This is a genomic window from Mucilaginibacter sp. PAMB04274 (assembly GCF_039634385.2).
Classification (GTDB): Bacteria; Bacteroidota; Bacteroidia; order Sphingobacteriales; family Sphingobacteriaceae; genus Mucilaginibacter.
The window spans coordinates 57672-115058 of sequence record NZ_CP155081.2 but is presented as its reverse complement, the minus strand read 5'-3'; the positions used below and the strand labels follow the sequence as shown (position 1 = coordinate 115058).

Genomic DNA, 57387 nt, shown 5'->3' with positions numbered 1-57387 from the left:
TGGCTGGCAAAACCGTAAAAATAAGCCACGGTCGGTACAGGAAGACGGCTGGCTGATTGGCTATGGCATGGGTTCGGGTGTGTTTGGTGCAGGCCGCGGCCGTGCAACCGTAAAGGCAACTATGCTGGCCAATGGCACCTTATTACTGCAAACCGCCGTAACCGATATTGGCGTAGGTACTGGCACCGCCATGACGCAGATTGCATCAGAAGTGTTTACCACTGTTCCGGTTAACAAGATCAAATTCGAGCTGGGCGATTCCTCCCTGCCACCGTCACCAACACAAGGTGGATCTATGATAACCTCAACGGTAGGTTCGGCCGTGCATGAGGCTTGTTTGGCGCTTAAGGAAAAGTTTCAACAACTAATAGGCAACGGCGGTACCGATAAGCCCGATTATGCCCAGGTACTGAAGGAAAAAAACATGCCGCAGCTGGATGTAACTATAACATCATCAGGTACATCCGAAATGCGCAATTTCTCTAGCTACTCTTACTCGGTACATTTTGTGCAGGTAAAGGTACACCCTACTACCGGTGTGGTGCGCATTAACAAAGTGGTTTCCGTGGCCGATTCGGGCCATATTGTGAGCCCTAAAACAGCACGCAGCCAAATAGTGGGTGGCGCCATTGGTGGTATTGGGATGGCCCTGATGGAAGAAGGGGTAATTGATCACCGCTTTGGCCGGTACGTAAATGCCGACCTGGCCGGTTACCACGTACCTGTACACGCCGATATACCGCAAATTGATGCACTTTTTGTAAATAAGCCCGATTACAAGGTAAACCCTATGGGCGCCAAAGGCATAGGCGAGATAGCACTGATCGGCATGTCGGCCGCAGTAGCCAATGCCGTTTACAATGCCACCGGCAAACGCATTCGCGAGCTACCTATTACGCCTGATAAGGTGATGGGATAAGTTGGTGAGTTGTTCTATCAATGATGTCATCCCGAACGGTAGGGAGAGATCTTTTCAAACGTTAATCGCATGGAAAGGATTTCCCGCTCCCGCCCGGAATGACATTTTTATTTTATCTTGTTCCATGCAAACACGCAGAAATTACATAGCAATTGGCTTGATTATAGGCGTAGCCATAGGCATTGCTACCCGAAAACTGGCTATTGGTATTTGTATAGGCCTGGCCGTTGGTTTTTTATTAAATGGTTTGCAGAACCGGAAGAAGGATGAGTAGCTAAAGTCAGTAAGAATTAGGGATAAAAGGTTCACACAAATGGAACACTTCGTAATTAAAATTGTGGGCAGTTTAAGCGAAGGTACTAAACCGGTAGAATGACAGTCGGTTCTTTTAACTAATCAGCCGGTATATATCTCTCAGGTTGCGACCCAGTTCTTTATAATCCAGCCCGTAACCTACCACAAATTCGTTATCAATTTCAAAGCCTACGTAGCGTAACTCCTCAATTGATATTTCGAGCTTACCAGGTTTAAGCAGGAGGGAACAAACACGTATAGAAGCGGGGGCGTTCAGCTTTAACTTTTCGATCAAATAGCTCAGGGTATTGCCGGTATCCACAATGTCTTCTACAATGATGATGTGCCGGCCGCTAATATCAACACTCAGGTCAATATCCTCGCGTATTTTGCGGGTAGTGCTGGTGCCACCATAATAAGAAGCCAGTTTGGTAAAAGTTACCTCACAGGGTATGGTAATCTGCTTAATTAAATCGGCCACAAACAGAAAGCTGCCATTCAGTACACCAATGAAGATAGGGGTACGGCCGGCATACTCTGCGTTAAGCTGTTCGCCCAGTAAATTAATGCGTTTGGCTATAGCTTCTTCTTCAATCAGCGGCTCGAATGTCAGGTCGTCAATCTTCATGGTCACTCGTCTATTTTCTTTACAATTATACGTATTACTTGACTTAATCCTGTCACAGCAAAAGATATAATTTAGCGTATCTTTGCCGTTTCATGATAGATTATCAGGTACATACCCTACCAAACGGTATCCGCTTATTATACAAGCATGCCGCAACCAATATTACCCATACCTGCTTTGTTATAAATGCCGGCGCGCGCGATGAGCAGCCGCACAAAGATGGCCTGGCGCATTTTATTGAGCATTTGTTATTTAAGCAAACCGAGCGCCGCAACACCAACCAGATATTAAACCGCCTGGAGCTGGTAGGGGCCGATCTGAACGCCTATACCACTAAAGAGTATACCTGCATACACGCCTCCCTACTCAAACAACACCTGGAGCGCACATTGGATTTATTTGAGGATATTATCTTCCACTCCACCTTTCCTGAAGAGGAACTGATAAAAGAGCGCAGCGTAATACTAGACGAGATTGCCTCTTACCAGGACCAGCCCGAGGAAGCCATTCAGGATGATTTTGAGGGCATGCTGTTTAAAGGGCATGCTTTAGGTAATAACATTTTAGGTACCGAGGAATCGGTAAACCAATTAGACCGTGAAGATATTGCCGGGTTTATAGCCAGCACCTATAACACCCACGAAATGGTGTTTGCCGTAATTGGCGATTATGATTTTAACAAACTCATTAAACTTGCCGAAAAGTACCTCGGGGTTGTGCCTGCCAACACATCGGCCAAGGTGCGGCAAAAGCCGGGTAAACCTAAGGGTGAGCTGCTGCGTTTTCAAAAGCCTATTTCGCAAACCCATGGCGTTATTGGTAGTTTGGCTTATGATTCGGCCCACCAGCACAAAAGCGGCTTACTACTGGTAAACAATTTGCTGGGTGGCATGGGCATGAGCAGCCGCCTTAACCTCGAAATTAGGGAAAAGCATGGCATCGCTTACACCATCGAATCGAACTATACACCTTTAACCGATACCGGTATATTTTCAATTTATTTTGGCACCGATGAGGAAAAGGCCGCTAAGGCCATGAAACTTATCCACAAGGAACTCAAAAAGCTTCGTGATAACAAACTGGGAGCGTTACAACTGCACCAGGCCAAGCAAAAGTTTATAGGCCAGATTGCACTGGCCGAAGAAAACCGCCTGAGCCTCATCATCTCCATGGCCAAAAGCCTGGTCGATTTTAACTGTATCGATACCTTGCAGCAAGTATTCGATAAGATAGACATAGTTACAGCCGAGCAGATTCTTGAAATTACCAACGAGGTGTTTGATAAAGCGAGCCTGCTAACCCTGCTGTTCGAACCCAAGGATTAAGCTTAATAACATTAGCCGCTTCTAACAAGCAAACTATAGTTGCGCTTGTGTTGGTACAAAGTGTGTTAGTTTTAAGGGCAGTGCACTATACGTTCAACAATTAAGGCGGCGATCAAATTGTTCCTATTGTTGAAATGACACGATGTTAATCATTTATCAAATTAGTAAATTTTCTATCACAAGCATAAATCTGTAATTTTGCAGCATGAAATTGCCTATTGTAGCTTACGGGGATCCGGTATTGAGAAAAAAAGCCACTGATTTTGAGACAGAAGAAATAGCTGGCTTAAAACAGCTGGTTGCTGACATGTATGAAACTATGTATGCCGCCCGTGGCGTGGGTTTGGCTGCACCCCAGGTAGGCTTATCAAAGCGTTTATTCGTAGTTGACGCTACCCCTTTTGATGATGAGGAGCCCGAATTAAAGGATTTTAAAAAGGCATTCATCAACCCGCAAATACTGGAAGAAACAGGCGAAGAATGGGCCTTTAATGAAGGTTGCCTGAGCATACCCGACGTGCGCGAAGACGTTTACCGCCAGCCGGTTGTACGCCTTTCCTATTATAATGAGGACATGCAACAACATGAGGAAACCTTTAAAGGTATGGCGGCGCGCATTATACAACACGAGTACGATCATATTGAAGGTAAACTATTTACAGACAAACTAAGCCCGCTGCGCAAACGCCTGCTCGAAAAACGCCTCGGTGATATTTCGAGAGGGATAGTGAAGGTGGATTATAAAATGAAATTTCCGGCGGCTAAAAAAGGCCGGTAAGCCCCGGTGCTTTAAAAACTCGTGTCATTTCGAGTGATAATGAAAAATCTTTCTATGCAACAAACTTGTACTTCGGAAAGGATCGCTCACTATCATTCGGGATGACATTGTTGTTTATACCTAAAAAGATGCCTTGCAATAGATCAATCGGTGTTCATAACTCTGTATCCTAAATCATCTATATTTGCCCCATGCAAACCATCACCTGGCACGATTTTGAAAAGGTTGAGCTCCGTGCAGGCACTATTTTAGAAGTGCATGACTTTCCACAGGCACGCAAGCCGGCGTACAAATTAAAGGTTGATTTTGGTCCGCTTGGCACTAAATGGTCGAGCGCACAGATCACTAAACATTATACTAAAGAAGAATTGATAGGCCGCCAGATATTAGGCGTAGTTAATTTTCCCGAAAAACAGATAGCAAACTTTATGTCGCAATTTTTGGTTACCGGGTTAGCCGATCACAATGGCGATATTGTTTTAACCACCGTTGAAAGGCCAGTACCCAACGGCAGCAAACTGATTTAATGCGATTTATAAGTTTTGATAACGAAAGTTCGGTTTCGCCCGATGAATTTTTTATGAACGAGGCCCTGCGCGAGGCCAGGCTTGCCTATAGCGAAGATGAAATTCCAATTGGCGCTATTGTAACCTGCCAGGGTAAGATTATTGGCAGGGGGCATAACCTTACCGAGCGCCTTAACGATGTATCGGCTCACGCCGAAATGCAGGCTCTTACTGCGGCTGCCAACTATTTAGGCGGTAAGTATTTAAAAGACTGCACGCTATATGTTACTATGGAGCCCTGTGTAATGTGTGCCGGAGCATCGTATTGGTTCCAAATAGGTAAAATTGTGTTTGGCGCTTATGATACGCGGCTGGGCTTTGGTCGTTTAAATCAAAAAATCACGCATCCCAAAACCCTTGTTACCGGCGGCATACGCGAAAATGAATGTGCCGAGCTGGTTAGGGAATTCTTCAGGAGCAAACGCAGCAAAACTTAACAATAATCTGAACAAATATGTGGGTCAACCCTTTATATTTGCGGAGATACATCTTATTTAACCTTAAAAATTAGTCATATGGCATTTGAATTACCAGCGTTACCATACGCTACCGACGCACTGGAACCGCACATTGATAAAGCTACTATGGAAATTCACCATGGCAAGCACCACCAGGCTTATGTTACCAACTTAAATAAAGCTTTGGAAGGCAAACCTGAGGCAACCAGCAGCATCGAAGAAATTGTTAAGCACATTTCTAAATTCCCGCCTGCTGTACGTAACAATGGTGGTGGCCATTACAACCATACTTTATTTTGGACTTTATTATCACCAAACGGTGGTGGCGAGCCAACCGGCGAACTGGCTGATGCTATTAAAAGCACTTTCGGCTCGTTTGATGAACTGAAAACCAAAATGAACGAAGCAGGTGCAACCCGTTTTGGTTCAGGCTGGGCATGGTTAGTAGTTACTGCCGATAAAAAACTGGCTGTAACCTCAACACCTAACCAGGACAACCCACTAATGGACCTGCCCGAAATTGCGGTTAAAGGCACGCCAATTTTAGGTATCGACGTTTGGGAACATGCTTACTATCTGAAATACCAGAACAAGCGCCCGGATTACTTAGCAGCTATCTGGAACGTAATTAACTGGAACCACGTTGCTGAGCTTTACAAAAAAGCAAAGTAAGGATCAGAATTTAAGAAGCAAGAGCCAAAGCATTGTTATTGTGAGAACAAAGCAATGCGAAGGGTAGAACTTTAAGCTTCGGCTCAATAGAAAAAAGCGGCAGGATAAACAATCCTGCCGCTTTTGCTATTAATTAAGGTATGAAAAAGCTTGTTTTCCCTACCTTGTTCTCTATGCTGCTGTTTTTAAGCAGCTGTGAAATTGTGGGCGGCATATTTAAAGCCGGCTTCTACGTGGGCGTTAGTATCGTTGTACTCATTGTCATATTAATTATTTATCTCATTCTTAAATTTCGTGGCGGCAGCAACCGCTAAATTTTACATATGAAAGCAATGGTATTAGTTGGGGCCGATCAGCCTCTTACCCTACAAGCAGTTGATAAACCATCCCTGGCCACCGGCGAGGCATTGGTGCAAATTAAAGCCGCAGCCCTAAACAGGCGCGATTACTGGATAACCATCGGCAAATATGCCGGCATAAAGTATCCTACCATTTTAGGGTCTGACGGTGCGGGTGTGGTGACCGAGGTTGGGCCAGATACTGACCCATACTGGCTGGGCAAGGAAGTGATTATTAACCCAGGGCACGAGTGGGGCGATCACCCGGCGTACCAGGGTAAAGACTTTAAAATAATGGGGCTGCCGGAAGACGGCTCAATGGCCGAATATGTTAAGGTAAAAACCGAATATCTGCAGGCTAAACCAGCGCACCTCACGTTTGAGCAGGCTGCGGCTATCCCGCTGGCTGGCTTAACTGCTTACCGTGCGCTTTTTACTAAAGGTGGTGCCAAAGCGGGCAACAAAGTGCTTATTGTGGGTGCAGGCGCGGGTACCGGTACTTTTGCGGTACAGTTTGCTGTAGCTGCAGGTTGCCAGGTATTTGTTACCTCGGGTAGTGGCGAAAAAATTGAGCGCGCTAGGCAACTGGGTGCAGCTGCAGGCGTAAACTATAAAGCACAGGATTGGGCCGAAGAACTGAAGCACCTGGCCGGCGGCTTTGATGTGATTATAGACAGCGCCCTGGGTAAAGATTTTGCCAAGGTGCCGGGTTTATGTAACCCCGGCGCCCGTATTGTGTTTTTTGGTGCCACGGCTGGTAACATCCCAGAATTGGATGCCCGTACGCTTTTTGCCAAACAAATACAGCTATTAGGTACCATGATGGGTACTCCTGACGATTTTACGGCTATGCTGAATTTAGTGAATGAACACCAGATAGTTCCGGTAGTTGATGAAGTGTTCCCCTTGGAGGATGCACAAAAAGCGGTTGATAAAATGGGCAGCTCATCGCAATTTGGCAAACTGGTATTACGGGTGTCCTGATGCTGCAATTAAGGGTTGAAACGATTAGACGCGAAACGGCCGATACACTAACCTTTTATTTGAGGGAGGTGTCGGGTCATCGTGTGCTTTATAAAGCAGGGCAGTTTATTACACTGGTTATCAATCATCATGGCGAGGAAATACGGCGTTCTTACTCCCTCAGTTCCTCGCCTGATGAGGATATGCTGGCCGTCACCATTAAGCGTATACCCAACGGCGAAATAACCCGCTACCTGCATACCTACGCCAAGGTTGGCGATGTATGGAATGTGGTGCCGCCTGCAGGCCGTTTTAACCTCCCGGAAGCTTTAACCATTAAACCCTATGTATATTTTGCCGCGGGCAGCGGTATTTCGCCAGTATACGCGCATATTAAGTACCTGCTAAAACATCATACTAATTGTCGCATATTCTTATTCTACAGTAATCTGAGCTGGCGGTCTGTTATATTTAAGGATGATCTGGAACAACTCGGTAAGCAGCACCCCGAGCAATTAACAATTATACATTTGGTAAGTGAGGAGGGTAAACGGCTTAACAATATTGTAGCCGAACAACTAGTGCGTAAATACATCCCAAATGATTTTGCCACAGCCAACTATTACCTGTGCGGACCTTACACATACATGCGCATGGTGCGGCTTACATTGTTGTATATGCACATTGCTGCAGAATACATCCACAAAGAGAATTTTGTACTGGAAACCGTTCCGCAAAGCACTGCAGTTAATAACTTTGTGCCACGCAAACTGCGTATACATTTCCATAATGAGTGGCATGACCTGATGGCTGGCGAAAACCAAACGATTTTACAGGCGGCTTTGCAAAACCGGCTACACTTACCTTATAGTTGTGGTAGCGGCGTTTGTGCTGCCTGTGCTGTAAAGTGCAAAAGCGGAAAAGTAACCATTGTTAAAAATGAAGTACTTACTGATGCCGAAATAAAACAGGGCTGGGTACTCACCTGCACCGGTTATGCTACCAGCGATGATGTGGTGTTAGAATTGTAAGGTGCGCCTTAACGTTGATATATGCCGATACAAACGGCATATATTCCGGAGTTCTGTTCTTTATATTGAGGTGTTTTGTGAAAAACTGTGTTACCATGTGCATCCAGCTTTCATGGTATTGGCTAAAACTCCGTTACCCTCGAATCCGCCCTGTTGTACTTAAGCCTAAAAATCAGTTATTTAGTGTTTGCTAATACAAACCGGCCCAACGCTGCCGTTAATAATGCAAACCCATGAACAAATTTAGCTGTTTACTGGTAGCTGCTGCTTTGCTTTGCAGCACTACTTATGCCCAACGTATGAATATCAAACCATCTGCCTACCCGCAAACCCAAAAAGGGACTGTAACTGATACCTATTTCGACACCACCGTACCCGATCCCTACCGCTGGCTGGAAGATGACCAAGCCGCCGATACCAAAGCCTGGGTGGTGGAGCAAAACAAAGTTACACAGGGCTACCTCTCACAGATACCCTACCGGGAGGCTATCCGCAAACGTCTTGAAATGTTATGGAACTACGAAAAATACAGTGCACCATTTAAGGAAGGTAATTACACCTACTTTTATAAGAATGATGGTTTGCAAAGTCAGTCGGTGCTGTATCGCCAAACGGAGGGCGGCCAGCCCGAAGTATTTTTGGATCCCAACAAACTCTCTAAAGATGGCACCACGTCTTTAGCGGGTATCTCGTTCACTACCGATGGCAGCATGGCCGCTTACCAGCTCTCCACCGGCGGCTCCGACTGGACCAACGCCATAGTAATCAAAGCCAGCGACAAAACTGTAGTTGGTGATATGCTCAAAGACATCAAGTTCTCGGGCATAGCCTGGAAGGGTAACGAGGGTTTTTATTATAGTAGTTACGATAAGCCAAAAGAAGGTAGTCAGCTTTCGGGCATGACGCAATACCACAAGCTGTACTACCATAAGGTAGGTACGCCGCAAAGTGCTGATAAGCTTATATTTGGTGGCGAGCAAACGCCTCGCCGCTACATTGGCGCTTACCTTACCGAAGATGAACGCTTTCTGGTGATTACGGCTGCCAACTCAACCACCGGCAATGAGCTATATATACAGGACCTTAGCGAGGCCAACAGCCCGATTGTAAATGTGGTGAATAATATGGACAATGTGCACCACGTGGTAGATAACGCAGGCGACAAGCTATACATCCATACTAATCTGTACGCCCCAACTTACAAGCTGGTAACGGTTGATGCCGCAAATCCGCAAACGAGCAACTGGAAGGACCTGATTCCTAAATCGAAAAACGTACTGGAGGTCTCGACAGCTGGCGGCAAACTGTTTGCACATTACCTAAAAGATGCTACCACCCTGATACAGCAATATGATATGAACGGCAAGCTGGAGCATACGGTTGCATTACCGTCGGTAGGTGCGGCATCGGGCTTTAGCGCTAAGAAGGGGGAAAAAGACATTTACTATACCTTTACATCGTACACTTACCCATCAACCATATTTAAGTACAATTTGGCTACCGGGAAATCGGATGTATACAAGAAATCGGGAGTGCAGTTTAACCCAGAGTTGTATGAAAGCAAGCAGGTGTTCTATAAATCAAAAGATGGAACCAAGGTGCCTATGATTATCACTTATAAAAAGGGTACGGTTCTTAACGGCAAAAATCCAACCTTGCTATATGCTTACGGAGGCTTCGGTGTTAGCTTAACGCCAGCCTTTAGCACTTCCAATATTGTTTTGTTAGAGCAGGGCGGCGTTTACGCCGTTCCAAACCTGCGCGGCGGCGGCGAGTATGGCGAAACCTGGCACAAAGCCGGCACCAAAATGCGCAAGCAAAACGTATTTGACGATTTTATTGCTGCGGCCGAGTACCTCATTCAAAGTAAGTATACATCTAAAGACTATTTGGCTATTGCAGGCGGCTCAAACGGTGGTTTGCTTGTAGGCGCTACCATAACGCAACGCCCCGACTTGTGTAAGGTAGCCTTCCCGGCTGTAGGTGTAATGGACATGCTGCGTTATAATAAATTTACAGCAGGCGCCGGCTGGGCTTATGACTATGGCACCGCCGAAGACAGCCCCGAAATGTTTGAGTACCTGTACCATTACTCGCCTTACCACGCACTTAAGCCGGCCAGCTATCCTGCCACTATGGTTACCACTGCCGATCATGACGACCGTGTGGTTCCCGCACACTCTTTTAAGTTTGCTGCCCGGCTACAGGAGTACCAACAAGGCGAAGCTCCTACACTTATCCGTATCGAAACCAACGCCGGCCATGGCGCCGGACGTTCAACAGCGCAAATAATTGGGCAGGAAACGGATAAGTGGGCGTTTATGTTGATGAATATGGGGATGGAGTTTAAGTAATTAGTCTGCTAACAAGCTTTGGAATAAAAAAAGCCGCTATAAAGCGGCTTTTTTTATTTCCATAATGTTCAATTAACGGCCACGGCCATGACCGTTGCCATTGTTCCAGCCGTTACCCCGGCCGTTGTTGCCTTTGTACTTTACCTTTTTTTCTTTAACCACAACGCTACGGCCGTGGTTCTTATATTTTACATCTTTGCTGTTGCGAATAATCACCTGATCGTGACGGCCACGGTAGTTGGCGTAGCGGCTACGATAGGTATTGTCGCGTTCCCATGGGTTGCGGTCGTTAACTACTACTTTGTAGCTGTTATAAATATCATAGTTACGGTAACGGGCTGGCAAGGTGCGTGAGCGGGTCCAGCGGTTATTATCTAAGTACACATACTCATGGGTAGGCACTGAGTAGTAAGCATCAATATCGGGCAGGTAATAATTATCTACATAATCGTAACCAGCAGGGCCCCAATCTGGCTGGCTGCCAATATTAACATTTACCCTAATTTGTGCATCGGCTGATTTATTGAACGCAAGACCACTTACTAAAATGGCGGCTGCAATGATGATCTTTTTCATAGTATCTTAAATTTGATAATATGACAAGCATTGCAGCAATATAGTTTAAACTACCTGCTGTATCTCTTTAGTTACAATTGTTGTTACACAATTAATTACTGTCATCAACCTTAGCAGCAGCCAGGGTAACTTGTGGTTTACCTATTACCTTATAGTTGCCTTCGCCCTTAAGTATGGATGCAATAAGTGTTTTATCCTGCAAAACGCCCAGGGCTTTAGCCAATTCTTTATCATATTTAAAGTTGGCCTCATAGCGCCCTTTTTCAAAATAGTAGCGTGATGCAATTTCATTCTCCAGAATCTGCTTAATTTCAAACTTATGTACCTGCAGGTCATTCTTTTTGGTGCTGGCCAGTTTGTTCTTTAACGCTTCCAGCTCAGGCTGCAACTCGGGATATTGTTTGTCTTTAGATGCCTCAGTTTTCAAGGCAGCCAGTATCTTTTCGCTGGCACTGTTGTAGCTGTAGTTTTTGCCTGAGAGATATTTAACAAAGTCTGCATATTCAGTATCGTTCAAACTAAACGTTTTTGCCTGGTTAATTTTAGCATGTGTATTACGGTACGCATTAGCATAGTCAAATATAAGGTACTTGGTTACCAGTGTTTGGGTCACATCGGCAAAGCGTTCTTGTTTAACTGCCAGATCGGGGAATACACCGCTGCCATCGTAAACAGAGCGGCCTGCATGTGTTTTAAATTCGTGCAGTGATGAATCGGCCATTTTTACTACACTGCCATCATCTTTCCGATGTGCATAATCTAACGCCTGCACGCAACGGCCCGATGGAATGAAGTATTTGGCAATCGTAATTTTTACCAGGCTGCTGTAAGGCAAACTGAATGTTTGCTGTACCAGCCCTTTGCCATAGCTGCGCTGACCGATGATAACCGCACGGTCAAGGTCTTGCAATGCCCCGGCCACAATTTCGGATGCAGATGCCGAACGACCATTTACCAGCACTACTAGTGGAAGGTTGCCTTCAAGCGGAGCCGAAACGGTACGATAAGTAAAATTTTTCTCCTTGATCTTTCCTTTTTGAGATACTACTTCGATGTCCTTTTGTACAAACAGGTTTACAATCTTTACAGCTTCCTGTAAAATACCGCCTCCGTTTGAACGCAGATCCAGTATAATACCATTAGGGTTATTCTTCTTAATGTTTGTTAAAGCATTGGTTACCTCGTCGGCAGAGTTCTCCAGAAACTTATCAAGTTTTATATAGCCGATATTGCCATCAACCATACCATAATAGGATACATTTGGTTGTTTAATCTCTTCCCTAATCAGGCTCTTTTCTATGATGGGCTCGTCGCCCCGTTTGATCTGCAATTTTATGCCTGCACCTTTGCTGCCTTTAAGCAGTTGGCTAACCTGGTCGCTGTTGCGGCTGGTAAGTTCAATTTCGTTAATCTTTACAATCTGATCACCTGCCCGTATGTCAGCTTTTTGTGCAGGGAAACCTTCAAACACCTCAGATACGTACACTTTGCCATTTCGCGAAAAAATGGAAGTACCAATGCCCCCATATTGGGTGCTTACATAATGCAGCTTATAATCTTCAATCTCAGACTCGGGCACAAACTCGGTGTAAGGATCCAACCCGTTGAGCATAGCGTCTACCCCGGTTTTAACCATTTTGGCCGAATTAATATCGTCCACATAGTTCAGGTTTACTTCTTTGTATACAGAGGCAAAAACATCCAGATTTTTAGAGATCTGAAATAAATCATCCTTAAAACTAAATACGGTAGCTGCCAGCAGGGTGGCCCCAACAAATAAACCTGCTTTACGATAGGTATGCTTCACGCTCATGTCCTTCAAACTCACTGTTACGCAACAATGTATGTTAAAGATACAAAAAAGCCCTTCTGTTTTTCAAAAGGGCTTTTATTTTTTCAGAGCCTGTTATTATCAATATTAACCAAGGCCTTTTTCAGGGTAAATATTACATACTCGGGGTCGCGATTCACCAGGACAGCCAGGCGGTTAATTAAGTTTTCTTCTTGACCTTCGCTATACTGCAGCTCATCATCGCTCAGATCTCTATATTTGCGCTGAAGTTTAATTTTAACCCGGGGCCAGTCTTTGTTGCTAATGCTGATTTGTGCCATGGATACAAAAATATAAAAAAACCTAAGGCTCGGTAACTACAACAAAAATTCTGTTCGGCATGTTAAACCATTTTCCATTATAACCATCTTAACAATTAACTTAAATTATTTACACATGAAAAAATACATCTTAAGCATAGCCCTTTTAGCAGCTACCATTGCAGGCGCTAAAGCGCAAAGTACCTTTGGTATAAAGGGCGGCGTCAACTTTTCGAAAATTAATACGGATAACCTTAGTGAATCAACTACGGCAGGATACCAGGCCGGTGTATTTGCACGGGTTGGTAATGTATGGTACCTGCAGCCCGAAGTTTACTTAGGCAGCCGCGGTGGTAAGTTTGAAGGCAGCGGCACCGGTAATACAGCCAGCGCCAGTGGTAAAGTAACATTTACTACTTTAAACGTGCCGGTTTTATTAGGCAGAAAATTAGTTAGCGTTGGTTCGTTAAACGTACGTGCAATGGCTGGCCCAATTTATTCGTATAATTTAAGCGATAAAAACACTCTGCGCAATGTAGCTGATGATTTTGGCAATTATAAAAACAGCACCTTGGGCTTTCAGGCCGGCGCTGGAGTGGATATTGGTAACATAACTGCCGATTTACGCTACGAGGGCGGACTTACCAAGATAAATGAAAAATATGGTCAGCGCGTAAACCTGTGGGCGTTGAGCATTGGTTTTAAAATACTTTAGCGAACCGCAAATCCTCCCCTTAAGCTAGGGGACTTTTAAGGCTGTCACTTTGAACGATAGCGAGAAATCTTTTTAAAGCGATAAGCTTTTACATCAGAAAAAGATCTCTCACCTGAGTTCGGGGTGACAGCTTTTTTTATGATTGATGCCGTAGGCAAACCCCCAAATTATACTATTGAAAAAGATTGGATATGAAGAGCACTATTTAGAGTCAGGAACTATTACGAAATAAAATGATAATCAAGTTTACAAAAAACCTAATAAAACAGCAAAGCCCCCTGATGGGCAGGGGACTTTTACTAACCAATTATAAACCTAAATTATGAGAAGAGCTGTTGGGGAAGGATTCGAACCTTCAAAGAGTGGTTAGCCCGCTTCGGGTTTCCCATTATCTCCGCCACCGGGACAAGGAGGTGTGTCTGCCAAAAATTTCACCACCCAACATTGTTTTGTTTAAAGAACAAGCATGTAATTATCTTATATGCTTAATACAAATTTAAAGCCCAAAGCTTTTTCTTGCAAATATTTCAATAAAATATTTGCATTTTTATTCAAATTTTAATTATCCTTGTGTATAAATAGATAAATACAAATTTATGCCGCACAGAAAAGCCCAAAATTTAGAAATTGATAATTTGGACATCCAAATTCTCTCTATTTTAATGAAAAATGCTACCACGCCTTACACTGAAATTGCTAAAGATCTGATTGTTTCGGGTGGTACCATACACGTCCGGATGAAGAAACTGGAAGAGATGGGCGTAATTAAAGGTGCCAGTTTAGAGGTAAACCCTCAAAAACTGGGATTTGATGTAACGGCTTTTTTAGGTATCTATCTTGAAAAGGGGTCACAATACCATGAAGCTGTTAAAAAGCTAAAGGAAATTAATGAGATTGTAGAACTGCATTATACCACCGGCGAGTGGAGTATCTTTGCCAAAATAGTTTGCCATGATACTAACCACCTGCGCGAAGTTTTGAACGAAAACATACAGAGCGTACCGGGCATTTCACGTACCGAAACCTTCATCTCGCTAGAAGAGTCTATAAAGCGCCAGATTACTTTAGATTAATACTGAGCGGCCAACTTATTTATAAAAGCACAGTCATCGCAAACGGTAGCGAGAAATCTTTTTGAACAGCATACGCGCTAATTACCTTGAAAAGATTTCTCGCTACCGCTTGAAATGACACATTCGCAGAGTACCTCTCTCGCTATTTGAACTTAGCTTTAAGTGCGGCTAGTTTGCTTTGCATATCCGTTTCAGGTTCTTTTTTGCCGCGGTTTTGCTGCGTAGCCGGCAAAGGCTTTCTGGCAGTGCCGTTATTATTTTTGGGCTCGTTTTCTTTCATGCTGAGTGATATCCGCTTGCGGTTTACATCCACTTCGGTAACGGTTACCTCAACCTGCTGGTGTACCTTCAATACTTCATTAGGGTCTTTAATATAACGGTTGGTTATCTGGCTCAAATGCACTAAACCGTCCTGGTGTACACCAATATCTACAAAGGCGCCAAAGTTGGTTATGTTGGTTACAATGCCCGGCAGCTTCATCCCTACTTTCAAATCTTTTACCTCGTTTACACCTTCGGTAAAACTAAAAGCTTCGAACTGCTCACGCGGATCGCGGCCCGGCTTGGCCAGCTCGGCCATAATATCATTCAGGGTAGGCAAGCCTACCTTATCTGATGCGTACTTTTGTAACGGCATGCTCTTACGCAGCTTTTCATTGGTCATCAGATCGCGTATGGAGGCATTGCTGTCTTTAGCCATTTGTTCAACCAGGCTGTAACGCTCGGGGTGAACACCGCTCGCCTCCAACGGATTGTCTGATCCCTGAATACGCAGAAAACCCGCCGCCTGTTCAAATGCCTTGTCGCCTAAGCGCGGCACCTTTTTTAGCTGCTCGCGACGTTTAAAAGCGCCATTCTGGTTACGGTATTCAACAATATTCTGAGCCAATTGGGGACCTAAGCCTGATACGTAAGCCAGTACTTGTTTTGACGCCGTGTTTAATTCTACACCAACCGCGTTCACGCAACTAATCACTGTATCATCCAGCGAAGTTTGCAGCTTGTTCTGATCCACATCATGCTGATACTGGCCAACGCCAATAGATTTTGGATCGATTTTAACAAGCTCAGCCAATGGGTCCATTAAACGCCGACCAATTGATACTGCACCGCGCACGGTAACATCCTTATCCGGAAACTCTTCCCGCGCCACTTCTGATGCAGAATAAATAGAAGCGCCACTCTCGTTAACCATCACAATCGTAACGCCCGGCAATTGCAGGTTGCGTACAAACAGTTCCGTTTCGCGACCGGCCGTGCCGTTACCAATAGCAATAGCCTCAACTTTGTAAGTCTCAAACAGGTGTTTAACTGTTTTCTCGGCCTCGCGTGCCTGCCCAGCACCTGTATGCGGGAAAACGGCAGTATATTCTAACAGCTTACCCTGCTCATCTAAACACACCACTTTACAACCGGTACGAAAACCCGGATCAATAGCCATTACCCGCTTCTGACCTAGTGGTGCAGCAAGCAATAGCTGGCGGGCATTTTCTGCAAACACCCGTATGGCCTCTTCATCGGCGCGTTTTTTGGTCAGCAAACGGGCTTCAGTTTCCATTGATGGTTTAAGCAGGCGTTTATACCCATCGGCAATGGCCAAACGCACCTGGTCTGATGATGAATTGTTTGCTGTAACAAATGTTCGGTCTAACAGCGCAATAGCCTCATCCTCTGGCGGCAGTATATCCAGATATAATATCTCTTCTTTTTCGCCGCGGCGCATAGCCAGTACCCGGTGAGATGGCGCCGTTTTAACCGGCTCTGTCCAGTCGAAATAGTCTTTATATTTTATACCACTCTCTTCTTTACCGGGCACAACTTTAGCCTGGAACGAACCCTTTTCTATAAACAGCTCACGTAGCTGAGCACGTATTTCGGCATGCTCACTTATGGTTTCGGCAATAATATCGCGGGCACCTGCAAGGGCTTCTTCGGGTGTGTTTACACCTTTTTCGGCATCTACATATTTATCGGCCTCGGCTTGCAGGTCAACTTTGGTTTGCGCAATTACCAAATCGGCCAGTGGTTGCAAGCCTTTCTCACGGGCGGCAGTTGCCCGGGTTTTGCGTTTAGGGCGGTAAGGCAGGTAAATATCTTCAAGGGCCACCATGGTCTCGGCCTCATCAATCTGCTTCTGCAATTCGGGCGTTAGCCTGCCCAGGTCGGTAAGTGATTTAAGAATGGCTTCGCGGCGTTTATCCAAATCGCGAAGTTGCTGTATGCGGTCGCGGATGGCGGTAATCTGCACTTCGTCGAGGCTACCCGTTAGCTCTTTTCGGTAGCGGGAAATGAAAGGAACCGTTGCCCCCTCATCTAATAAACTCACCGTTGCCGTTACCTGCTTGGAGGCTACCGACAACTCCTGCGCAATTTTTATAAAATGATCAATCATGTACACGTATCTGTTTGAAAAGGCGAAGGTAGTAAATATAAAAGCCAGGAGACAAGAGACAAAAGCCAAGATTTTGTGCGTAATCTTATCTTATAGATGTCTGTTTAGTTCTTGCTTCTTGTTTCCCGGCGCTAAGAATTATCTTTGCCCAATGGATTCACAGCAAGTGCGGTTATTTGAATTAAAGCTGGCGGAGATATATAATAGAACGGAATGGTTACAGTACGAGTTGCCGCTGCAGCAGTTTGTGGCGCTGTTTCCTATTGAATATAAAGCCGGCCGCCCGCAGCGCCCGGACATGCCCGAAGAGGTTGACTTAGATCGTAATACACGGCTGGCTATTATGGTAGCCTTTAGAGAAGCGTTCAGTTAAACTTTAGCTTTAAGCCTCTCCTCGCGCGATACCGTAATAAGCAAAAACACCAGTAAGGTAGTAAAGCAAACCACACCAAGTGCGGCCAGTGCAATGCGCCAGTTTTGGTGCAGCAACATGCCTTTGTACATGCTCCGTACACCCACTACTATCATTCCGGTAAAAATGATGAAGGGGATGATAAGCTTTTGCCTGAGGGTTAGGGTCGACTTCATAATTTAAAGATAAAAATTATTCGGCTAAAGCGGTAGGCAGCAGCAAATTAATTCATAATTGCCCACATGTTTTGTCGCAAATGCACCTTACGCATTTTAACCCTATACCCCATCTTTGCATGAGTTAATAACCTTAAAATCTAACGCCATGGAGAAGTTAACCTTTAACACCCTAATTAAGGCACCGCGAAAAACGGTATGGAACATTTTATGGAGCAATGAAACTTACCCGGTATGGACAAGCGCTTTTTGTGAAGGTTCGCATGCCTTAACGGATTGGCAGCAAGGTAGTAAAGTGCTATTTTTAGATGGCAAGGGCTCAGGCATGGTATCGACCGTTGCTGAGCGCCGCGAGCCAGAGTACATGTCGTTCGAACACTTGGGTGAGGTGAAGGACGGCGTTGAGGATACCGAAAGCGACAAGGTAAAACAATGGGCCGGCGCACACGAAAATTACACGCTGAATGAGGCCAACGGACAGACAGAGCTGGTGGTAGAGATGGATAGCGATGCTAACTTTAAAGATTACTTTTTGAAAACCTGGCCCCCGGCAATGGATAAGATCAAAGAACTGGCCGAGGCAAAATAGCATTGTATGGAAAATTACCATCAGCCCCAGGACCTGCACATCATGTATGTGACGGCCGATTCTTTTCCGGAAGGTATTGAAGCAGCTTTTAAAAAATTAGAACGTTTAGTTGGTGGCAGCAGCAACCGTGAGTTCTTTGGCCTGTCGAAACCCGACAGAGGCACTATTGTGTACCGGGCAGGCGTATTACGGCTTAACCCAGAGGAAGCTACGCCATACGGCCTCGAAACTTATATTATGGAAAAAGGCAATTACATTACACTTACTGTCTATAACTTTATGGACAACATACAGGCTATAGGCAGCGCGTTCCAACAATTACTGCACACACACCAATTAGACCCGGTAGCATGGTGCATTGAGCGCTATACTGGCAATGATGTAATTTGTATGGTTAAATTAAGAGACAAACCGGAATAATAGCCTTGTGTAAATATGCAAGCTGCGATTACACAGCACCTTGTTTGCACGGTTATACAGAACCATGCACGGGCTTAATTAGCTTGCCGCTGCTTGGCAATTTCTTTAATGGCATCTTTTAACAACATACGCCCTTGTGTATTAAGTTGTGCATTTTGCCGTTCGCCGTTCAATTCGTAATCAATGTGGTTCTTTGCAGTGCTTTGAGCAATCAATTCATCTTCCTTGTTCTTGCACTTAAAGTACCCATTGGGCGATATGTACACAATGTCTGTATTGGCGTCATTAAACACAATATTGCCGCTGTATTCAATTTTTAAATAATCGGCATTAGTCCAAATAGACATTTTAGTGATTTTTCGGTGATGGCATGAACCAATCAGGAGGCCTACCATAGTAACAAGCAGTAAGATTAACCTTTTCATTTGATGTAAGATTTTGGGGTACAGCACAAAAGTAAATAAAACATAGTAATATGCAATACAAAGTACTATATTTTATTAGATTTTGTTTCGTTGCCCTTAAACCAATCTACTTACAAGCAAACTCAAATCAATTATTTATCGGTTACACACCTAAATCCTAAGTGTTCCATTCCGCTATCTTCTGTACTTTTCATACGGCGCGCCACGCGGAAACCCGAACAATAACTGTTATTGCATAAAAATGAGCCGCCACGTATTACGCGCTTAACAGCATACGGCTCTTGCGGATCAAAACTATTTTGAGGTCCTTGCGGGTTTTTAGTGGGGCTTGTTCTGTAATAATCGGGGTGATAGAAATCGTTGCACCATTCCCACACGTTGCCAGCCATATCATACAAGCCATAACCATTTGCCTTAAAAGTTTTTGAAGGAGATGCAAGGTAGTATTTGTCTTTCAGCGTGTTCTTGTACGGAAAGTTACCCTCCCAAATATTGGCTTTGGCTATGCCCGCCGTAACGGGCTCGTTACCCCATGGATATACCTTGCCCGGCAAACCGCCCCTTGCGGCCCATTCCCACTCGGCTTCGGTAGGCAGGCGTTTGCCTGCCCAGCGGCAGTAAGCCTGCGCATCGAACCATGAAACCTGCGTTACGGGGTAATTGCTACGACCTTCAATACTGCTGCCCGGCCCATGTGGGTGCCGCCAGTCGGCACCCTTTTGCCAGGTCCACCATTGGCTGTAGTCGTTTAGGTTAACTTCGTTTTTAGTAGGGTGAAATACCAGCGAGGCGGCAACCATTAAACTGTCGGGTGGCTTGGGAGTGTCGGGTGGCATCTGCTTCTTCAGCTCATTCCAGTCGGGCTTTTTTTCGGCAGTAGTAATGTAACCAGTAGCCTTTACAAACGCTTCAAACTCGGCGTTGGTTACTTCTGTTGCATCCATCCAAAAGCCGCCTACGGCTACCCGGTGCTTAGGGTATTCATCGGCCGAGGCCTCATTGTTGTCCCCTCCCATCTGATAGGTTCCGCCAGCAATCCAAACCATGCCGGTATGCGCTTTTAAGTCAGCTACTGATGTTAATGGCCTAGGCTGCTCCAACCGTGCGCCGGCAAACCGCAATGGTATATTAGATTCACAACACAGCGCTTTCTTCTTGTTTTTGGGCTCTTCCTGCTGTTTTGGTTGACTGGTAGATTTATTTTCGGGCTGACGGCAGGCTGCTATACTACAACCCATCAGTACACTCAAAGCTACTTTTAAAAGAGAATTTAAACCCTTTTGCTTACAAACAATTCCTTCAAACATTTTCCTTTAGCAATGTGTCATTTTGCACAAAGCTAAGCTACCTATTTACAGGAGCGTTTTCAAACAATATTAGCGCTGCATCACTGCGGTAGTCTTGATAGCAGGTTGATATATGAGCAGCTACTTTACCAATAAGTTTGGATAGTCAGAAATAATGCCGTCGACACCCAGGGCTTTCAACGCTGCAATTTCTTTCAGCGTATTCACTGTCCAGGGAATAACCTTAATACCTTTTTGATGGCAGGTTTTAACCATATTGGCCGTTACCAGTTTATAGTTGGGACTGTAAATGTAGGGCGTAAAGCCGAGATCGGTTAAATTAGATTCAAGTGTATTTTTATTTTCAACAAGAAAAGATGTTTTTACCTGCGGATATTTTTGATGCAGCACCTGTATGGTACGCTTATCAAACGACTGAATAATTACGTAAGGCGTAATCTTTTTCTTTTCTATGACTTCCATTAGTAACTGCACAAATTTTTCCGGGCCAGGGTTATAAACGCCATCACCTTCCGGCTTGCTTTTGGTTTCAATATTGTAGAAAACCTGTGGTTTGCCGGCTTTTTTAATTTTTGCCTGCACGCTGTCAATCACATCAGCCAGCAATGGGATATGCGCTTTGAGCTTTTGTTGCTGCGGAAACTTATCATAAGGCTTTGAACCAACATCGAACCGGGCAATATCCGCATATTTCATTTGATACAAGGCATACTTGTGCGCATCTGCCTTGGTTATCTCTTTACCATCTCCTGTTAAGGCAAACAGGGGGTTAAACGCGTCATCATGCGATAAAACCACTTTACCGTCAGCAGTAATATGCGCATCCATTTCCAGTGTGGTTACACCCAGGGCAACCGCGTTGAGCATGGCCGGTATCGTATTTTCAGGCTGCAAACCTCGACCTCCCCGGTGCGCCTCGGTATCAAATACCGGAAACGCAGGAGCGGCTTTTTGTGCGTTGGAGCTATGTGCTGCCAGCATCAGGGCAATTATAGCAAAGCTCATTACTGCCTTCATAAAATTCAAATAAGTATTAATAAGGTTGTCATCCCGAATGAAAGTGAGGTATTTATGCGCTGTTATAGTACAGCGCATAAATACCTCACTTCAGCCCCGAATGAAATTAATATTAAGAAACATTCTTAGTCTTTTTTACGCTTCCATTTCGCGCTCGTACTTGTTGCCAAAGCGGTCGGTAGCTACCACCTTTACTTTTTTAGCATCGTTGCCCAACTGCATTACAAACAAGTGGTCGGTTTGCCGTGGCTCAGGGAAATGACGGCCGGCCGGTAACATATCGCCCTGGTAAAGCTTTGTGGCAGCCGGATCAAGCCCTTGCTGGTTTTTCAGCACACCTTTGTACTGGCCGTCAATGTAATACTCTATTTTCCATTGCGGATCCCAGTTATAAACATTGGCGGTTAGCTTTTTCTGCTCGTCTATATAAAGCGATAACTGGTTCGATTTATCGGTATCCATCGCTTTGTAATACCACTTCATGTCATTTCCCTCAACATTGTAAACGGCGTAACCACGCGGGGTGCCGTCTTCGCAAACAGGCCCGGTCCACCAGGCGCCACATACAGTACCATGGTTGTGCTCATAAATATTGCCATCAATGTTATTGGCATTGTAATGCGTGTGACCCGACATGATATGCACATTCTTGAATGGTCTTAACAGCTTGTACAATTCCTGGTTGTTTTTCACCTGGTTATACACTGGTATGTGCAGGCAAATGATCAGCAAATCATCCTTTTTTACATACTTTAAATCTTTAGCCAGCCAGTTTAACTGCTGCTCGGTTATGTAACCGTCGTACTCACGCTCAGTACCCAGGTAACGCACGTCATCCAGCATTACATAATGCGCCCGACCGCGATTGAAGGAGTAATAGGTAGGGCCGTACATCTTCTTAAAAGTCTGATCAGATGTTTCATCGCCGCCCAAACGGTAATCCATATCATGGTTGCCCAGGCCCTGAAAAAACGGTACACCTATCTGCCCTATGGCTTTATTATAATCGGCAAACAACTCATGGTTATCCCACACCAAATCGCCTACGCCTATACCGTGTACCAGTTCGCCGCTCAGGCTTTCAACTGTTTTACGTGTATCAGGAACCGATTGCGCCATCATTTGGGCAACGTCTTTTTTGTTTTTTACTTGGGGGTCGGCCCATACGATGAAGGTGTGCTTACTATCATTCTTTTTAAGGGGCACAAGCGTAAAGTCCATGCTGCCACCATCGGCTATGCGGTGGTAATGGCGGGCAATATAATGCTCGTGCGGAAACTCATATCCTGAGGGTATGCTGATAAACACAAATTCGGCCTTTGCATCGGTAGCAAGCTGGTAAGTACCATCGGCCTTCGTAGGTACAATGTTAAATCCGTCTGATACGAGCACGTTAGCCAGCGGCTTGCCTGCGGCAGTTACCTTACCGGTTATAGCTGCGCTTTTGCCAAAGCCGAAAGTGTTTCTGAATTTTAGTGTTAACGCGCCGGTTAAAATCAGCGATCGTTGTATAAATAGTCTGCGGTTCATTTTATTTTTTTATAGTCCGGAATAATAAGGTTCCAGCGTCCAAATTTATCTATAATGCTATAGCCACACATGCTCATATCATGTGCGGCTATAAGGGGTCAGTTTAATTAATCTTTTAAACTGGTAGGTGCAACGCCCGGCTTATCGGCAGTTGCCACCGGAAACTCTGCTTCTATTTCGTTAATTGATGATGTTTTGGTTAACTGAATGATAGATTGTGTACGGGCTTTTACCCACCTGCCTAAGCGTGTATTATAAGTACCACCCAGTTTATAATAAAAGCCCTGATCGGAAGGAGTGGTGTAGGTGAGGGCGGTTGTGTTTGTACCCTGCCTGTAATACGGCTGTGATTGTAAGGTAATTGGATTAACCACATCATAAAAATCGGTGTTGGTTATTTTATAGCCTAGTGCCGGAGGGCCGGCTGAGAATAAGTTACCGCCGGTACTCACAAACATCACATCGATAGGTTCACTATCTTTAGTTACCGCTGTACCATTAAATACGGCCATACCAAATGCGTTACCACTGTTGGCAAAAAATCCGGTATTACGTATGCCGAAACCATCACCATCGGTAGTGGTATAGTTAAACGACCTTATCCAGTTAGATGAGGCCATGCTGGTTGAAGATGATCCGTTTATCATTTTAGCAGCCCCGCCTACATAAAAGAACGTACCTTTTTTGGCCGTGCCTTGTGTTAAATTGAATTTAAAGGTACGGAATGTTGTAGCTGCTGTTGAACCGACTGCAACAGAGCCACCACCCGTAGCCCAGCCGTTTGCCGGGAAGCCGCCTGGTGTAGAGCCGCCGGCATTGTTAGTAACCACTACTGAAAACGGTGTTACTGCAAAATCGATGTCGCGTGTGGCCAGCAACTGTATATACTCATAATTTCCGTCGCCGCCCGATACGTCATTGATGAAACCGCTGATAACAATTGGCGTAAGTGATATCGTAGAACTAAGCAGTTGTGAATCGTCAGCTTTGCGCATCCTGATTTGAGGCGTTAACTTACCATCGGCACCGGTAGTATTATACACAATGCCGTAGAAGTTAGCACTAACCGGCAGAACGTTGTTGGCAAATGCAGCGCCGGGTTCGGTATGCAGGGTAATGTTATCAAAACCGTCATTTACAAATTTGTTACCGGCAAACTTATCACTAGGCGTTGGTATAGGGTCAAAACCACCTTTTACAATGGTCACTAAGGTACTTTCGTACTTAAGCGGATCGGCAAGGATGGCGCTGCTGTTAACCCGGTTGGGTGCTATAGCTTTACCGCTTGCTATTTTGTTGATTGCGCTTAGCGGAATATTTTTGATTTGTAATATGTTATCAGCCCTGGTTAAAGTACCACCGGTTACGGTAACAATAACCGAATCGCCCGATACGAATTTTGTAGCATCGGCACCAATTGGTATGGCAATACCCCTTAGTTGCGAAAGGCGGCGTCTATCTTGCAATATCAAAAATCCGGGAGGCAAATTACCTTGTGCATAATCGGAGATTACTACTCCTGTAATTTTATCGCACCCATACATGTTTTCTTTAGCCAAAGTGACGTCCGTGCCGCTGTATAGTTCGCGTAAATCGTATAAGGATATGTATGGGCTAACGGTAATCGGTATATAATCGCTTTCGCGCTTACAACCCATCCAAACGGCACCTATCACCAAAAGTGCAGTAATATAAAGTATTGTCTTTTTCATATTAAATCGTGCGATATAATTATGGTTTTTGCCACCAAACTAATGTGTTAATATCATCAGCTCCTTGCGATGCTACCGCATTGGCATAGCTTGTAGGGTTTGTTGATTGAGAAGCCAAAGGATAATTTAGCCTTGCGGGCATTCTGCCTCCGTTAGCTAAACCAGTGCCTTTTGGAAGAAAAGGATGGCCCGTTCTGCGATACTCAAACCATTGTTGAAAATCGACCAGAAACATGGCGTAATATTTCTGCAGCTGAATTAACTCCATTTTGCTGGGGGTGCCTGGTGTAGTGGTATTCAGCGGCAAGCTGTTATCCCAATCAATATCAGCTTTAGTTATATAATCGATTAAAGCAGGGTCTGAAGCTGTTTTGAAAAAGCTGGGCAACCAGTAATTTAATCCATCACCAATACCTTTAATGTAATATGCTTCGCCCGTTCCGCTGATCCAACCTTTTGCAGCGGCCTCAGCTAAAATAAAATCAACCTCGGCACAGTTCATGATGATGCCGGTATATGGGTCAGTTTGCAAAGTAACAGCCGCGCTTTGTGCGTCAGAATAAAAATAAGCCTGCTTTGTTAATCCCAAACCAATATCATAACCACTTGGTACACCAACTAAACCATTTGGGCCATTTGCAATGCCAAACCTATTGTAACCATTAGTGCCATACGTAGCGGTAGTAATACGCGGATCAACCCAGTTGGTGAGGTTTCCTAAAAAGAAACTGGTGATAGCCGGCGTTCTGAAGTCAACCGGCCGCACGTTAATCATCAATGGCGAAGAATATACTGCAGTACTACTGTTAGTTCCATTCCACAAAATTTTTGCGGTGTGGGTGTTATCCTCCATAATAGGATAGTTTCCCTTATTGGTTTCGGCAATCTCCTTAATTTTGGCAATTACCTGTGAGCTGACTTCTGCCTTGCCTGAAACACGAAGCAGCATCCGCAGGTATAACGAATTCCCAAACCTGCGCCATTTGCTAACATCGCCCTGGTATACCGGATCGCCTGTTTTGATAATTTCCTTTCCTTCGGCCAACAGCTTGTTAGCCTCTTCCAGCTTGTTAAACAAATCAAGGTAGATGTCTTTTTGCTTATCGTACGCCGGTTGTAAACTGCCTTCTTTGCCCTGATTAGCTTGTGAGTAAGGCACATCGCCGTAAACATCAGTTAGCAATTGAAAAACCCAGGCCTGGGTAATTAACGAAATGCCTTTGTATGATGAATTTTCTGAGCCGGGTTGACTGGCAATCGTATATATATCGCGCAGGTTGGTCAATTCCGGATACCAGGCGTTCCAGGTGTAATCTGCCCAGTTACGTCTTACATCATACCTGAAAACTCTGCCCTCTGAATCACTTACATCTACCGTAACCTGCATTAGCTCGTTGTTAAAGCCACGGTTACGCACCATATTAGCCTGTAAAATATTCACCAGCGCCGGCGCTAATAACTGGTTTGCTGTTGTACTTGTTTTACCTATTGGGTCGGTATTTACTTCATTAAAATCTTTTGTGCAAGAAGCTAAAGCAGTAAGGGCCGACAGTAATATATAGCTGGTTATTTTCTTTAACGATTTCATAATTTCCTATTTTATATCCCTACAACTAAACGAAATCCATAACTTCTGGTGGATGGTAACTGACCCGTTTCAAATCCCTGAACAATATCGGTACCTGATAGTGTACCAAACTCAGGATCAAACGCCGGCCAAGGCGACCAGATGAACAGGTTACGTCCGTATATACCTAAACTCAGTTTATTAACACCAATCTTCCTTACTAACTTTGTGTCGAAGTTGTAAGACAGGTTGGCTTCTCTAAATTTTAAATAATCAGTTTTGAATATGCTCCCTTCTGCCTGATCTGAGCCATATAACGAGTTATAAAAAGATTCTACGTTAGAGGCTATTACATCGTTAGGACGGTAAGTTCCATCCGGGTTTTGTACTACACCGTCACCAATAATGCCGTTGTAACGTCCGGGTACGGTAATTTTTAGCTTACCCAACGCTGCCATTCTGGAAAAGGTGAGTGAATGTGCTACTGCACCCAATTGTGCATCAAACAATCCAGACAAACTAAAGCGCTGATAAGTAACCGTAGTACCAAAGCTGAATCTGAACTTAGGCATGGTATTGCCCAGGTAAACAAGCGCATCACCCGCCTTGGCATTTCCAGAAACCGCATCATAAAGAATTTGACCATCAGGAGCACGCACAATATCTCTTCCGTATAAGTCGCCCATGCTGCCGCCAACGCTGGCTACAATAGCTGCGCCGCCCAAAGGACCTGTTCTGAGCACAACAGAACTATCTGCCAGTTCCATTATTTTATTGCGATTGGCGGTGAACGTACCGGTAAGCTGCCAAGAGAACTTCTTGGTTTGTATAGGTGTGCCGCTCAAAGAAATTTCGATACCTCTGTTCTGAACATTACCTACGTTAAATACGGCTACGTTATAACCAGTTGAACGGTCTACAACCCTGTTTAAGATTTGATTTTTGGTATTGCCTTTGTAAACTGCTAAATCGAAATTCAACCGGTTATTAAATAAATGTATTTCGGTACCTAACTCTGTTGTAGTCGTTTTTAAGGGCTTTAAGTTTGGATTGGGCAACACACCTGGATTAGTCATCGCACTATCCGGATAAATGCCGTTAGAAGCAAGCGTGTAATTATACGAGGTACGGTAAGGAACTGTACTACCACTACCCACCTGAGCTAAAGATGCTCTTAATTTTAAATAGTTAATGAATTTAGGTAAGTGCCAAAAATCTGAAGCAATAAACGAGGCACTTGCCGATGGATAGAAGAAGCCTACATTATTTGTTCTTAACGGCGTAGCCAAGGTACTGCTCCAATCCTGGCGGGCTGTTAAATCCAGGTACAGATAGCTTTTCAGGCTAAAAGACACCAGGCCGTAAAAACTGTTAAGGCGGTAACGTGCGGTATCCGGAACCGAAATTAAAGGATTAGCATTATTATCTAATCTATATTCTCCCGGAATGACCAAACCATCAGCCCTGAGCTCAGATTTCTTATATTCATTACGCAACTGGCTACCACCAATCGACGCATTCATTTGGATAGATCTTGATATTTTTTTGTTGTATCTCAACAAGAAATCGGCATTGATTTCATACGATTTAATGTCCTGTACACGGTAAGAGCCTTGGGCAAACTTATTACCCGCAGCATCCCAGGGGCGCAGTGTTTCGCGCACATCTTTATTGTAATCTATCGAACCACGTAACATCAAGCTCAATTCATTGGTTAGCTTGTAGGTGGCCTGTAAGTTTCCGATAACACCGTTTCTGCCTTGTTTATTGATGTATTGCTCCGAAATGGCGTAAGGACCTTCGGGGTTAGTTGTGGTAATGTTCACAAACTTTCGGCCCTCTTGTCCGGTTGCCCAGTAATTCTTGTACCAATCGGTATTAACGTTGGGTTGAGCAAACATGAACCAGTACATCAACGACTGGTTGCCATAACCGGTAGCTGGCAGGTTATCACTATTGCGGTTGTTATAAATAGCTTTAAGCTGAATATTTAATCTCTTGGTAACTTCACTGTTTGCCGAGAACGAAATATTAGTACGATTTAAACCAGTATTTGGCACAATCCAGTTATCGTTTCCATGGCTGGCAGAAAACCGCATACCTACCTTTTTCGAGCCACCATCTATGGTTATGGAGTTTAACGTTTCAAATCCTGTTTTAAAAAATGATTTAATCGGATCTTCGTAAGCTACCCATGGCGTTCTGGTCAGGCCTCTTGCTTGAGTTTCCGGATCATATTGAAAATAACTTCGTCCGCCAGTAAAGGGTGCCCCCCAGGTTGAACTGGTGCCACTTGTACTGCCACCATCATTAGTATCTCCATAAGAGTAATAATTTACACCACCTAATCCTGATCCAAAATCACTTTGCCTGTCGGGGCTTTTGTTAACCGACTCCCAGGTGTTGGCAGAAGTAAGGGTGATATTCAGCTTTCTCTTTGCTTTAGCCGATTTGGTGGTGATGATGATGGCACCATTTGCACCCCGTTGGCCATAAAGCGCAGAGGCGCCAGGGCCTTTTAACACGGTTACGCTTTCAATATCCTCAGGGTTTAAGTCGTTCAAGGCAGAACCGAAGTCGGGAGGCATGATATCACCAGAAGTACCATATACACCGCCCGATGATGCAGCTGTTCTTCGTGAAGAGCTACTTGCTACTACACCGTCAATCACAATAAGCGCCTCATTATCTCCGGTAAGGTTATTCTCTCCCCGTAAAATAATTTTGTTCGATCCGGCAGGGCCGCTGTTTCTTACCAAGTTCAAGCCAGCTACTTTTCCCGATAATGCATCTGTCCAGTTACTGGCCGGAGCGTTTGTAAATGCGCTGCTGTCTACCTGCGAAGCGGAGTAACCTAACGCCCTTTTATCTCTTTTTATGCCCAGTGCGGTAACAACAACCTCGTTTAACTCGCTTGAGCCCCGTTTAAGGCGCACGGTAAACTTCTGCTGGTTGTTGTTTAATGTAAACTTTTGCGTTGTGTAGCCTACATAACCAATATTTATTTCGGTACCTACCGGCACCCTAACCGTGAAACTACCGGTAACATTGGTTACAGTAAGTGTTCTTTTTTGATTATCGCTAATGGTAACGCCTATAAGCGGTTCTGAATCATCATTATCAATCACCGTACCGCTCACCATAACGGTGCGTGGCTGCGCTTGCAATGTACCAGCTACAGCTGTTGCAGGAGCAACTGTGGCTGTTGCCGCCGCAATCATTGCCAGCAGGCCAACCAATTGCATAGTATAACCCTGCCGCGGGAATACGATGTTTATGGAAAGCCTACTTTTAAAATAAGTAAAAGTTTTTTTCATAATTAATGCCTGTAGTACTTGTTCCTGTTGTGTTTGGAGCGCTTAGTTTGCGTGTATTTACTTTCAGGCAAAAGTTGAAAAAGGCTGTTAAGGGAATGTTAAAAGCGCGTGATGGTTACATTACCATTTTGGCAATGATTTGTAACATATTTGAGATAAGAAGAATATTTTGAAGGAATAATTTTAACATCTGATAAATACCGGAGCAACGAAACAATTTGCAGCTATTTCTTATAAGGCAATCTTAACAGGAAGTAAAAACAGGTTTAACCGTTTTATAACCCTGCTTTAACTTAAACTAAAATTTATTTGAACTTTACTTTCTGCCTGCGGTATAATTTTCTGATTTTCGCGATCGTTTTAAGTGTGTATATCGAATTATGAAGTTACTGTATAAAAGTATGTTAGCTGGGGCAATGGTCCTGGGGTTGTTTTCGTCCTGCTCTCACTCCAAAAAAAATAGCGTTGCACACAACGATAAGCCTTTTGAGCCGCAAAAACTTTTAAAGTACAACCCTAAAGATGCTGACAAAGAAATTGATGCTTTTATGCAGCACCTGCACCAAAAAAGCGCATTTAATGGCAATGTGCTGGTAGCTAAAAAAGGAAAGATCATTTATGAAGGCGCGTTTGGCTGGGCTAATCATCTCACACGCGACAGCCTTAAACTAGATTCGAAATTTGAACTAGCATCCGTATCCAAAACCATGACCGGCACTGCGATAATGCAGTTGTGGGAGCAAGGCAAAATAAAGCTCGACCAGGACGTTCGGGACTTTTTTCCAAACTTTCCTTATCAGGGTGTTACTATACGCCTGCTGCTTACTCACCGCTCGGGCATGATGAACTATGTTTACTTTGTGGATGGCTTGTACCGCTCACAGCACTTAAACCAGCAAAAAGGCATCACCAACAGAGAGGTTATGGACCTGATTGCACAATATAAACCTGCACCATTTAATCAACCCAATAAGCGCTTCTTATATAACAACTCCAATTACATGGTATTGGGGTCTATTATTGAGAAAGTAACCGGCATGCCCTACGCTCAATATATGCAGCAAAACGTATTTAAACCCGCAGGCATGACCCATACGGCTGTATACTCCAAAGCTACCTATGATAAAATACCGGTTGACGTTGTTGGACACGACCGCAACAGTTGGCGCTACTCGGTTGCCCAAAACTTTTTAGATGGGCCCGTAGGTGATAAAGGCATTTACAGCACCATTGGCGATTTGTACCTGTTTGACCAGGCGCTGAAAGCCGGCCGCTTAATCAAACCAGCCACGCAGGATTCGGCCTATACCGGTCGTAATCCGGCTATTCGCGGTCATTTTAATTATGGTTACGGCTGGCGTATTTTTGAAGGCCCTAACGAGAAGGTGGTATATCATACCGGCTGGTGGCATGGTTTCAGGCACATTTTTTTACGCGATATGAAAAACGATGTGACCATTGTTTTGTTAGGTAACTTAGTAAACGGCAGCTTGCTGCACCTGGACGATTTGTATAAAATGACCGGCATGCCCGTGGTTCGCAAGGGCGCCTACCGTGGTACCGGCGAAACAGCCGATGACTAAGTGGGTTACAAGTTGCAGAGCTATTTGCCTATTACGCTTAACCTACCAATACAAAGCCACAATTTAGCTATCATTAACGGAATAACTTAATAAGTACATTATGTTCGATAAACTATTTGAAGCACAGCAAAAAGCAGGCGAGGTTAAAAAACGCCTGGATGCTATTACCGTAACCGGCACCGCTGAGGGTGGAAAAATTACGGTATCGGCCAATGGCAATAAGGTTTTGCAAAGCATTGCTATTGACGATGCCTTTTTAAGAGATGCTGATAAAGAAGAGTTAGAAGAACTGCTCTTAATAGCTGTAAATAAAGCACTTGAGCAAGCCGAAAACGTAAGCCAAGCCGAAACAGCGGCCATGACCAAAGAAATGTTTGGCGATTTAGGCAGCATGTTTGGTAAGTAATATCTAACCGAAAGTTCCATAATTTCCGGTTGCAAACATTGTATTCAAATGCATGTTTAAACAACAACTTATACATTTGCAGCATAAATCAAATTAGCACTTATGAAACTCACCTATTACGGACACTCTACCGTTGAGATACAAACGGGTGGAAAAACCCTGTTGTTCGACCCGTTTATTACACCAAATGAACTGGCCAAGCATATTGACATTAACCAGCTAAAGCCAGATTACATATTAATTTCGCACGGGCACGGCGACCACGTGGCCGATTTGCTGCCCATCCAAAAAAACAGCGGCGCCAAGGTGATCTGTATTGCAGAGATAGCTGCCTGGTTAGGCAACCAAGGCGTAGCCGATGCGCATGGCATGAACATTGGTGGCAGTTTTAATTTTGATTTTGGCCGTGTAAAAATGGTATATGCTTTACATTCCAGCTCTATGCCAGATGGCAGCTACGGCGGCGTACCGGCAGGCTTTGTTATATATGCCGAGGGTAAAAAGATTTACTTTGCAGGTGATACAGCGCTTACCTACGATATGAAGCTACTGGCCGAAGAGGAGTTAAGCTGGGCAATATTGCCAATAGGCGATAACTATACCATGGGTATTGATGACGCTATTAAGGCGGCCGATTTTATTGGCTGTAAAGACGTTATAGGTGTGCATTATGATACTATGCCGGTTATTAAAATCGATAAGAATGAAGCACTGGAGAAATTTCTTAAAGCCGGCCTTAACTTAAAGCTTCCCGCTATTGGCGATAGCATGGAGCTTTAAAAACTATATGCCAACCGCTCCCTTCGTTTTGAGTCGCAGATACGAAACGCTGTTATTAGTGCGAGGTGCATGAAAACAAGATATCTCCTATTTATTATCTGAGATAACGAAAAACCTAAAAAGAAATAAAACAAGAAAGCCAGGCTGTAATAAGCCTGGCTTTCTTGTTTTAATCTTCTACCTCGGGAAAAGAATCAGGAGGTCTTACATTTTCGACATGGTGTCTTTCTTTGTAGTGTCCCTTTTACCTTTCTTCTTCATTTTGCCGTCTTTCTTTTTCTTTTTAGTAGTGTCGGTCTGCATAACGCCGGCTTTTGCCGGGGTAATACCATGTGCAAAAACGGTTCCGAACGAGATTGCCGCTAAGGCAATCATACAACATACTTTTTTCATAACAGCTGCATTAATTTGATTAATAGTTAATTATTAAACAGCGCGGCTCTCCATATGTTGCTGCATATCAAAACTTTATATTACTGTTCCATTTGGTATGATAGCACGCTTTTTCACAACTACGATACCATCTTGCACAGTATAAGCACCATAATCGCCGTCTTCCAGCTTTTCGCCGCAGTTAATACACACATCGTTTCCTATATGTGCATTTTTATCGATGATTGCATTTTTAATCTTACACCGGTCGCCAATACCCATAATAGGCGAATTGCTGGCTTTAAGCTCTTCTATTTGTTCCAGGGTTTGGTAGTTATCGCCACCCATTACATAGCAATTCTCAATATCGGTATCAAAACCTATACGGGTACGTATACCTATAATAGAGCGTTTTATACGGCTGGCGTTAATAATACACCCATCAGAAATAATGGACCTTTCTAACAAAGTGCCCGATATTTTAGATGGTGGCAACATACGTGCGCGCGTAAAAATATGGCGCTTATCAAACAGGTTAAACTGTGGTATGTCATCCGTTAGGCCCAGGTTGGCTTCAAAGAACGATGGTATAGTACCTATATCCTCCCAATACCCCTCATACTGATAGCTGGTTACTTTATGCGTTTTGATAGATTGCGGAATGATCTCCTTACCAAAATCAGGGTGCTCATTACCTTGCAAAAGCTCATACAGGGTTTTACGGTTAAAAATGTAGATTCCCATTGAAGCCAGGTAAAAACGTCCCTGCGCTGCCATTTCTTCGCTTACCTCTGATGCCCAGCTTTCAAAATTGCTTTTAGGCTTTTCAATAAAATCAGTGATTTCACTTTCCTCATTGGTTCTCAAAATGCCAAAACCAGGAACATCATTAGCATGCACCGGAATGGTAGCAATAGAAATATCGGCTTTGCTCCGGATATGCGACTCAACCATGTCTTTAAAATCCAGTTGGTAGAGCTGGTCGCCAGACAGGATAAGCACATAATCAAATTCATGAACACTTAAATGGTGCAGACTTTGTCTCACCGCGTCGGCTGTACCCTGAAACCATCCCACGTTTGAAGGTGTTTGTTCGGCCGCTAGTATATCCACAAATGAATCGCTGAAGCTGCTGAAATGGTAGGTGTTCTTAATATGCTTATTAAGCGATGCCGAGTTAAATTGTGTTAATACAAAAATACGCTCGAAACCCGAGTGTAAACAGTTAGAAATAGGAATATCAACCAAGCGGTACTTACCGGCAATAGGTACTGCTGGTTTTGACCGGGTAGCTGTGAGCGGAAATAAGCGTGTTCCCTGGCCCCCGCCAAGCACTATGCTGATTACTTTGGAGTTCATATAATTGGATTTAAGCTTTCATATAATTGGTTGTACTGTTTGGCCGATTGGGTCCAGGAGAAATCAAGGGCCATCATACGTTTACGTAACAAATGCAGGTGTTCATGGTTCTTGTAAAGTTCAATTGCCCGGCGTACAGAGTGGGTAATATCATCTACGCTGCTTTGGTTAAAGCAAATACCATAGCCACCTTCGTCACCAAAGTCAACAACTGTGTCAATAAGGCCGCCGGTACGGCGCACTATAGGTACTGTACCATAGCGTAAAGCATACAGCTGGTTAAGCCCGCAAGGCTCCACCCGCGACGGCATCAGCAAAAAATCACTGCCGGCGTAAATGAGGTGCGCCAGGGCTTCATTATAACCTATGTAAGTTTTATAACTATCCGGAAACTGCTCATTTAATTGTACTAATGCCGCCTCAGTATCTTTATCACCTGCGCCTAAAACCAGCACATTTAAATCGCCTGCATGTTCGCGCAGGCTTTGGGTTAAGGCCTGGGGCAATAAATCTGCACCCTTTTCAATTACCAAACGGCCAATAAAAGATACCAGAGGTTTATTCACATCAAGGCCAAAGCGTTCACATAAAGCTTGCTTGTTGGCCAGTTTGCCTGCATCGGGCTCCTTAGCATCAATAGGCCCGGCAATCATAGGGTCGGCTACAGGGTTCCATACTTCAGTATCAATCCCGTTAATAATGCCCATGCCTTTTGCCCCTTCGATGTAAAACAAGTACTCCAGCCCGTTTGAGTTGATAGAAAGCTCGTGCAGGTAACTGGGCGAAACGGCAGTATACTTATCGCAACATTTAATGGCGCAGGCCAGCGGGTTGATACCGCCTCCCCAGTCCAGCAAACCGGCATAAGCCATGTCAACCTCGGGCAGATAGTCAAATTTATCGTACCCAAAAGCGCCGTGATACTGCCCGTTATGTATAGTAAATACCGTAGTGGTTTTAGCCAGGCGCTTGTAAAGGGCCGAGTGTTGTAATAAAAACGGAATAAGGCCAACGTGATGATCGTGGCAATGAATCACATCAGGCTTTTGCTGCGACCAGTTGATCCAGTCTAAAAAGGCCAGCTGAAAGGCAATAAATTGTTCGCGTTCATCGGGATAGCTATACACTTCAGGGCGATCAAGCAGCCCAGGCATATAAATCAAAAAAAGTTCAAAACCGAGCTTATTGGTTCGTTCTTTCCAAATCTCAAACTCGTAACGTTTAGCGCCCAGCAGGTTCGACGCTTCAAATACTATATCAAACTCGCTCTCTTGCACAAACTTACGGTCGTAATAAGGCAATACTACAGCGGCTTGTAAACCAGCCTCATTTTGGTACTTAGGCAAGGCGCCCACAACATCAGCCAATCCGCCAACCTTGGCTACAGGATAGCACTCTGCCGCTAAGTGATAAACTTTCATTTTATAGGTATAATGGCCTCCAATGTAAGCAAAAGTTTGCTTACCAAAATACAACCTGTAAGTAATAAATGTGTTTTGACAAAACTGCTATTTATTGTGTGATATACCGGGCTTAGTGTACGCAGATTTAATACAGTTAGTGCGTAACCAAGCGCTTTTGCATCTTGTATACACAGTAGCAGCATTTTATAAACAATATTAAACTTACAGGTGTTATAACCCTACATTAAATTGAAGATACTATGCAATGGATGGGCAGACGCGAAAGCAGTAACGCAGAAGAAGGCAGCGGCCGTGGTGGTGGCCTGGCCATAGGTGGCGGTATAGTTGGCATTATTGGTGCCATTATATACATGTTTACGGGCGTAAACGTGTCGCAGATAATTCCGAACACAGGCGGTGGGCAGCAACAGGAGCAAACCAACACACGCTTAACCGAGTCAAAAAGTAAAGAACAAAGTTTTGCCCGCGTGGTGCTGGCCGATACGGAAGACACCTGGAACCAGCTTTTCCGTGAAATGGGCGGCACTTATAAAGAACCCACTATACACTTTTTTGAAGAAGGTGTAAATACCGAAGGTTGCGGTGTTGCCGGATCGGCAACCGGCCCGTTCTATTGCCCTGCCGACCAAAAAGTGTATTTGGATTTATCTTTCTTTCAGGAATTGGAGCAGCGCTTTGGCGCAGCCGGTGATTTTGCCCGCGCTTATGTAATAGCGCATGAAGTTGGCCACCATGTGCAGAAATTATTGGGTGTATCAGATAAAATGGACCAGGCCAGGCAGCAGCTGAGCGAGGAACAATACAACAAGCTATCGGTGAAGCTGGAATTACAGGCCGACTTTTATGCCGGCGTGTGGGCTTATTACGAAAAAAAACGCGGGCTGCTGGAAACCGGCGACATTGAGGAGGCCCTCAATGCGGCCAATGCCATTGGCGACGACCGGCTTACACAAGGCCGCGTATCGCCCGACTCGTTCACCCACGGCACCAGCGCCCAGCGCATGTACTGGTTTAAAAAAGGTTTTGAAACTGGCGACGTAAAACAAGGCAACACCTTTGCCAGTGCAGATTTGGAGTAAGGGTAAATAACTTATTCTTTGGTACATTTGAATAAAATCATTTTGTATGAAAGAAGGCCAACGCCTTTGGAACAGAGAGGAAACCATTTTAGCTGTCAACCTTTATTGCAAAATTCCATTTGGGCAAATGCACAGCCGAAATAAGGAAGTTATTGAGTTGGCCCTCTTGATTAATAGAACACCAAGCTCCGTGGCGAGGAAGTTAGGCAATTTCGCCAGCCTCGACCCTAAACTGAAAGAAAGGGGTATTACAGGTCTATCAAACATTAGCAAACTTGATAAGGAGGTTTGGCATGAGTATATGCAAAACTGGGACACTGAGTTTTTCGAGGGTGAAAAGCTATTAGCGCAAATGAAGAACATAACTGTTGTTCAGCAAAATCAAGTCAATTTAGATGACCTGCCTTTGATGGAAGGAAGGGAAAGGGAGCGCTTGGTTAAAGTGAGAGTTAATCAATCAATATTTAGAAAGATAGTTCTATCTAACTTTAATAACATGTGTTGCATTACAGGTATCCAAATGCCTGAGTTGTTAGTTGCCAGCCACATAACACCATGGAGTAAGGATAAAAGGAACCAACTTAATCCAAAAAATGGTCTATCTCTTAATGCGCTACATGATAAAGCGTTTGATAACTTTTTAATTACGATTTCCGAAGACCTCAAGATTAAGATTTCATCTAGCTTTTATAAACACAAGGATGTGCCAAGTATTAAGGAGAACTTTATCAATTACGATGGACGTCAAATTATTGCACCTATTAAATTTGATCCGGGTGTGGCATTTTTAAAATATCATAATGATCGGTTCGAGTCTTAAAACTTCACTTTTATCCAATTGATTATTAAAACCGGCCTTAACTATCTTGGCTGGATGCAAAATATAAAACTCAATTACCCTTACCGGGATGGGGCCAACTATAAGAATTTTGGAAAAGGTTGTATTTGCTGCTAGTGAAGAGGTGTCTCTAAGCCACCTAAATGCACTTATTCAATCAAAACTGATTGATGCCACTTGGTTTCATGCAGAACAATGGCAACTGCCCGATTTACATTTTAAGCTTCGGTGCGATGAAACAGATCACACCTTTCATGATTTGAATATCTCGAATTGACAAACGAAGCACCAAATACTTTACTTACTTTAGCACAGTTCATGGCATTAGCTGAGCAAACGAATTGGATATATGAATTTTAAGCCTTTATTATACACTTTACTTTCTGTAATTGTTCTTTCTTCCTGTAAAAGCCGTAAGCCGGTTATTGTAGTTAACAACAGCCAAAAGGTTTATAAAAGCCAGATGGACAGCCTGCTGGATTTAACTAAGGCAATGGATACTGTAGCCCTGGCCGATAGCGCCGGCCATCCTATTCCATCGCAGTTTGTGGCTACCGTGAACTTTAACTTACGCAAGCCCAACTATGTAATTATACATCATACAGCCCAGGATTCTACACAGCAAACGCTCCATACCTTTACCCTGGCCCGCACCCAGGTTAGCGCACACTACGTTGTAGGGCGCGATGGCAAGGTAATTCATATGCTGAACGATTACCTGCGCTCGTGGCATGCCGGCGTTGGCAAGTGGGGTAGTATTACAGACATGAACAGCTGTTCGATAGGTATTGAACTTGATAATAATGGCCTCGAACCTTTTCAGGATGCACAGATTAAAAGCCTGCTTTCGCTGCTAACTTATTTAAAAAAGACATACAATATTCCCACTGCTAACTTTCTTGGCCATTCGGACATTGCCATTCCACGAAAAACCGACCCGAGCGCTTATTTTCCATGGAAAACGCTTGCTCAAAACGGCTTTGGCTTTTGGAGTGATGACGTTTTGGAACTGGCTCCCGAAAACTTTGATTACATAAGCGCCCTGCGTATTATTGGTTATGACACCCAAAAACTGCCAGGAGCCATTACTGCATTTAAACTCCATTTTATTCAAACCGACGTAAAGCCTCAACTTACACAGTTGGATTTAAACGTGCTTTATAATGTTTACAAAAAGTATTGAAATTATCTATGCCTTGATATTGCCATTAAGTATTTGCAGGAAGATGCCTTGTATGGAAGTGTTTAATAACTTTTGTTCGAGTAAAAACAAGGCTTTTAAGGCACTATATAAACAAGAAAAGCCGCTTCAATGAAGCGGCTTTTCTTGTTTTATACTTAATACTTATTTGGCAATTTCAAACACTGCCCTTACCTGGTAATTCAATTTAATTTTCTTAAAGTCGATGTCTGATTGCACAGCGACATCTGCACTTTTAAAGGACATGTTAGAAAACACTTGTCTGCCCATAGGCTCGTTATCTATCTCCTGAATTTCAATTGCACCGCCCAGCTTTTCGCCTATGCTGGTGAGTAGGTAAGTCGCTTTTTCGCGGGCAGCCTGCAAGGCTTTAATCTTCAGGTCGCGGCGCAAGTCCGCTTGTTTCGAATACTCATAACTATCAATACCGGTAGACTGGATGCCTTTGTCATCAACCTTACTTAAGATAGTATTAATGCTGTTCAGGTCGCGCAGCTTAATGCGATACTGTTTGCTGGCCAAAAAATCGGGGTTCTTCTTTTTGTCAATGATAATATTATATGCAGCAATGTTATTTACAGTGAAATCATCCTTAGCAATGCCAGCCTCTGTAACGGCTTTTTGCAGCTGTTTTTCAAGCGTGCTGATGTCCACCTTATTTTTACCGTTCATGTATTCCTTAAGTGCTATAGATACATAAATAATATCGGGGGTAACTTCTTGTTCGGCGCTGCCCATTACCTCAATTTTGCGGCGCAGATCGGTGGTTTGTGCAAACGAAGTAATGGTGATTGTTAATAGAGCGGCTAAAATGAATAGTTTTTTCATAGTTATTATGTGTTAGTTCTGTTGATGTAGACGAAGCCTGCCAACCTAATGTAACAAGCCCGCCTATTTAAATCAATGGACAGTTAGCCGATGAAATAGTTTAGTGAGCTATTGGTCCGAATCATAATTTTACTGAATTAACGAATAACAGTATTGAATAAGCCGGCAGGTGTACTTGTTTCATCTGCACATTTAAGCCTCTACAGCTTATCAATCCGCACCCAGCGCATACCAGCCGCTTCGGCAGCTTGCACACCGGCATTGCCGTCTTCAAACACCAGGCAGTGCCCGGGGGCTACACCCAGCAGTTCGGCCGCTTTCAGAAAAGGGTCGGGGTAGGGTTTGCCGTGCTCGGTTTCGCCAGCGCATACTAGTACCTCCACCAGGTTGTATATGCCCAATATTTGCAACGTCTTTTCAACTGCTATGCGGCTGCTGCCGCTTACTACGGCAATGCGCACTTGGCCTGCATGGTTCTTCAAGTGGTTTACCACATAATCTATCGGTTGGGTTTGCTCAATATACTGCTCCAAAAACAGCTTATATTTTTGTTCTTTAAATTCCTGAGGGTCAAAAGAGGTTTGGTAACGGTGGTTTATTTGTTCTACCACATTCACAATAGGCAGGCCGGCAAACTCGTCAATAATCGCACCGTCTATAGTTACGCCTTTATCAGCTGCTACTTTAATGTAAGTTTCGGTGTGGGCGCCCATGTTATCGGCCAGGGTACCATCGCAATCGTATAAGAAAGCTTTGAAATTTTCCTGACTAATTTTAACCAGGGCATCGTATTTCTGTTGGCTGTTTGTTTCCATAACTATAACCACAAAGTTCTTAAAAATATGCGCCTTGTAAAGCTGATATTAAAGCAACTTTCATAATTACAATTTTCACAATTTCGAACAAATAGCAAATTGTACTTTTAATTGCTGTAAATTCTTTATACGTTTGAAATTTTTGTTGATGTAGCTTCAACAAATTTTTGATCGGATTCCTCTATGCTACGTGTTGACAGCAGCAAACCCTGCCAGCTTATTTATGCACTTGCCCGCCATGAGTACCTCTCGTGGCTGATAGAGCCGCATATTGTTCAGCTCAATCCCAACGGCGAGTTTTCGCTTACACATCAGCGCCTGTTCTCTAACACCGCCCAGGAGTTTAGCAATTGCATAGATGAGACCGACTTGAAGCTCATTAAGCTTCTCGAAGATATGGAGCAGGGGCACATCATTAAAAAATACCATAAAAAGCCCGTGCGCCCGTACGAGTTTTTCAGCAAGGTGTTTAACGATCAGCTTTTCGACGTGATCCGCCCCAAGATTGAAAAGAAAATGGCCGAGGCGCTAAGCCTGATGACCAATAAGAAAATCTTCCTGATGAGCAAGGAGGGCTATCCTGCCGAAAAACAACTGCACCTGGCACAGGAACCGGCCACCGTTCTTTTCCACTTTAAGCGCGATGAGAACGAGATTCGCTATTACCCTACTATTAAATACCAGGGTATGAAGATCGAGTTTATGTTTAAAGGGGCAGATATTGTATGCAACCAGCCGGGCTGGATGATGCTGGACGACACCCTCTACTACTTTGATAAGGATGTGGAAGGCAAAAAACTACAGCCCTTTTTAAACAAGCGCTATATTGCCATTCCGCGCAGTGCCGAACAATCTTACTTCGAAAAGTTTGTGGCTCCCCTTATTGAAAAACACCATGTACATGCCGAGGGCTTTACCATTAATACCGAAAAGTATGATGCCCGGCCGGTGGTTAAACCTATTTACGTAGCGGGCGGCACTTCGCAAATACAACTTTACTTTAAATACGCCGGCTATGTATTTCCTTATGGTGATGGGCGGCAAATTTCGGTTAAGATTGACCGTAACGGCGATACATATACATTCCATCGTATTAAGCGCTCTGTTATCTGGGAAAAAAACAAGCTGCAGCAATTGGAGGATATGGGCCTTACCACCTCGTCGTCGCTGTTTCAGAACCTGGAGGTTAAGCATGAGAATGAGGAGGCCGACCGCTCATTCTCGGTGTTCGACTGGCTCAACCAGCACCATAATCAGTTGGTGGCAGCAGGGTTTGAAATTGAGCAACCCGAGGGTCAGAAACGCTACCTGTTTGGCAGCAGCAAGATTGATTTGCAGGTAAAAGAAAACAACGATTGGTTTGACATTCATGCCATTGTACACTTTGGGCCATACCAAATTCCGTTTATGGATCTGCGTAATCATATCCTTAACCGCAAAAAAGAATTTGTACTCCCTAGCGGCGAGATAGCGGTGATACCCGAAGAATGGTTTTCGCAATATGGCAACCTGCTTAATTTCTCGGAAGGAAACAAGGACCTTAAACTACGTAAACACCATATAGGCCTCATTAATGATTTGGCCGAAGGCGAGCTGGCCAGCATTACCATTAACCGTAAACTACAAAAGCTAACCGACTTTGACGAGCTGGAAGATGTTGATCCGCCGGTAAACTTTGCCGGCAGCTTACGTCCGTATCAAAAGGCAGGCTATAACTGGTTCCACTTTTTAAAAGATTACCATTTTGGCGGCTGCCTGGCCGATGATATGGGCTTGGGTAAAACCATACAAACGCTTGCCCTGCTGCAAAAAAACAAGGAGGACGCCGAGGCTATTGGTGCAACCAGTACATCGCTGCTCATTATGCCTACCTCGTTAATTTATAACTGGATAAATGAGGCTGCCAAGTTTACGCCTTTGTTACGCATGATGGTGCATACCGGCGCCTTTCGCTATAAATCGCCTGATGTATTTGGCAAGTATGATGTGGTGGTTACTACGTACGGCATCAGCCGCATTGATGTGGAACTGTTCAAAGCTTTCTTTTTCGATTATGTAATATTGGATGAAAGTCAGAACATCAAAAACCCTTCGTCCAAATCATACCAGGCGGTTAAGCAGCTTAAATCACGCCACAAACTCATCCTGAGCGGCACACCCGTTGAAAATACAGTGAACGATCTGTGGACGCAAATGTCGTTCATTAACCCGGGCTTATTGGGTAACCAGCAGTTCTTTTTAAACGAGTTTGTAACGCCTATTGAAAAAAAGAAGGATGAGGACAAAGCCCATCGTTTACAGGCGCTTATTAAACCTTTCGTATTGCGTCGCACCAAAGAGCAGGTAGCCACCGAGCTGCCGCCCAAAACCGAGCAGCTGTTTTATTGCCAAATGAGCGATGAACAGAGCGCAGTATACGAAAAGGTAAAATCTGAATACCGCAACGAATTGCTGCAAAGCCTGGAGGATGGCACCTTTGCACAAACACAAATACAGGTGTTACAAGGCCTGATTAAGCTACGCCAGATAGCCAATCACCCCTCTATGATTGATGAAACTTATGAAGGCGATTCGGGCAAGTTTGAGAACGTGGTACACACGCTGGCCAATGTGCTGGATGGAAATCACAAAGTGCTTATCTTCTCGCAGTTTGTAAAGCAGCTCAACATATACAGGCAGTATTTCGATCAGCAAAACATTAAGTATACTTACCTGGATGGCAGTACGCAAAACCGGGGTGAGGTAGTTAAACGTTTTCAGCAGGATGCTAAAACGCAGGTTTTCCTCATCTCCATAAAAGCCGGTGGTGTGGGTTTGAACCTTACTGAAGCCGACTACGTTTTTATACTCGACCCTTGGTGGAACCCCGCTGTAGAACAGCAGGCCATTGACCGTACGCACCGCATTGGCCAAACCAAAAACGTGTTCATTTATAAATTCATTACTAAAGATACGGTAGAAGAAAAGATATTAGCCCTGCAGCAACGCAAACTCAGTGTGGCACGTTCGCTCATTACTACGGAGGAAAGCTTTATCAAGTCATTATCGGCTGATGATATAAGGGAGATATTAGGATAAGCAATCATCCATGTATAAACCATCCTTTTAGAATTTGTTGCAATTGCATATATTGGTATCATTAATTCGCCGTTACTTATTTAAGGCAAGCAATTACCTTTTCGCTTCTACAGCATGTTAGATATCCATAAGCTACCCAAACAACCCAGTGTAGCCATTTCCTTTTGGAATGTGGGTAGCCTGCTGTATTATTCGAGCGCTTTATTTATGCTGGAATCTTTCTTTTACTGGAGCAAGTTTAAAGAAGCTTATGTTAATGAAGCCATTTTATTAAGCCTGTTTTGGCTTGGCAGCGTCCTTTTTGCCTTTAGCCATATTTTTATGGTGGTGATGGATGGATGGTCGCGCTATCAAAATTACAAGCGTATAAAAGATTACCTTTTTGTGCATGGCTTTACGCCCAAAATTGCCCGCTTGTATAAAGGCTCCAAATGCCAGCGCACCGCGTTTTTAGTAGCTGCCCGTGAGCTGGGTATGCAAGATGAAGTGTTACGCTATTACCGCAGGCTTGGTATTAAATGGTATCACTTTGTGCCGCACTTTATGATAAAAGACCCCTTCTTCCTGTTCAAAAAATATTTTTGGTCGCGCACCTTTCTCGAGAAACGTTACGAGCCTAAGTTTAACTACAGGCAGCTGAGGCCTGAAATTTCGCTATAATGCTTACCGGAAACTTGCTTAGCAAAACCTATGCTTCGGGTAAAGCTTTAGATAACGTAACCATTAAAATGGAGCCCGGGCAGATCTGCGGCTTACTCGGTAGAAACGGTGCAGGCAAAACTACATTGTTCCGTATTTTGTGCGGCTTGGTAAAGCCCGATTCAGGCAGTGTTGATATTACCTCAACCCGGCCCAAGCCCATAGGCGGCATTATTGAAAGGCCAGGCTTATATCCTTACCTCAACGCCTATGATAACATTCGCATTTTTGCAGGTATACAAGGCGCCCCGGCTTATAAAACTGCAATCGAACAAACGTTAACCAAAGTTGGCTTACCACTTGACCGCAAAGACCCGGTACGCAACTTTTCATTAGGAATGAAACAGCGCCTGGGTATTGGCATTGCCTTGTTGAATAATCCGGAGTATCTTGTGTTAGACGAACCCTTTTCGGGACTCGACCCAATTGGCGTTGCTTCGCTTATTCATTTGATTCATCAGTTGGCGGCAGATGACGGTATCTCTATCCTGCTTTCATCGCACTTAATGGGAGAGTTGAGCAAGTGCTGTCATTACCTGTATGTAATGGATAGGGGCAGGATGGTAAATGCTGGGCCAACCAACCAGTTAATTAATGATAATATAAGGCACTATAGCCTAACCGGCCCTAACCTTGTAACCTCACAAGCGCTCAAGAACTACGATGTTAAAATGGGCTTAAACGATGCCCGGGTGGCCTGCAACGCCATGCAAATACCAAAACTGCTCCAGGAAATTTTGGCCGAAGGCATACAGATTACGTCATGTACGCCCGAGCTGTCACTCGAGCAATTAGTAAAACAACCGGCATAATGAGGGCACTATTATCTGCAGAATTTCTGAAGTTGGTTAAGCAAAGTAAAACCTATTATGCCCTAGTTGCTATTTTCGTAATTGAGCTGCTTATTTTCATTACCGCCTACTACCAGGGCAGCGCTATATTGGATTTGCTGCTGAACAATCTCCGGCAGTCCTTTTATTTTGAAGGCACCTTGCTTAACGGCAACCTCATCATGTACATTGTGCTCAACTCCCTCTGGTTTAACGTGCCATTGATACTGATGATCGTTACATCGGGCATTGTAACCGATGAGTACAAGGATAATTCAGTACAAACCGTAATGCTGCAGGCGGTAAAAAAATGGAAATTTATGCTGGCTAAATACATAACGGCCGCTGCCTTTACACTGTTTGTAATTGCTGTTATGATGATGAGCACCTTTGCGCTGGCTTACGCCATTTTTGGCAGCGGCGACCTGGTGGTTTACATTGGCACGCTCAACTTTTTCCCGGCTAAAGAGGCATTTCAGCGTATATGCTGGGCTTTTGCATCGGGCAGTGTGGCTATGGTGTTTTACAGCATTGTAAGTATTACCCTGGCTGTTTGCATTAAGGAAGCCGCTAAAACCTGGATTGCCGCAGCACTGTTCCTCATCATTACCAACTTGCTGCTCAAGGCCGATTTTATACCGGCTCAATTTAATCTCTTTTTTTTCCCTAAACTGATTGATACCTGGCAGCAGCTATTTAATTATGAGGCCGATTGGTTTAAAATAGGACTAAACAACCTGATACTTGTACTGTACAGTGTATTGTTTGCGGCGGTGGGTACGTTAATCTTTCAAAAAAAGGATATTGGATGATGAGGATAGTTTATTGCCTGCTGTTTTTACTAAGCGCCCAAGTTATACGGGCTCAAAAGATAGATGCCGATTTAATACGCATTAAACAACGCATGGATTCGGTTAAGCATTTTTCGGCTACGGTAACGCTCGATCTGGATGTGCCTTTTATACGCATGCCTACCAAAAAAGCGCAGATCAAGTACACCAAAGGCAGCCGCATGAAGTTTTCCTCGCAAGATTTTGTAATGCTCCCTAAAAGAGGTCTTGATTTTTCGATGAACGAGATATTCAAGCACCCTTTTATCACCGTGGACAGGGGACAGGAAAAGCGCAATGGCAAAACGCTGAAAGTAATTAACGTTATACCAACCGATGCCCAATCAGACCTGGTGTTGGTTACCTTGTATATGGATGCCCGGGCCAGTCGCATTATGGAATCGGAGATTAATACCCGTAAGGATGGCTCTTATACTTTGTTGATGCAATATGCTGCAGCCAACAACATCCTCCCTAACTATGTAGAAGCCGCATTTGCCATTGAGCGCCTCAAAATCCCTTTCAACTTTATGGGAAAAGACACCAAAATTGATCGCAAAAAAATGCGCAGCATGGATACTAAGACGGGTAAGATCAAGATGCGGTTGAGCAACTACGATATTAAGTTAGGGTAACCGCTTGCGGATTCAGCATAGCATACACGTGTTCATTCCATATTTTACCTCGCTTAACTATTGAATGTTTTATAACACCCTGTTTCTCATAACCTGCTTTTTCTAACACCCGCATTGATGCTGGATTGCCACTGAAAATAAAGGCCTGTATACATATAATGTCAAGGTGCGCAAAGGCATAATTGGTTATCAGTTTTACAGCTTCAGGCATGATGCCCTTACCCCAGTACGCTTCGCCCAACCAGTAACCCAGCAAAGGTGTTTTCTGGTGCACATCCTGACGCATTTCCAAAGCTATGCCGCCAACGGCTTTCCCGTCAACAGCAATAACAAAGTTTACCAATGGGTTCTGGTTCTGCATCAGGTTCACCCAGCTCATGGCATCATCGAGTGTATACGGGTACGGAAAACGGTCGGCCAAAAAAGCACTCACGTTAGGATTATCAGCGTGGTGCTGTATTGATAAGGCATCCTCCAGGTGCCATGGACGTAAAACAAAGCCCGAACCCATTAATTCCATCGTGTAAAAATTGCATTGTAAATTAGCATAAACTTAGCTAAATGCACAATTTGAGGTTATATTTAGGCTGTATTTATCCTTCTCTTCAGCATGAAAAAACTGTTTACGCTTTATTTAATTCTATCTGTAACTGGTGTTAGCGCACAGAAACTCGAAAAGCTAACCATCGAAAAAATAATGAGTGACCCCAAATGGATGGGCACCTCGCCCGATGGCGTAAGATGGAGCGACGATAGTAAGAAGATTTATTTTAACTGGAACTCACAAAACGCTGATCGCAGTAGCCTTTATGCCATTACGCCCGGCAATGTTAAACCGCAACCAGTTAGTTTGGAAGAACGCAAAGCACTAACCGGCAACGGCGTTTGGAATAAAAAGCACACTATAAAATTATTTGAACGTAACGGCGATATTTTCCTGTCAGACTTAAAGCAAGGCAAGGTATTACCGCTTGCCCTTACTACCGACCGCGAAAGCAACCCGGCATTTAGCAGCGATGAAACCAAGGTTTTATTTATGCGCAATGACAACCTATACGCACTCAAGCTAAACGGAGGGGAGCTGGCACAGCTAACCAATTTTACGCGCACGGGCACCGCACCTGCTACGGCAACCGGGTTGGGTCAAAGAGGAGGCAGCCGTCAGGTGGGAGGGCAACAAGGCGCTGCGATAGCAGGCAATCCGCAGGAACGCTGGCTGCGTAACCAGCAAACCGAACTTTTTGAAGTAGTGCGCGAAAAGGCCAAAAATGACCGCCTAGATGCCGCTGAGCGTCGGGAACTACAGTCCAAAGCTTTAAAATCCATACCTATTGGCGAGCAGTCACTTAGCTTTGTGCAGCTTAGCCCTAATGGCCGTTATATCACCTACCGCCTCATAAAAGCGGCTGATGGTGCCAAAATTACCCAGGTACCTGCTTATGTAAATGCTTCGGGCTTTACCGAGGATATCCCCAACCGTACAAAAGTTGGCAGCCCGCAATCCAGCTCGCAATCTTTTATATTTGATACGCAGCGTGATACCGTTTATTCCATATCTACTAAAGAGATACCGGGCATTAAAGACTTACCCGATTATGTAAAGGATTACCCCAAGCAGTTGGATGAGCGTACCAAAAGTAACGAAGACCGTAAAGTTGTTGTACAAGGCCCTATTTGGAGCCCCAACTCACAGTATGCCATAGCTATTGTTACCGCACAGGATAACAAAGACCGCTGGGTGATGAAGCTCGACCCGACTACAGGTAAGCTAAGCTTACTGGATCGCCAACACGATGAAGCCTGGATTGGCGGCCCGGGCATTGGCGGCGGCGGGTTCAGTGCGGGCAGCACGGGCTGGCTGGATAATACGCATTTCTATTTTCAAAGTGAAGCTAGCGGTTACTCTCACATTTATACAGTTGATGTAAACACCGGCGCTAAAAAGCAGCTAACCAGTGGTAAATGGGAAGTATCTGGCTTAAGTTTATCGGTCGATAAAAAGAGCTTTTACTTTACCGGCAATTTAGAGCATCCGGGCATTACGCACTATTACCGCCTGCCGGTAACAGGGGGTATACCGGTTAAACTCACCAGCCTTAAAGGTGGTAACGAGGTTGAGCTATCTCCCGATGAGAAGTGGCTGGCTATACGTTATTCTTATTCTAACAAGCCCTGGGAGCTATATATACAGCCTAACAAGGCGGGCGCTAAGCCAATTAAGGTAACGCAGTCCATATCGGCTGAGTTTAACTCCTATGCCTGGCGCGAACCGGAAATGGTGACCTTTAAAAACCGTTACGGCATTGATGTTTACGCACGTGTGTATACGCCCAAAATAGCGCACCCAGCCAAACCGGCCGTTGTTTTTGTGCATGGCGCCGGTTATCTGCAAAACGTACATTACTGGTGGAGCTCCTATTTTAGGGAGTACATGTTTAATAATATGCTCGCCGATAACGGTTATACCGTAATTGATATTGATTACACAGGCAGTGCCGGCTACGGCCGCAACTGGCGCACCGGCATTTACCGCCACATGGGCGGTAAGGACTTGGATGACCAGGTAGATGGTGTAAAGTTTTTGGTTGAAAAATATGGCGTGAACCCCAAACACGTGGGTATGTATGGCGGCTCGTATGGCGGTTTCATGACCCTAATGGCCATGTTTACCCAACCCGATGTTATTGCCGCAGGTGCCGCCCTGCGCTCTGTAACCGATTGGGCGCATTACAACCATGGCTATACCGCTAATATTTTGAATGAGCCTTACAATGACGAAAACGCTTACAAGCAAAGCTCGCCTATTTATTTTGCAAACGGCTTAAAGGGCCGCTTGCTGATGGCCCACGGTATGGTAGATGTAAACGTAAATTACCAGGACATTGTCCGCCTTTCGCAAAAGCTAATTGAGCTGCACAAAAACAATTGGGAACTAGCTTCTTACCCGGTTGAAGACCATGGTTTTGTACAACCTAGTAGCTGGACCGATGAGTATAAGCGCATTTACAAATTGTTTGAAGAAACGCTTAAGCAGCAATAGCTCATAAACACAAATATTAATGAATACTACAGGGAAATTCACTTGAACTGATAAGTGGTATGCTTTGCATAACACAAGGTTGTTTATTAGTATTTGTAGCCAACAATAAATGTAATTAGCATTGGTATTATCTTTCCGCTTCTCAAACTCATTTTTTACTCAATTGTAATGAAGTAGGCACTAACAAGAGATGTGATTGCTTACTTAAAACAATAAGAAAATGAAATACAGAATATTAGGCAATACGGGCATACAGCTTTCGGCTATAGGTTTAGGGTGTATGAGTATGAGCCATGCCTATGGCGAACCCAATGATGAGGAATCGATAGCCACCCTGCACCGGGCGCTTGATTTAGGCGTTAACTTTTGGGACACGGCAGATGTTTACGGCAACGGCAAAAACGAGGAACTGATATCTAAGGTGCTGGTACCAAACCGCGATAAAATATTTATAGCAACTAAGTTTGGCTTCAGAGCGAATGCCGATGGCAAAGGCATGTCGTTTGACGGTTCGCCGGCCTACATGAAACAGGCCGTTGAAGCCAGTTTGAAACGGTTAGGAGTTGATGTGATAGATTTGTATTACGCCCACCGTATTGACCCTAACATACTGGTTGAAGAAATGGTTGGCGCCATGGCTGAACTGGTAAAAGAAGGAAAAGTGCGTTACCTGGGCTTATCAGAAGCATCGGCCAACTCAGTGCGCAAGGCGCATGCTGTGCATCCAATCAGCGCGCTACAGAGCGAGTACTCATTACTCACGCGCGAGCCGGAAGAAAATGTGCTTCCACTTTGCAAAGAATTAGGTATAAGCTTTGTTCCGTTTAGTCCGCTGGCGCGTGGCTTGGTTACCAACACGCTAAACACCAATGAGCTAAAGGAGGGCGATTTCCGAAAAACCCTGCCACGTTACCAGGAGCAGTACCAGGAAAACAACAGCAAGCTTACCGCCGGTTTTGCCCAAATAGCTGCCGGCAAACAATGCACACCATCGCAACTGGCCCTGGCTTGGGTACTGGCGCAAGGCGAGCACATTATACCTATACCGGGCACCAAAAGACGTAAGTACCTCGAAGAAAATGCAGGATGCACCGATGTAACCTTAACCGATACCGATTTTAAAAACATTGAGGAACTGCTGGCCAAATACCCCAATACCGGCGACCGCTACAGCGAAGCGAACTGGAAACAGGTTGACAGGAGTTAAGAATATTTCACACTGTTATTACAGCGATATTAAAAAGGCTTTTAACTATAATTAATGATGACTGCATTACAAGCGAACCATTGCTGAAGATACTGTACTCCTGTTACCATACCCGCAGCCTGGACTCTTTGCATACTCAACCGGCCGCAGCCTGGCTACCTTTAAGCGCGATTTTGAGAAAACGTTTTTCATACCACGCCCAGCCGCTGGCTGCAACAACATGCCTGCGGGAGGCTTACCATCTCCTTGAAGGAAAAGGCCGCCGCCCGTCCGAGGTTTTGCTTGAGCACCTGTCTCACTTTTCATTCGCCTTTAAAAAGGCCTACGATATGGCGCCCTCAACGATGTTATTTTAATAGAACAACAAAAGGCTCCTGGTTGGAGCCTTTTGTGTTAATCCTAAATGCTTGCTACAAATGGGGCTTTATGCACATAGGTAGCACTACTTAGTTCCTGTGCTATAAAAGCCGCCAGGTCTGCTGTACTAATTACATCGCCCGGGCAATCATGTAAATTTATGGCAAGATTTCGTCGCTGTTCCGTTTGTTCAATCCAGGGCAGGCGTATCATAGTCCATTCTAATGTAGATTGTGATAACAATTGATAAGCTTGCTGCTTATCGTTAACCACATCAGGGTAATGTTGTCGCATCCAGTTGCTTTTGGCTTGGTTGGCTTCGCTTTTATGATCACCTTGCACGTCAACCGTTAGTCCGGATAAAAAAATGTATCGCTTTATATTATGCTGCTGCATAGCGTTAATGACATGCCGCGCTGCCAAAGCCGACACAAGCGGCTCGCCGGGTGTTTGCCCAAGGGCGCTTACTACCGCTGTGCAACCTGCTGTCCAATCCGAAACCGTCTCAGCATCGCGCACATCGCCAGGTACAATTACTAACTTAGGGTGTCGAAAATCTAAACCATCTGGCTTGCGCAGCAACGCTTTAACTGTGTAACCTCGATTTATAAGGTGTTTAAGAATATATCTACCAGCTTTGCCGGTAGCGCCCAAAAGCGCTATAGTTGTGTTCTTCATTTTTTTGTCTTTATAAATATTCAATGAATGCTCCAAAAATTTGAGCATAAGAAGGGAGTCCGGACTAACCTGTTAATCCGTTTTTGTAAGAAAGATATATTTTATAAAGACAGTAGAATGCCGTAAAGATAAAGACTGTTGATAATGTTTCAGTTGTTCGAGAAAATTTATATATCGCCCTCCTGATATTTTTGATAAGTTTCAACAAAGTCATGAAGGCCCGCCTGTGCATATTTTTCAATCTCCCGGTCTAAGTGCCCATACTGCCGGGCATAATAAGGGCCTGACGCATGAAAGCAAACCGCATTTTTAATAATGCCCGATTTTAGCCCCAATTTTTCTCTGAAAGCAGTTGCTAAAAAGCCGTCCTCGCCAGTCTTCATATTAATATCGGCGAACATAAATTTCCACCAGAGCTTGCGGTACTGTTTCTTTCTAAAACAAGTACACCAGCCGCCCGTTGGGCCATGTTGTATGGTCTTACCATCAATCGTCTCTTCTGTGTAATGCTCAGCAGGTGGTTTCGCCCCATTGGTAAATTCATCCTGGATAACGTTGAGCGCAACAAAACCATAATTGGAAAACGTTTGCATGTAATCGGCAAAAATGCTGTCCATATTTTTCGGAAAGGCCAGCACATCGTCATCAACCACTACAATATACTCGCCCCTGGCGTAACCAAATAGCTTTTTGTAAGAACTTAAGCCGTAGTTCTTTTTACGGCGAATAATGCGTATTAATTTATTGGCCTTGTAACGGTCAAGCACTTCGCCCGTTTTATCGGTAGAGCCATTGTCCATCACAATAATTTCGCATTGTATTGGGTTAGCCAGGCTGTTAGTTAATTCTTCCAGGCATTTCTCCAAAAATTTATAACGGTTCCAGGTCAGAACAACGAAGCTGAATTTCATATTATTTATAATAAGGGGGGCATTGCTTGAAAGTAAGAGTTGTTGGGTACGAATATATTCTTAAAGTGCCACAGAGAGGCCTTAAAATAACGCAAAATTTAAAATACCTATCTTTGCCACATGGAGATTTTAGATCCAAACCTGCAGCTTTACCTCGAAACGCATTGCGATACCGAGCCCGAAGCGCTTAAGAAAATTAACCGCAACACTCACTTAAAGCAATTAAAGCCTCATATGTTGAGTGGGCATTACCAGGGCCGCTTACTGAGTATGCTGAGCAAATTAGTGCAACCAAAACTGGTTTTAGAAGTTGGCGCATTTACCGGCTACGCTACCATTTGCCTGGCCGAAGGGCTGGCAGAGGGCGGAAAAGTGCATACCATTGAAGGCAACCCCGAACTGGAAGAAACGCTGCGCAACAATTTCGAACTGGCTGACGTACAAGACCGTATAGAGCTTTACATAGGCGACGCCCGGGAGGTTATATTTGGATTTACAGAAAATATTTACGACCTTGCCTTCATCGACGCAGATAAGAAAAGCAATTTGGCTTACTTTGAGTTGATAATTGACAAATTACGACCGGGAGGTTTAATAATAATTGATAACGTTTTGTGGAAAGGTAAGGTATACGGCGATGCTAAGGATGCCGACACCGAACTTTTCAGAAAACTAAATGACACAATAGCTGTTAACACACAGGTTGAAAAAATAATTCTTCCTGTACGCGATGGCGTATTGATCATCAGAAAAAAGTAAATTATGAAGAAAATCTTACTGTTTGCATGTTTGCTAACTTCCACCTTTGCAGCTTCAGCACAAAAAAACACTTCGAAATCCTATATCGATAAGTTCAAAGATAATGCCATTCGCATTATGCACGAGAGCGGTGTGCCGGCCAGCATCATTTTAGCTATAGCCATGCACGAAAGTGCCAGCGGAAACAGCAAATTAGCACGTACGCAAAACAATCATTTTGGTGTAAAAGGCAGAAGCCCTGTATCCTATACCGGACGCAAGCCCACCAGATCATCCTACAAACAGTACGACTCTGACGCAGATTCGTTCCAGGATTTTGCCCGTATCATGACAGAGCGCAAGCAATTCAGCCACTTATCGCAATCGCTTTCGCATTATGATTACAAAAGCTGGGTAAAAGGGATACAGCGCAGTGGCTACGCCAGCAGCAAAAAGTGGGGCGCGCAAGTACTGGGCTTGATTAACAAATACGAGCTGCATGCCTATGATGAGCAGCCCGACTCTGTAAAAGCTGCCGAACCAAAGAGGCACTAAGCATAAATCAATAATCTACAATAATGTCATCTCGAACAATAGTGAGAGATCTTGTTCAAATTATAAGCCACTGGCTTAAAACAAGATTTCTGATTATGAATCGAAATGACATTTTTATTTACAGACACTTTTTTCCGCTACTCTGCCTGTCGCATATCCAAATTTTTAAATCGTGATTAAGAATACCTTATACCTGCTGTTGATTACTGCATTGCTTTCATCCTGCTCAACCCGTAAACGTGTGCAAGGCAGTAGCAATGTAAACCGTGATGCCAAAAGTGAGGCGGCTAAACGGAACAACGAGCGGGTACGTAACGAGAATCAGAGCGCTATAAACGGTTATTCAAAATATACGGTTACCTCCTACATTGATCGCTTTAAAGGCATTGCCATAAAAGAGATGAACTTATATGGCATACCAGCCAGTGTTACCCTGGCGCAAGGGTTGTTTGAATCGGGCTTCGGCAATGGTGAGTTGGCGCGTGTAGCTAATAACCACTTTGGCATTAAATGTACCAGCGACTGGGCCGGTCGCAGCTATTATAAGGATGACGACAACCCAAACGATTGCTTTAGGGTTTACAATAATCCTGAAGACTCCTACCGCGATCATTCTGAATTTTTGAAACGCAAACGCTATGCAAGGTTGTTTGAGTTAGATAAGAATGATTATGAAGGTTGGGCTTATGGTTTAAAAGAATGTGGTTATGCAACCAACCCGCAGTACCCCCAGCTTATCATCAACGCCATAAAAAAATATGGCCTCGACCAATATGACCGGCCAGAGGGCGAACTGGCTAAAATTAAACGTGAAGACCGCGTACTGAGCCAAATTAATCAAAACATAGGTAAATCGGTTAAAGACTCGCTCATACGAACCGCCCCTGCTAATAAACTATATACGGTAACCACCGGCGATACACTTTATTCTATCTCCAAGCGTTTTGGCCTTACTGTTGACGAACTGAAGGCGCTGAACAATATGTTTGATAACAACATTAAAATAGGCCAGCCACTTATTGTAGGTAAGTAATTTATAGAGCGGATGTGCAGCCTAATTAAACCAATGGTGTTAAAAATGGTTAAATTTAGCAGCTAAGTGTTTATAATCTGTTATCTCTGCAAATCCGTTTAAGTCTGGGTGTTTTAATGAAACTATGGTTAAGTATTATTTTTTGCCTTGCGGCAATCCACGTGTTTGCACAGGATAAACCTGTTGCTGGCCTGGTGTTTGACCAAAACACCCACGAGCGTATAGCCAAAGTAAACGTACGTAACCTGCGCAACGGCCAATCGGTATATAATAATTTGAAGGCCGAGTTTAAAATAATGGCACGGCCGGGCGATGTGCTAATCATTAGCAAGCAAAATTATTTTTCTGATACCATTACACTGAAAAGCTATGCCGACCAGATGGTGTACCTTAAAGCCAGCAGCATTATGCTAAATGAGGTGAACGTGCGCGACACTGTGCTAAGCGCGCAAAAAAAGCTGGAAAAAACCAAACGCGATTACAGCAAAATATACGGCTCGCTCAGTAACCGCGATTTACTAACCGTATCGCCCGGAGGCGGTGCTGGTATTGGTATTGATGCTATTTGGAACATGATTAGCAAAAGCGGCCGCAACGCCGAGCACTTGCGCCAGATTATTGAGCAGGATTACAAGATAAACGTAATAGACCAGCGCTTTAACAAAACCTTTGTACAACAGCTAACTGGCTTGCAGGAGCCGCAACTCACCAATTTTATGGTAAAGTACCGGCCCAGCTATTATATGGCTACCACCGCGTCCGACTACGAGTTTGCCAGTTACATTAAAGCAAACCTCAAGCGTTTTTTACGTTACCCTAATGCGGCTTCCATGCCCTCGCTTAAATAAAATATGGGTTACCCTGTTGTTATCGCACCTTTTTTAAAAGTAGATGGTATGGCGCTGTTTCCTTTTATACTGGTAAAAAGCCAAAGGCTTAAACAAGATCAGGTACTCATCAGGCATGAAACTATTCACCTCAAGCAGGCATTGGAGTTGTTGATTATTCCTTTTTACATGCTGTATCTTGTAAATTATCTCATAAACCGGTTTAAGTACCCAGGTCACCAGCAGGCGTATGAACAAATAATTTTTGAACGTGAGGCTTACCGTAACGAGCGCAACATACACTACCTTAAAAACCGCCCTTTTTGTGCCTGGTTAAGGTATATGAACAAGTAAAAGCAATCTAATTGAAATGATATTTTAATAAAAAGCGCGTTTTTGCGTTATTTGTCTAATATGTTAAGAACCGCACTCGGCTTTTTTTTTGCTTTCTTAATCACGTCATCGTTGGCTATGGCTCAGCAAACCGACAGTTTGCGCCGTGCTACCGATAGTTTAGCCCGGGTGGCGGCCCAAAAACTGCAACGTACAACCGACAGTTTGCGCCGTGCCGACAGCCTGCGCCGCGACAGTATAAAAATTGATACCAACCTGGTTAACCGTTACCGTGTTGATCCTAGGCGCAATGCCCTGCCCCAACGTTTGCGACCCGTACAAATACTCCCCGAGGTGATACCCGTTACCATGCTCGATTATAAGGTAAGCTACTGGCACAAGGCGGTGATTTTTGGTATAAACTTTAACCAAGCGGGCTTTAGTGATAACTGGACGGGTGGTGGTGTAAACGCCTTTGCACTAGGTGGCAACCTCGATTATAAACTGGAGTATAACAAACAGCCATTTGTATATACATCGCAGCTTATTTTACAATACGGCAAAACCAAAAACAAGAACCAGATGAGCCGAAAAAGCAACGACCGTATTTTTTGGGATAACAAGATAGCCACACAACTTTCTAAAAGCTGGTTCTTTTTCGGATCTTTAAGCTTTGAATCGCAGTTTGATAAGGGCTTTAATTACGATGCCAACAATAAGCGTTCACCCATACTCATTTCACAGTTTATGGCGCCTGGTTATGTAACCGAGTCATTAGGTTTGGAGTATAAGCCAACCAACTATTTTGATTTACGTATAGGTACCGGTACCGCAAGGCAAACGTTTGTATTAACTGATAAGCTAAAATATACATTATCAAGCACAGGAGACTCTGTTGTTTACAACGTAGTAAAAGGAAGAAGAGTATATAACGAGCTTGCGTTTCAGGTAGTGGCTTTGTTTGACAAGGAAATTATGCAGAACCTGCGTTTTACCAGCCGTTATCAGCTATTTATTCCATACGGCCGCAGCTTCGCTGATATTGATCACCGCCTCGACCTTACTCTGGCGGCCCGGGTAAACCGCTTAATTGCAGTAACCATTACCGGCGTAGCTTTGTATGACCAGGATGCCAACAAAAACTCAGGAAGAGACCCGGGCATTCAGGCTAACGAAAACCTGGCTATAGGCGTTCTGTATCGGTTCCCATAAAGTAATCACTTATTACATAACAGGGTTGCAGCTAACAATGCAAGTTGAACCCTAACTGGTCGTTCTGCTTTTTCAAGAACCAACCCCACCTTGT

At 44.2% G+C, this 57387-nt stretch carries 58 protein-coding genes and 1 tRNA gene (1 of these 59 cut by a window edge); 37 read left to right on the top strand and 22 right to left on the bottom strand.

Going from position 1 to position 57387, the window contains the following annotated elements; translation table 11 throughout:
• On the top strand, positions 1 to 919 hold the final stretch of the coding sequence (locus ABDD95_RS00570; RefSeq protein WP_345949954.1) for a xanthine dehydrogenase family protein molybdopterin-binding subunit. Its footprint begins 1244 nt before the window's first position; 919 of the gene's 2163 nt are visible here — the last part of the coding sequence; its start codon lies beyond the left edge, outside the window; the stop codon is at positions 917 to 919.
• A 124-nt stretch (positions 920 to 1043) separates the two neighbouring features.
• Complete coding sequence (locus ABDD95_RS00565) at positions 1044 to 1193, top strand: hypothetical protein (RefSeq protein ID WP_345949953.1); 150 nt, start codon at positions 1044 to 1046, stop codon at positions 1191 to 1193.
• Positions 1194 to 1307: 114 nt separating this feature from the next.
• Here the strand turns inward: ABDD95_RS00565 and hpt are convergent, their stop codons facing one another.
• Complete coding sequence (gene hpt, locus ABDD95_RS00560; RefSeq protein WP_345949952.1) at positions 1308 to 1841, bottom strand: hypoxanthine phosphoribosyltransferase; 534 nt, start codon at positions 1839 to 1841, stop codon at positions 1308 to 1310.
• 95 nt (positions 1842 to 1936) lie between these two features.
• On the opposite strand from hpt, the gene ABDD95_RS00555 reads away from it, so the two are divergent.
• From ABDD95_RS00555 to ABDD95_RS00515, 9 genes are all read left to right on the top strand, one after another.
• The gene (locus ABDD95_RS00555; protein WP_345952081.1) at positions 1937 to 3166 is read left to right on the top strand and encodes a pitrilysin family protein; all 1230 of its coding nucleotides are present in this window, start codon (positions 1937 to 1939) and stop codon (positions 3164 to 3166) included.
• 205 nt (positions 3167 to 3371) lie between these two features.
• Positions 3372 to 3944 carry a peptide deformylase gene (gene def, locus ABDD95_RS00550; RefSeq protein ID WP_345949951.1) on the top strand — a complete coding sequence of 191 codons (573 nt, stop codon included), beginning with the start codon at positions 3372 to 3374 and terminating at the stop codon, positions 3942 to 3944.
• Between the two features lie 191 nt (positions 3945 to 4135).
• Positions 4136 to 4471: a tRNA-binding protein gene (locus ABDD95_RS00545; protein ID WP_345949950.1), complete on the top strand. Its 336-nt coding sequence runs from the start codon at positions 4136 to 4138 to the stop codon at positions 4469 to 4471.
• Positions 4471 to 4947 carry a nucleoside deaminase gene (locus ABDD95_RS00540; RefSeq protein ID WP_345949949.1) on the top strand — a complete coding sequence of 159 codons (477 nt, stop codon included), beginning with the start codon at positions 4471 to 4473 and terminating at the stop codon, positions 4945 to 4947. Before ABDD95_RS00545 ends, ABDD95_RS00540 begins: the two co-directional genes overlap by 1 nt.
• Before the next feature lie 78 nt (positions 4948 to 5025).
• Entirely contained in the window at positions 5026 to 5640 is a 615-nt protein-coding gene (locus ABDD95_RS00535) for a superoxide dismutase (RefSeq protein ID WP_345949948.1), read from the top strand.
• 140 nt (positions 5641 to 5780) lie between these two features.
• On the top strand, positions 5781 to 5954 hold the full coding sequence (locus tag ABDD95_RS00530; protein WP_345949947.1) for a phosphatidate cytidylyltransferase: 174 nt from the start codon (positions 5781 to 5783) through the stop codon (positions 5952 to 5954).
• Positions 5955 to 5963: 9 nt separating this feature from the next.
• Positions 5964 to 6962, top strand: a complete 999-nt coding sequence (locus tag ABDD95_RS00525; protein ID WP_345949946.1) for a zinc-binding dehydrogenase — start codon at positions 5964 to 5966, stop codon at positions 6960 to 6962.
• Positions 6962 to 7972 (top strand): ferredoxin--NADP reductase, encoded by a 1011-nt coding sequence (locus tag ABDD95_RS00520; protein WP_345949945.1) that lies wholly within the window; start codon positions 6962 to 6964, stop codon positions 7970 to 7972. The genes ABDD95_RS00525 and ABDD95_RS00520 overlap by 1 nt, the downstream gene beginning before the upstream one ends.
• Positions 7973 to 8271: 299 nt before the next feature.
• Entirely contained in the window at positions 8272 to 10326 is a 2055-nt protein-coding gene (locus ABDD95_RS00515) for a prolyl oligopeptidase family serine peptidase (protein ID WP_345952080.1), read from the top strand.
• Positions 10327 to 10398: 72 nt separating this feature from the next.
• Here the strand turns inward: ABDD95_RS00515 and ABDD95_RS00510 are convergent, their stop codons facing one another.
• From ABDD95_RS00510 to ABDD95_RS00500, 3 genes are all read right to left on the bottom strand, one after another.
• Positions 10399 to 10902 (bottom strand): hypothetical protein, encoded by a 504-nt coding sequence (locus ABDD95_RS00510; protein ID WP_345949944.1) that lies wholly within the window; start codon positions 10900 to 10902, stop codon positions 10399 to 10401.
• 91 nt (positions 10903 to 10993) lie between these two features.
• On the bottom strand, positions 10994 to 12715 hold the full coding sequence (locus tag ABDD95_RS00505) for a S41 family peptidase (RefSeq protein ID WP_345949943.1): 1722 nt from the start codon (positions 12713 to 12715) through the stop codon (positions 10994 to 10996).
• An 83-nt stretch (positions 12716 to 12798) separates the two neighbouring features.
• Positions 12799 to 13014 carry a hypothetical protein gene (locus tag ABDD95_RS00500; protein WP_345949942.1) on the bottom strand — a complete coding sequence of 72 codons (216 nt, stop codon included), beginning with the start codon at positions 13012 to 13014 and terminating at the stop codon, positions 12799 to 12801.
• Between the two features lie 115 nt (positions 13015 to 13129).
• Between ABDD95_RS00500 and ABDD95_RS00495 the strand changes: the two genes are divergently transcribed.
• Complete coding sequence (locus ABDD95_RS00495; RefSeq protein WP_345949941.1) at positions 13130 to 13708, top strand: porin family protein; 579 nt, start codon at positions 13130 to 13132, stop codon at positions 13706 to 13708.
• A gap of 332 nt (positions 13709 to 14040) precedes the next feature.
• On the opposite strand, the gene ABDD95_RS00490 is transcribed toward ABDD95_RS00495, so the two are convergent.
• A tRNA-Asp gene (locus tag ABDD95_RS00490) sits at positions 14041 to 14152 on the bottom strand.
• 152 nt (positions 14153 to 14304) lie between these two features.
• Between ABDD95_RS00490 and ABDD95_RS00485 the strand changes: the two genes are divergently transcribed.
• A complete protein-coding gene (locus ABDD95_RS00485) occupies positions 14305 to 14781 on the top strand; it encodes an Lrp/AsnC ligand binding domain-containing protein (RefSeq protein WP_345949940.1) in 477 nt (158 codons plus the stop codon).
• A 142-nt stretch (positions 14782 to 14923) separates the two neighbouring features.
• Here ABDD95_RS00485 and ABDD95_RS00480 read toward each other — a convergent pair whose 3' ends face one another.
• A complete protein-coding gene (locus ABDD95_RS00480) occupies positions 14924 to 17173 on the bottom strand; it encodes a Tex family protein (RefSeq protein ID WP_345949939.1) in 2250 nt (749 codons plus the stop codon).
• Positions 17174 to 17324: 151 nt separating this feature from the next.
• Between ABDD95_RS00480 and ABDD95_RS00475 the strand changes: the two genes are divergently transcribed.
• Entirely contained in the window at positions 17325 to 17546 is a 222-nt protein-coding gene (locus ABDD95_RS00475) for a hypothetical protein (RefSeq protein WP_345949938.1), read from the top strand.
• Here the strand turns inward: ABDD95_RS00475 and ABDD95_RS00470 are convergent.
• Positions 17543 to 17761 carry a hypothetical protein gene (locus tag ABDD95_RS00470; protein WP_345949937.1) on the bottom strand — a complete coding sequence of 73 codons (219 nt, stop codon included), beginning with the start codon at positions 17759 to 17761 and terminating at the stop codon, positions 17543 to 17545. The two genes, ABDD95_RS00475 and ABDD95_RS00470, sit on opposite strands and share 4 nt — an antisense overlap.
• Before the next feature lie 148 nt (positions 17762 to 17909).
• On the opposite strand from ABDD95_RS00470, the gene ABDD95_RS00465 reads away from it, so the two are divergent.
• Together ABDD95_RS00465 and ABDD95_RS00460 are read left to right on the top strand one after the other, a co-directional pair.
• Positions 17910 to 18350 carry an SRPBCC domain-containing protein gene (locus tag ABDD95_RS00465; RefSeq protein WP_345949936.1) on the top strand — a complete coding sequence of 147 codons (441 nt, stop codon included), beginning with the start codon at positions 17910 to 17912 and terminating at the stop codon, positions 18348 to 18350.
• Positions 18351 to 18356: 6 nt separating this feature from the next.
• On the top strand, positions 18357 to 18770 hold the full coding sequence (locus ABDD95_RS00460) for a transcriptional regulator (protein ID WP_345949935.1): 414 nt from the start codon (positions 18357 to 18359) through the stop codon (positions 18768 to 18770).
• Between the two features lie 74 nt (positions 18771 to 18844).
• Here the strand turns inward: ABDD95_RS00460 and ABDD95_RS00455 are convergent, their stop codons facing one another.
• From ABDD95_RS00455 to ABDD95_RS00425, 7 genes are all read right to left on the bottom strand, one after another.
• The gene (locus ABDD95_RS00455; protein ID WP_345949934.1) at positions 18845 to 19195 is read right to left on the bottom strand and encodes a hypothetical protein; all 351 of its coding nucleotides are present in this window, start codon (positions 19193 to 19195) and stop codon (positions 18845 to 18847) included.
• 131 nt (positions 19196 to 19326) lie between these two features.
• Positions 19327 to 20502 carry a formylglycine-generating enzyme family protein gene (locus tag ABDD95_RS00450; protein ID WP_345949933.1) on the bottom strand — a complete coding sequence of 392 codons (1176 nt, stop codon included), beginning with the start codon at positions 20500 to 20502 and terminating at the stop codon, positions 19327 to 19329.
• A 120-nt stretch (positions 20503 to 20622) separates the two neighbouring features.
• A complete protein-coding gene (locus tag ABDD95_RS00445) occupies positions 20623 to 21519 on the bottom strand; it encodes a glycerophosphodiester phosphodiesterase family protein (protein WP_345949932.1) in 897 nt (298 codons plus the stop codon).
• 135 nt (positions 21520 to 21654) lie between these two features.
• Positions 21655 to 23049 carry a calcineurin-like phosphoesterase family protein gene (locus ABDD95_RS00440; protein ID WP_345949931.1) on the bottom strand — a complete coding sequence of 465 codons (1395 nt, stop codon included), beginning with the start codon at positions 23047 to 23049 and terminating at the stop codon, positions 21655 to 21657.
• Positions 23050 to 23156: 107 nt separating this feature from the next.
• Positions 23157 to 24761: a DUF5689 domain-containing protein gene (locus ABDD95_RS00435; RefSeq protein WP_345949930.1), complete on the bottom strand. Its 1605-nt coding sequence runs from the start codon at positions 24759 to 24761 to the stop codon at positions 23157 to 23159.
• Positions 24762 to 24780: 19 nt separating this feature from the next.
• Complete coding sequence (locus ABDD95_RS00430) at positions 24781 to 26349, bottom strand: SusD/RagB family nutrient-binding outer membrane lipoprotein (RefSeq protein WP_345949929.1); 1569 nt, start codon at positions 26347 to 26349, stop codon at positions 24781 to 24783.
• Positions 26350 to 26360: 11 nt separating this feature from the next.
• The gene (locus ABDD95_RS00425) at positions 26361 to 29645 is read right to left on the bottom strand and encodes a SusC/RagA family TonB-linked outer membrane protein (protein ID WP_345949928.1); all 3285 of its coding nucleotides are present in this window, start codon (positions 29643 to 29645) and stop codon (positions 26361 to 26363) included.
• Between the two features lie 380 nt (positions 29646 to 30025).
• Between ABDD95_RS00425 and ABDD95_RS00420 the strand changes: the two genes are divergently transcribed.
• The 3 genes from ABDD95_RS00420 to ABDD95_RS00410 all read left to right on the top strand — a co-directional run bounded on the left by ABDD95_RS00420 (position 30026) and on the right by ABDD95_RS00410 (position 32414).
• The gene (locus ABDD95_RS00420) at positions 30026 to 31228 is read left to right on the top strand and encodes a serine hydrolase domain-containing protein (protein ID WP_345949927.1); all 1203 of its coding nucleotides are present in this window, start codon (positions 30026 to 30028) and stop codon (positions 31226 to 31228) included.
• A gap of 100 nt (positions 31229 to 31328) precedes the next feature.
• On the top strand, positions 31329 to 31634 hold the full coding sequence (locus ABDD95_RS00415) for a YbaB/EbfC family nucleoid-associated protein (protein ID WP_345949926.1): 306 nt from the start codon (positions 31329 to 31331) through the stop codon (positions 31632 to 31634).
• A 102-nt stretch (positions 31635 to 31736) separates the two neighbouring features.
• Positions 31737 to 32414, top strand: coding sequence for a metal-dependent hydrolase (locus ABDD95_RS00410; RefSeq protein WP_345949925.1), 678 nt, complete (start codon positions 31737 to 31739; stop codon positions 32412 to 32414).
• Positions 32415 to 32618: 204 nt separating this feature from the next.
• Here ABDD95_RS00410 and ABDD95_RS00405 read toward each other — a convergent pair whose 3' ends face one another.
• The 3 genes from ABDD95_RS00405 to ABDD95_RS00395 form a co-directional block, all read right to left on the bottom strand.
• Entirely contained in the window at positions 32619 to 32807 is a 189-nt protein-coding gene (locus ABDD95_RS00405) for a hypothetical protein (RefSeq protein ID WP_345949924.1), read from the bottom strand.
• Positions 32808 to 32882: 75 nt separating this feature from the next.
• Positions 32883 to 34145, bottom strand: coding sequence for a glucose-1-phosphate adenylyltransferase (locus ABDD95_RS00400; protein WP_345949923.1), 1263 nt, complete (start codon positions 34143 to 34145; stop codon positions 32883 to 32885).
• Complete coding sequence (locus tag ABDD95_RS00395; RefSeq protein ID WP_345949922.1) at positions 34142 to 35566, bottom strand: glycogen/starch synthase; 1425 nt, start codon at positions 35564 to 35566, stop codon at positions 34142 to 34144. The genes ABDD95_RS00400 and ABDD95_RS00395 overlap by 4 nt, the downstream gene beginning before the upstream one ends.
• A 242-nt stretch (positions 35567 to 35808) precedes the next feature.
• Here ABDD95_RS00395 and ABDD95_RS00390 point away from each other — a divergent pair, with 242 nt between their 5' ends.
• The 4 genes from ABDD95_RS00390 to ABDD95_RS00375 all read left to right on the top strand — a co-directional run bounded on the left by ABDD95_RS00390 (position 35809) and on the right by ABDD95_RS00375 (position 38669).
• Positions 35809 to 36648, top strand: a complete 840-nt coding sequence (locus tag ABDD95_RS00390) for a neutral zinc metallopeptidase (protein WP_345949921.1) — start codon at positions 35809 to 35811, stop codon at positions 36646 to 36648.
• A gap of 46 nt (positions 36649 to 36694) precedes the next feature.
• Entirely contained in the window at positions 36695 to 37468 is a 774-nt protein-coding gene (locus tag ABDD95_RS00385; RefSeq protein WP_345949920.1) for an HNH endonuclease, read from the top strand.
• Between the two features lie 109 nt (positions 37469 to 37577).
• Entirely contained in the window at positions 37578 to 37763 is a 186-nt protein-coding gene (locus ABDD95_RS00380; RefSeq protein ID WP_345949919.1) for a hypothetical protein, read from the top strand.
• Between the two features lie 72 nt (positions 37764 to 37835).
• Positions 37836 to 38669, top strand: a complete 834-nt coding sequence (locus tag ABDD95_RS00375; protein ID WP_345949918.1) for an N-acetylmuramoyl-L-alanine amidase — start codon at positions 37836 to 37838, stop codon at positions 38667 to 38669.
• A gap of 162 nt (positions 38670 to 38831) precedes the next feature.
• Here ABDD95_RS00375 and ABDD95_RS00370 read toward each other — a convergent pair whose 3' ends face one another.
• Both ABDD95_RS00370 and ABDD95_RS00365 read right to left on the bottom strand, forming a co-directional pair.
• Positions 38832 to 39515 (bottom strand): SIMPL domain-containing protein, encoded by a 684-nt coding sequence (locus ABDD95_RS00370; protein WP_345949917.1) that lies wholly within the window; start codon positions 39513 to 39515, stop codon positions 38832 to 38834.
• Positions 39516 to 39715: 200 nt separating this feature from the next.
• Positions 39716 to 40330 carry an HAD family phosphatase gene (locus tag ABDD95_RS00365; protein WP_345949916.1) on the bottom strand — a complete coding sequence of 205 codons (615 nt, stop codon included), beginning with the start codon at positions 40328 to 40330 and terminating at the stop codon, positions 39716 to 39718.
• A gap of 183 nt (positions 40331 to 40513) precedes the next feature.
• Between ABDD95_RS00365 and ABDD95_RS00360 the strand changes: the two genes are divergently transcribed.
• The 5 genes from ABDD95_RS00360 to ABDD95_RS00340 all read left to right on the top strand — a co-directional run bounded on the left by ABDD95_RS00360 (position 40514) and on the right by ABDD95_RS00340 (position 46402).
• Entirely contained in the window at positions 40514 to 43408 is a 2895-nt protein-coding gene (locus tag ABDD95_RS00360) for an SNF2-related protein (RefSeq protein WP_345949915.1), read from the top strand.
• Positions 43409 to 43522: 114 nt separating this feature from the next.
• Positions 43523 to 44068 carry a hypothetical protein gene (locus ABDD95_RS00355; protein WP_345949914.1) on the top strand — a complete coding sequence of 182 codons (546 nt, stop codon included), beginning with the start codon at positions 43523 to 43525 and terminating at the stop codon, positions 44066 to 44068.
• A complete protein-coding gene (locus ABDD95_RS00350) occupies positions 44068 to 44919 on the top strand; it encodes an ABC transporter ATP-binding protein (RefSeq protein WP_345949913.1) in 852 nt (283 codons plus the stop codon). Before ABDD95_RS00355 ends, ABDD95_RS00350 begins: the two co-directional genes overlap by 1 nt.
• Entirely contained in the window at positions 44919 to 45749 is an 831-nt protein-coding gene (locus ABDD95_RS00345) for an ABC transporter permease (RefSeq protein WP_345949912.1), read from the top strand. Before ABDD95_RS00350 ends, ABDD95_RS00345 begins: the two co-directional genes overlap by 1 nt.
• Entirely contained in the window at positions 45746 to 46402 is a 657-nt protein-coding gene (locus ABDD95_RS00340; RefSeq protein ID WP_345949911.1) for a hypothetical protein, read from the top strand. Before ABDD95_RS00345 ends, ABDD95_RS00340 begins: the two co-directional genes overlap by 4 nt.
• Here ABDD95_RS00340 and ABDD95_RS00335 read toward each other — a convergent pair.
• The gene (locus tag ABDD95_RS00335) at positions 46389 to 46922 is read right to left on the bottom strand and encodes a GNAT family protein (protein WP_345949910.1); all 534 of its coding nucleotides are present in this window, start codon (positions 46920 to 46922) and stop codon (positions 46389 to 46391) included. The genes ABDD95_RS00340 and ABDD95_RS00335 overlap by 14 nt on opposite strands.
• A 90-nt stretch (positions 46923 to 47012) precedes the next feature.
• Between ABDD95_RS00335 and ABDD95_RS00330 the strand changes: the two genes are divergently transcribed.
• The 3 genes from ABDD95_RS00330 (at position 47013) to ABDD95_RS00320 (ending at position 51005) form a co-directional block, all read left to right on the top strand.
• Positions 47013 to 49442, top strand: a complete 2430-nt coding sequence (locus ABDD95_RS00330; protein ID WP_345949909.1) for a prolyl oligopeptidase family serine peptidase — start codon at positions 47013 to 47015, stop codon at positions 49440 to 49442.
• A gap of 220 nt (positions 49443 to 49662) precedes the next feature.
• Entirely contained in the window at positions 49663 to 50649 is a 987-nt protein-coding gene (locus ABDD95_RS00325; protein WP_345949908.1) for an aldo/keto reductase, read from the top strand.
• 80 nt (positions 50650 to 50729) lie between these two features.
• The gene (locus ABDD95_RS00320; protein ID WP_352432924.1) at positions 50730 to 51005 is read left to right on the top strand and encodes a hypothetical protein; all 276 of its coding nucleotides are present in this window, start codon (positions 50730 to 50732) and stop codon (positions 51003 to 51005) included.
• Positions 51006 to 51048: 43 nt separating this feature from the next.
• Here the strand turns inward: ABDD95_RS00320 and ABDD95_RS00315 are convergent, their stop codons facing one another.
• Both ABDD95_RS00315 and ABDD95_RS00310 read right to left on the bottom strand, forming a co-directional pair.
• Positions 51049 to 51684 (bottom strand): NAD(P)H-binding protein, encoded by a 636-nt coding sequence (locus tag ABDD95_RS00315; protein WP_345949906.1) that lies wholly within the window; start codon positions 51682 to 51684, stop codon positions 51049 to 51051.
• A 167-nt stretch (positions 51685 to 51851) separates the two neighbouring features.
• Complete coding sequence (locus ABDD95_RS00310; RefSeq protein ID WP_345949905.1) at positions 51852 to 52595, bottom strand: glycosyltransferase family 2 protein; 744 nt, start codon at positions 52593 to 52595, stop codon at positions 51852 to 51854.
• 120 nt (positions 52596 to 52715) lie between these two features.
• On the opposite strand from ABDD95_RS00310, the gene ABDD95_RS00305 reads away from it, so the two are divergent.
• The 6 genes from ABDD95_RS00305 to ABDD95_RS00280 all read left to right on the top strand — a co-directional run bounded on the left by ABDD95_RS00305 (position 52716) and on the right by ABDD95_RS00280 (position 57293).
• Entirely contained in the window at positions 52716 to 53354 is a 639-nt protein-coding gene (locus tag ABDD95_RS00305; protein ID WP_345949904.1) for an O-methyltransferase, read from the top strand.
• Positions 53355 to 53357: 3 nt separating this feature from the next.
• Complete coding sequence (locus ABDD95_RS00300) at positions 53358 to 53888, top strand: glucosaminidase domain-containing protein (RefSeq protein ID WP_345949903.1); 531 nt, start codon at positions 53358 to 53360, stop codon at positions 53886 to 53888.
• Positions 53889 to 54060: 172 nt separating this feature from the next.
• Complete coding sequence (locus ABDD95_RS00295) at positions 54061 to 54921, top strand: glucosaminidase domain-containing protein (protein WP_345949902.1); 861 nt, start codon at positions 54061 to 54063, stop codon at positions 54919 to 54921.
• A 116-nt stretch (positions 54922 to 55037) separates the two neighbouring features.
• Positions 55038 to 55769 (top strand): hypothetical protein, encoded by a 732-nt coding sequence (locus tag ABDD95_RS00290; RefSeq protein ID WP_345949901.1) that lies wholly within the window; start codon positions 55038 to 55040, stop codon positions 55767 to 55769.
• A 3-nt stretch (positions 55770 to 55772) separates the two neighbouring features.
• Positions 55773 to 56102: a hypothetical protein gene (locus ABDD95_RS00285; protein WP_345949900.1), complete on the top strand. Its 330-nt coding sequence runs from the start codon at positions 55773 to 55775 to the stop codon at positions 56100 to 56102.
• 60 nt (positions 56103 to 56162) lie between these two features.
• Positions 56163 to 57293: a DUF3078 domain-containing protein gene (locus tag ABDD95_RS00280; protein WP_345949899.1), complete on the top strand. Its 1131-nt coding sequence runs from the start codon at positions 56163 to 56165 to the stop codon at positions 57291 to 57293.
• Positions 57294 to 57387: the final 94 nt, after the last annotated feature.

Bases quoted from the DNA above. Each gene is read 5' to 3' on its own strand.
- ABDD95_RS00465 (WP_345949936.1), top strand. From the start codon at position 17,910: ATGGAGAAGTTAACCTTTAACACCCTAATTAAGGCACCGCGAAAAACG.
- ABDD95_RS00300 (WP_345949903.1), top strand. From the start codon at position 53,358: ATGAAGAAAATCTTACTGTTTGCATGTTTGCTAACTTCCACCTTTGCA.
- ABDD95_RS00525 (WP_345949946.1), top strand. From the start codon at position 5,964: ATGAAAGCAATGGTATTAGTTGGGGCCGATCAGCCTCTTACCCTACAA.
- ABDD95_RS00425 (WP_345949928.1), bottom strand. From the start codon at position 29,645: ATGAAAAAAACTTTTACTTATTTTAAAAGTAGGCTTTCCATAAACATC.
- ABDD95_RS00455 (WP_345949934.1), bottom strand. From the start codon at position 19,195: ATGAAAAGGTTAATCTTACTGCTTGTTACTATGGTAGGCCTCCTGATT.
- ABDD95_RS00500 (WP_345949942.1), bottom strand. From the start codon at position 13,014: ATGGCACAAATCAGCATTAGCAACAAAGACTGGCCCCGGGTTAAAATT.
- ABDD95_RS00505 (WP_345949943.1), bottom strand. From the start codon at position 12,715: ATGAGCGTGAAGCATACCTATCGTAAAGCAGGTTTATTTGTTGGGGCC.
- ABDD95_RS00395 (WP_345949922.1), bottom strand. From the start codon at position 35,566: ATGAAAGTTTATCACTTAGCGGCAGAGTGCTATCCTGTAGCCAAGGTT.
- def (WP_345949951.1), top strand. From the start codon at position 3,372: ATGAAATTGCCTATTGTAGCTTACGGGGATCCGGTATTGAGAAAAAAA.
- ABDD95_RS00470 (WP_345949937.1), bottom strand. From the start codon at position 17,761: ATGAAGTCGACCCTAACCCTCAGGCAAAAGCTTATCATCCCCTTCATC.
- ABDD95_RS00340 (WP_345949911.1), top strand. From the start codon at position 45,746: ATGATGAGGATAGTTTATTGCCTGCTGTTTTTACTAAGCGCCCAAGTT.
- ABDD95_RS00345 (WP_345949912.1), top strand. From the start codon at position 44,919: ATGAGGGCACTATTATCTGCAGAATTTCTGAAGTTGGTTAAGCAAAGT.
- ABDD95_RS00510 (WP_345949944.1), bottom strand. From the start codon at position 10,902: ATGAAAAAGATCATCATTGCAGCCGCCATTTTAGTAAGTGGTCTTGCG.
- ABDD95_RS00400 (WP_345949923.1), bottom strand. From the start codon at position 34,145: ATGAACTCCAAAGTAATCAGCATAGTGCTTGGCGGGGGCCAGGGAACA.
- ABDD95_RS00440 (WP_345949931.1), bottom strand. From the start codon at position 23,049: ATGAACCGCAGACTATTTATACAACGATCGCTGATTTTAACCGGCGCG.
- ABDD95_RS00375 (WP_345949918.1), top strand. From the start codon at position 37,836: ATGAATTTTAAGCCTTTATTATACACTTTACTTTCTGTAATTGTTCTT.
- ABDD95_RS00430 (WP_345949929.1), bottom strand. From the start codon at position 26,349: ATGAAATCGTTAAAGAAAATAACCAGCTATATATTACTGTCGGCCCTT.
- ABDD95_RS00460 (WP_345949935.1), top strand. From the start codon at position 18,357: ATGGAAAATTACCATCAGCCCCAGGACCTGCACATCATGTATGTGACG.
- ABDD95_RS00390 (WP_345949921.1), top strand. From the start codon at position 35,809: ATGCAATGGATGGGCAGACGCGAAAGCAGTAACGCAGAAGAAGGCAGC.
- ABDD95_RS00485 (WP_345949940.1), top strand. From the start codon at position 14,305: ATGCCGCACAGAAAAGCCCAAAATTTAGAAATTGATAATTTGGACATC.
- ABDD95_RS00515 (WP_345952080.1), top strand. From the start codon at position 8,272: ATGAATATCAAACCATCTGCCTACCCGCAAACCCAAAAAGGGACTGTA.
- ABDD95_RS00540 (WP_345949949.1), top strand. From the start codon at position 4,471: ATGCGATTTATAAGTTTTGATAACGAAAGTTCGGTTTCGCCCGATGAA.
- ABDD95_RS00355 (WP_345949914.1), top strand. From the start codon at position 43,523: ATGTTAGATATCCATAAGCTACCCAAACAACCCAGTGTAGCCATTTCC.
- ABDD95_RS00330 (WP_345949909.1), top strand. From the start codon at position 47,013: ATGAAAAAACTGTTTACGCTTTATTTAATTCTATCTGTAACTGGTGTT.
- ABDD95_RS00420 (WP_345949927.1), top strand. From the start codon at position 30,026: ATGAAGTTACTGTATAAAAGTATGTTAGCTGGGGCAATGGTCCTGGGG.
- ABDD95_RS00305 (WP_345949904.1), top strand. From the start codon at position 52,716: ATGGAGATTTTAGATCCAAACCTGCAGCTTTACCTCGAAACGCATTGC.
- ABDD95_RS00365 (WP_345949916.1), bottom strand. From the start codon at position 40,330: ATGGAAACAAACAGCCAACAGAAATACGATGCCCTGGTTAAAATTAGT.
- ABDD95_RS00360 (WP_345949915.1), top strand. From the start codon at position 40,514: ATGCTACGTGTTGACAGCAGCAAACCCTGCCAGCTTATTTATGCACTT.
- ABDD95_RS00350 (WP_345949913.1), top strand. From the start codon at position 44,068: ATGCTTACCGGAAACTTGCTTAGCAAAACCTATGCTTCGGGTAAAGCT.
- ABDD95_RS00445 (WP_345949932.1), bottom strand. From the start codon at position 21,519: ATGAAGGCAGTAATGAGCTTTGCTATAATTGCCCTGATGCTGGCAGCA.
- ABDD95_RS00535 (WP_345949948.1), top strand. From the start codon at position 5,026: ATGGCATTTGAATTACCAGCGTTACCATACGCTACCGACGCACTGGAA.
- ABDD95_RS00280 (WP_345949899.1), top strand. From the start codon at position 56,163: ATGTTAAGAACCGCACTCGGCTTTTTTTTTGCTTTCTTAATCACGTCA.
- ABDD95_RS00415 (WP_345949926.1), top strand. From the start codon at position 31,329: ATGTTCGATAAACTATTTGAAGCACAGCAAAAAGCAGGCGAGGTTAAA.
- ABDD95_RS00370 (WP_345949917.1), bottom strand. From the start codon at position 39,515: ATGAAAAAACTATTCATTTTAGCCGCTCTATTAACAATCACCATTACT.
- ABDD95_RS00520 (WP_345949945.1), top strand. From the start codon at position 6,962: ATGCTGCAATTAAGGGTTGAAACGATTAGACGCGAAACGGCCGATACA.
- ABDD95_RS00310 (WP_345949905.1), bottom strand. From the start codon at position 52,595: ATGAAATTCAGCTTCGTTGTTCTGACCTGGAACCGTTATAAATTTTTG.
- ABDD95_RS00565 (WP_345949953.1), top strand. From the start codon at position 1,044: ATGCAAACACGCAGAAATTACATAGCAATTGGCTTGATTATAGGCGTA.
- ABDD95_RS00335 (WP_345949910.1), bottom strand. From the start codon at position 46,922: ATGGAATTAATGGGTTCGGGCTTTGTTTTACGTCCATGGCACCTGGAG.
- ABDD95_RS00530 (WP_345949947.1), top strand. From the start codon at position 5,781: ATGAAAAAGCTTGTTTTCCCTACCTTGTTCTCTATGCTGCTGTTTTTA.
- ABDD95_RS00385 (WP_345949920.1), top strand. From the start codon at position 36,695: ATGAAAGAAGGCCAACGCCTTTGGAACAGAGAGGAAACCATTTTAGCT.
- ABDD95_RS00290 (WP_345949901.1), top strand. From the start codon at position 55,038: ATGAAACTATGGTTAAGTATTATTTTTTGCCTTGCGGCAATCCACGTG.
- ABDD95_RS00495 (WP_345949941.1), top strand. From the start codon at position 13,130: ATGAAAAAATACATCTTAAGCATAGCCCTTTTAGCAGCTACCATTGCA.
- ABDD95_RS00410 (WP_345949925.1), top strand. From the start codon at position 31,737: ATGAAACTCACCTATTACGGACACTCTACCGTTGAGATACAAACGGGT.
- hpt (WP_345949952.1), bottom strand. From the start codon at position 1,841: ATGAAGATTGACGACCTGACATTCGAGCCGCTGATTGAAGAAGAAGCT.
- ABDD95_RS00285 (WP_345949900.1), top strand. From the start codon at position 55,773: ATGGGTTACCCTGTTGTTATCGCACCTTTTTTAAAAGTAGATGGTATG.
- ABDD95_RS00315 (WP_345949906.1), bottom strand. From the start codon at position 51,684: ATGAAGAACACAACTATAGCGCTTTTGGGCGCTACCGGCAAAGCTGGT.
- ABDD95_RS00475 (WP_345949938.1), top strand. From the start codon at position 17,325: ATGGATTCACAGCAAGTGCGGTTATTTGAATTAAAGCTGGCGGAGATA.
- ABDD95_RS00435 (WP_345949930.1), bottom strand. From the start codon at position 24,761: ATGAAAAAGACAATACTTTATATTACTGCACTTTTGGTGATAGGTGCC.
- ABDD95_RS00480 (WP_345949939.1), bottom strand. From the start codon at position 17,173: ATGATTGATCATTTTATAAAAATTGCGCAGGAGTTGTCGGTAGCCTCC.
- ABDD95_RS00325 (WP_345949908.1), top strand. From the start codon at position 49,663: ATGAAATACAGAATATTAGGCAATACGGGCATACAGCTTTCGGCTATA.
- ABDD95_RS00405 (WP_345949924.1), bottom strand. From the start codon at position 32,807: ATGAAAAAAGTATGTTGTATGATTGCCTTAGCGGCAATCTCGTTCGGA.
- ABDD95_RS00450 (WP_345949933.1), bottom strand. From the start codon at position 20,502: ATGTTTGAAGGAATTGTTTGTAAGCAAAAGGGTTTAAATTCTCTTTTA.
- ABDD95_RS00545 (WP_345949950.1), top strand. From the start codon at position 4,136: ATGCAAACCATCACCTGGCACGATTTTGAAAAGGTTGAGCTCCGTGCA.